Consider the following 42,920-nt stretch of genomic DNA (forward strand, 5'->3'; position numbering starts at 1 on the left):
CCCGGATGCAATGATTTAAATGCGTTTGCCGCTTTTTTATTCTGACTGCTGCTTTGTCCGGCAAAACAGCAGTCTGCAACCTTTACAGAATAATAGTGCGGTTGCCGTAAACAAAGACGCGCTGCGCCAGCACCTGATAAAGAGCGCGGCTCAACACGTTTTTCTCGACGTCGCGGCCCGCGCGCATCATATCCTCCGCCGTATAGTTATGATCCACGTGGATTACGTCCTGCATAATAATCGGGCCTTCGTCCAGATTGTCATTGACGTAATGTGCAGTCGCGCCAATTATTTTCACGCCGCGCTCATAAGCCTGATGGTAAGGGCGCGCGCCGATAAAGGCGGGCAGGAATGAGTGGTGGATATTGATAATCTGATTGGGATAGCGCTGCACAAAAGCCGGCGTCAGCACCCGCATATATTTAGCCAGCACTACGTAATCAGGCTGGAAGCGGTCGATTTCCGCCGCCATATTGTTGTCGTGCTCTTCGCGCGTCAGGCCTTCATGGCTGACCAGCTTAAAGGGAATATCAAAGCGCTCGACCAGCGTTCTCAGCGTTTCGTGGTTGCCGATAACCGCAGCGATCTCAACATCCAGACCACCATAGGCGCTTTTCATCAGCAAATCGCCCAGGCAATGCGCTTCTTTCGTCACCAGAATCACCACGCGGCGGCGTCCGGCGGCGTTAAGTTCGCGAAACGAACCGGTTGGAAGCGCGCTGTCCAAATCGGCCAGCAGCGTGGCATCGTTGAAAATGCCTTCCAGCTCGGTGCGCATAAAAAAGCGGCCGGTACGGTGATCGACGAACTCATTGTTCTGCACAATGTTCAGCTCGTGTTTGTAACAAATGTTGGTAATTTTAGCGATCAGACCTTTAGCGTCCGGGCAGATAGTACGTAAAACTTTTCGTTGTAGTGTTTGCGCTTGCATTGCGATGGTAATCCTGTCGAAGCAATTTTGGGGATGCGGGAGACCGTTACCGGCCACAACATTTTTTAAATTTTTTGCCGGAACCGCACGGGCACCGATCGTTTCGCCCTGTTTCAGGGAAAGTTCCGTCAACATAATACCAGCGTTGCGCCAGTCGAAGAAAGCGCGAGCGTTCATGAATAAAGCTGTCGCGCTGATTTTCAGAGAAACGCGCGAAGAAGGTAACATAGCCTTCTGCATTATCTCCTGGTGCATCTGCCTCAAGTATATGTAAACTAAGCCATCTGGTCGCGGCGAAACTTTGTTCCAGCGAGTCGCGAAAAAGCGCCGCGTTGCAATCAGGGTGCCAGGTCGCGATCAGATAATCGGCATTGCCCATAGCGTACGCGGTGTAGCGCGAACGCATCAAGGCTTGCGGCGTGGCAGGAATACCTTCACCATTGAGCCAGGGCTGGCAACATAAGCTATACTCCAGTCCGCTACAGCAGGGGCAGGATTCAGACACGGTGTCTCCGGAAGAAAATAAGGCAAAATGAGTTCAGGCGTCATGGTAACCGAGCTGCGTTAACGGCGCCATGAGTTCGTTAAGCACAAACCAGAGGTGGAATGAGACAGGTTAAGATTGGGCTGGCACTGGGATCGGGTGCAGCTAAAGGGTGGGCTCATATCGGCGTGATTGAGGCGCTGGAACGAGCCGGCATCAGGATTGATGTGGTGGCAGGTTGCTCCGTGGGAGCGCTTGTCGGCGCCGCTTATGCCAGTCAACGTCTTCCTCTCCTCGCCAATTGGGTACAGGGATTCAGCTACTGGGAAGTGCTGCGGCTAATGGATTTTTCCTGGCGACGCGGGGGACTGCTGCGTGGAGAACGCGTCTTCAATCATGTGCGCCGTTTACTGCCGCACACCCATATTGAGCAATGTGGCCTGCCGTTTGGCGCCGTTGCCACTAACCTCAGCACCGGTCGTGAACTTTGGCTGACGGAAGGCGACCTTCATCAGGCCATTCGCGCCTCGTGTAGCATGCCGGGGCTGCTTTCGCCCGTCGCCTGGCATGGCTATTGGCTGGTAGATGGCGCCGTGGTTAACCCTGTACCTGTCTCTCTGACTCGCGCGCTGGGTGCCGATATCGTTATCGCCGTTGATCTCCAGCACGATGCACATTTAATGCAGCAAAACTTGCTTTCCGTCACGCCGCAATCCGTGAAGCTGCCCGCCGAAGCTGCCGGCTGGCGAGGCAAACTGCGACAAAGGCTGGCCGGAACAGCACAGAAAAAAAACAGGCAGACGCCGGGAGCGATGGAAATTATGACCACCTCAATTCAGGTGTTAGAAAATCGGGTCAAGCGCAACCGGATGGCCGGCGATCCGCCGGATGTACTGATACAACCCTACTGCCCGCAGATCTCTACGCTGGATTTTCATCGGGCGGAAGAGGCTGTTGCGGCGGGCAGGCTGGCCGTTGAAAAAAAGATGGATGAACTGCTTCCGCTGGTCCGTCACTACGCGTTGCCGGAAGAGAAATGAGACGACTTCAGGCAAATCCGAGAGGCGCAATTGTGGTTTTTAGACCACTATTGACTAATCTGGCGCACAAGGGGGGACAATGGAGAAGCCATTAAGCGGAAAACAGATCCTGATAGTTGAAGACGAAGTCGTTTTCCGTACTCTGCTGGATAACTTCCTGAGCGCGCTGGGCGCCACAACTCTGCTGGCAGACGACGGCGTTCAGGCACTGGAAAAAATGCAGCAACAGGAGTGCGATCTCATTATTTGCGATTTGGCGATGCCGCGTATGAACGGCATTAAGCTGGTTGAGCATCTCCGTACCAAAGGTAATACCCTGCCTATTCTGGTTATTTCCGCCACGGAAAATATGTCCGACATTGCACATGTGCTGCGGCTTGGGGTGCAGGACGTGCTGTTAAAACCGCTGAAAGATTTGGAAAGGCTACGCGAAGCGGTTTACGAATGCCTCTATCCTTCAATGTTCACCTCTAAGGTAGAAGAAGACGAACAGCTCTTTCAGGATTGGGATGCGCTGGTACGAGATCCCGCTGCGGCGGCGAAGCTGCTGAAACAGCTCCAGCCGCCGGTGCAGCAGGAGATAGCCAACTGCCGCATCAACTATCGCCAGCTGACCATGGCGGAGCAGCCAGGCCTTGTGCTCGACGTGGCGGCGCTTTCCGATAAAGATCTGGCTTTTTATTGTCTGGACGTCACCCGGGCTGGCGACAATGGCGTACTGGCCGCGCTGCTGCTGAGGGCGCTATTTAACGGATTGCTCCAGGAACAACTTTCTGGTCAGGCGCAACGTTTGCCAGAGCTAAATAGTTTGCTCAAACAGGTAAATTTGCTTTTACGCCAGGCGAACCTGCAGGGGCAATTTCCCTTACTGGTTGGCTATTATCATCAGGGTTTAAAAAACCTCATTTTGGTTTCTGCTGGTTTAAACGCCACTTTAAATATTCATTCACACCAAATACAGTTAAGTAATGGCGTGCCTCTTGGTACTTTGGGCAGTACGCATCTTAATCAAATTAGCCAGCGCTGCGATGCCTGGCAATGCCAGGTATGGGGCGCCGGCGGCAGGCTGCGCCTGATGTTGTCCACGGAATAATCATCCCGCCTTTTTTATTGCTGCGCCCTGACGACAGGGCCAGCAATAAGCTTTACACTTAGGTAATTGTCTTAAATTGCGCGGAAATGATTGAACCAGGATAAATCCATCCGGGTTCAACTGATATACTCACTTCGTTTTTTAACTCGACATATCAAGTAATAACTTGAACGGCCTAAAGAGAGGTACTTAGATGTCTGCCTATAAGTCCAAAGTAAAAAAAGCGGTAATCCCTGTTGCTGGTCTGGGAACCCGTATGTTACCTGCCACCAAAGCTATTCCAAAAGAGATGCTGCCGCTGGTTGATAAGCCGTTAATTCAGTATGTCGTTAACGAGTGTATCGCTGCCGGGATCAACGAGATTGTGCTGGTAACGCACTCATCTAAAAACTCCATTGAAAACCATTTCGACACCAGCTTCGAGCTGGAAGCGATGCTGGAAAAACGCGTTAAGCGTCAGCTGCTGGAAGAAATCCAGTCTATCTGTCCGCCACACGTCACCATTATGCAGGTGCGTCAGGGCCTGGCAAAAGGTCTGGGCCACGCGGTAATGTGTGCTTATCCGGTAGTTGGCGATGAGCCTGTCGCGGTTATCCTGCCGGACGTAATCATCGACGAGTACGAATCTAACCTGGCTAAGGACAACCTGGCCGACATGATGCGTCGCTTCGACGAAACTGGTCACAGCCAGATCATGGTTGAGCCTGTGCAGGACGTTACTGCCTACGGTGTGGTAGATTGCCAGGGCGCAGAGCTGAAAGCGGGCGACAGCGCGCCTATGGTCGGCGTAGTAGAAAAACCGAAAGCGGACAAAGCGCCATCCAACCTGGCGGTTGTAGGTCGTTACGTGCTTTCTGCGGATATCTGGCCTCTGCTGGCGAAAACGCCTCCGGGCGCAGGTGACGAAATCCAGCTTACCGACTCTATCGCTATGCTGATGGATAAAGAGACCGTAGAAGCTTACCACTTGAAAGGTGTTAGCCATGACTGCGGCAACAAACTGGGCTACATGCAGGCATTCGTCGAGTACGGCGTACGTCACAATACGCTGGGTGCAGATTTCAAAGCATGGCTTGAAAGCACCGTTGGCAACGAGAAATAAGATTAATTTTTTAACCGGGACAATTCAATGAAAGTCACCGTATTTGGTATCGGCTATGTTGGTCTGGTTCAGGCTGCGGTTTTGGCCGAAGTCGGACATGACGTTCTTTGTATCGATGTCGACGAAAAGAAAGTCGAGAATCTGAAGAAAGGGATCATTCCAATTTTTGAACCTGGCCTGACGCCACTGGTGATGCAGAACTACGAGGCTGGTCGTCTCAAGTTCTCCACCAACGCGGAAGAGGGTGTAAACCATGGCATCATGCAGTTTATCGCCGTGGGTACGCCGCCGGATGAAGACGGCTCAGCGGATCTGAAATATGTTACCGCGGTAGCGCGAACGATTGCCCAGCACATGAACGATCATAAAGTGGTGATCGACAAGTCAACCGTGCCGGTAGGTACGGCCGACCGCGTGCGCGCCGTAATGGAAGAGACGCTGAAGGCTCGCGGCAAAGAGATCGCTTTCGATGTGGTCTCCAACCCGGAATTCCTGAAGGAAGGCGCGGCGGTCAACGACTGTATGCGTCCTGAGCGTATCGTAGTAGGCACGGACAACGACGAAGTTGTCGAGCTGCTGCGCGAGCTGTACGAGCCGTTTAACCGCAATCACGATCGCATGATCCTGATGGATATCCGCAGCGCCGAGCTGACCAAGTATGCGGCTAACTGCATGCTGGCAACAAAAATCAGCTTTATGAACGAGATCTCTAACCTGGCGGAACGCCTGGGCGCGGACGTCGAGAAAGTTCGTCAGGGTATTGGTTCCGATTCCCGTATCGGCTACTCCTTTATCTATCCTGGCTGCGGCTACGGCGGTTCCTGCTTCCCGAAAGACGTTCAGGCGCTGATCCGTACCGCCGAGCAGATTGGCTACAAGCCGCGTCTGCTGCAGGCTGTGGAAGACGTCAACGACTCGCAGAAGCACAAGCTGCCGGACTTTATCAAGCGTCACTTTGGCGATAACCTTCAGGGCAAAACCTTTGCGCTGTGGGGACTCTCCTTTAAGCCGAACACCGACGACATGCGTGAAGCGTCAAGCCGCGTGCTGATGGAAGCGCTGTGGCAGGCTGGCGCCTCCGTGCAGGCTTTCGATCCGGAAGCGATGGACGAAGCGCAGCGCATCTACGGTCACCGCAGCGATCTTAAGCTGATGGGCACCAAGGAAGCGGCGCTGCAGGGCGCAGATGGCCTGGTTATCTGCACCGAATGGCAGAACTTCCGCGCGCCGGATTTTGACGTTATTAAAAATGCCCTGAAAGAACCCGTGATTTTTGATGGTCGTAACCTGTATGATCCAGAAAGAATCAGCAAACGCGGTTTCGTTTATTATGCAATCGGCCGCGGAGCTTCTCTTCAAATTGCATAATTAACGAGGGCAGTATGAAATATCTGGTTACCGGCGCAGCAGGATTTATTGGTTTTCACGTTGCACAACGCCTGACAGGCGCCGGTCACCAGGTTGTCGGTCTCGACAACCTGAACGACTACTACGACGTCAACCTCAAACTTGCCCGTCTGGATATCCTCAAAGCTTCTTCCGCTTTTACTTTTATCGAACTCGATCTCGCCGACAGAGAAGGGATGGCGAAACTATTCGCCAGGGAGCATTTCGATCGGGTAATTCATCTTGCCGCACAGGCCGGTGTGCGCTACTCGCTGGAAAATCCTTTAGCCTATGCTGACGCTAACCTGATCGGGCATCTTAATATCCTGGAAGGGTGCCGCCATAATAAAGTCGGTCATCTGCTTTATGCTTCATCAAGTTCGGTTTACGGTCTTAACCGCAAAATGCCTTTCTCAACAGACGACTCGGTAGACCATCCGGTTTCACTCTATGCGGCCACGAAAAAGGCCAATGAGCTGATGTCCCACACCTATTCGCATTTGTACGGTATTCCCACTACAGGTCTCCGTTTCTTCACCGTATATGGCCCATGGGGACGCCCGGATATGGCGCTGTTTAAATTTACCCGCGCGATGATTGCAGGTGAGAAAATTGACGTCTATAACAATGGCCAGATGCGCCGCGACTTTACCTATATTGATGATATAGCTGAAGCCATTGTGCGCCTACAGGATGTCATCCCGCAGTCTGATGCTGACTGGACAGTAGAGACAGGCAGTCCGGCAACCAGTTCGGCCCCTTACCGCGTTTATAATATTGGTAACAGTAACCCGGTAACGCTGATGGCTTATATTGAGGCGCTGGAAAAAGCACTGGGGATCGTTGCCGATAAAAATATGCTGCCGATGCAGCCGGGCGATGTGCTGGAAACCAGTGCGGATACGGCCGCGCTGTACCAGGCAATCGGCTTTAAGCCGCAAACCGGCGTGGAAGAGGGCGTAAAACGCTTTGTCAGCTGGTATCGTTCTTTTTACCAGGTATAAAACATAATAAAAAAGGAAGCGTCTGCTTCCTTTTTTATTGGGCTGTACAGCGCGGCTAAACCGGATTTACAGCATAAAATCTTCGAGTGTTTTACCCTGCTCTTCAATTGCTTTTTTAATAACCGCTGGCGTACGGCCCTGGCCGGTCCAGGTTTTGGTTTCGCCATTCTCGTCGACGTACTTATATTTAGCCGGACGTGCCGCGCGCTTGGCTTTACCTGGCGCTTTAGCCACGCTCAGGGTAGAGAGCAGTTCATTAGGATCGATGCCGTCAGCGATCAGCATTTCACGGTATTGCTGCAGTTTGCGAGTGCGCTCTTCAATTTCAGCCTGAGCGTGGCTCTCTTCTTCACGGCGCTCGTGCACAACAACTTCCAGTTTCTCCAGCATCTCTTCCAGCGTTTCCAGCGAGCATTCTCTGGCCTGCGCACGCAGAGTACGGATGTTGTTCAAAATTTTAAGTGCTTCGCTCATTGTTCAGATCTCAAAAATTATAATGGGGGAAATGTTCTGCCTGATAATAATAGAGTGGGTCATAATGAACTGCAATAGCTAATTTTGTAAGAAACGAAAATTCGTTTATCTCTTCCTGCTTGCTGCGGGTTATTAAGAGTGAAGCAGAATAACAACCGGCCTATTAGATGACGTGTTTTACTACAGGTAACGGCTTTAACTTACCTTAATGCCTGGTTTAATAATCCGGGCTTTTTCCTTTTTTTCTGCAGGACAGCCTCTGCTAACTTATAGAAATTACAAAGGATATTAGCAAAAACTAAAAATGGTGTTTAACTGTCAAATGCGGAAATAACCAGAGTGATTACCGTTTTAAAAGCAGCCCAATGCGTCTGACTGTCCATTAGTACAGGTAAGGTGCTTTCTTAAGCAAATGTGGCGATGCAGAGCAGGGCGCGCCTGCGAATCGAATCTAAAAGAGAGGCCATACGACCGCTCACTCTTGTGCTGATGTGATACAATAATCCGAATTCATAAAATTTTAATTTGGGGCAAAAGCGGATGGCTCAGCTATATTTTTATTATTCCGTGATGAACGCAGGCAAATCTACTGCGCTATTACAATCCTCTTATAACTATCAAGAGCGCGGCATGCGTACGCTGGTCTATACAGCGGAGATTGATAACCGTTTTGGTATTGGCAAAGTGAGTTCGCGGATTGGTCTTTCATCTCCAGCAAAATTGTATAATAACGACACGGCACTTTTTACCGAGATAAAAGCGCAACAGCAAATGGAACCGGTTCACTGCGTCCTGATTGATGAGTCGCAATTCCTGACCAGAGACCAGGTTAAGGCGCTTTCGGATGTGGTTGATATTTTGGATATACCGGTTCTTTGCTACGGATTGCGTACTGATTTTCGCGGCGAATTATTTAGCGGTAGTCAGTATCTGCTGGCATGGGCCGATAAGCTGGTGGAATTAAAGACGGTTTGCCACTGCGGAAGAAAAGCGGGCATGGTGCTGCGGGTGGACGAAAACGGCGAACCCTACCAGGAAGGAGAACAGGTGGTGATAGGCGGCAACGAGCGCTATGTGTCAGTGTGCCGCAAGCACTATAAAGCGGCGATTGAACAGCGTTGCCTGAAGGCCGTTTATGGTGAAAAAGGTCGCAGGCCGCAATAAAAGCGGACATTGCGCCAAAGCGACAACGGGCGTAGTGATAAGAGCAAAGATCATTAGCGCTGCTTACAGATAAAAAGAACCCGCCGGATGGCGGGTTGAGGTTGATGACAAACTCTTTGTCGCGTTTAAATCGGTGGCAAAGCAGCAGAGGCAGAGCGGAACATGGACACGCCGTGAAATCGTCCCTGATGGCTCGGTTGGCGCGTCCATGCGCCCACCTGGCCGCTCAGCCTCTGCCGCTATCAAGCTGCCGTGTTGCGGTAAAAAAGGCAAAGTCCAGAAACGTTTTAGGTTTGTCAACAGTTTGAACCCGCCGGATGGCGGGTTCAGGGAAAAATTTATTTCTTCACTTTTTTCCGGGTCTCAACCGGCTGCGCAATCACCGCTTCTGCGACGGAAGCGAAGGGCTCTGCGTAGTCGCGGCCATAGAAGCTGTCCAGCATGATTTGTTTCAGCTCGGCGATCAGCGGATAGCGTGGGTTAGCGCCGGTACACTGGTCGTCGAACGCGTCTTCCGCCAGCTTGTCTACTTTCGCCAGGAAGTCTGCTTCCTGTACGCCAGCCTCGCGGATAGATTTAGGGATCCCCAGCTCGGCTTTCATGCTTTCCAGCCAGGCAAGCAGCTTCTCAATCTTCTGCGCGGTGCGATCGCCAGGCGCGCTAAGGCGCAGATGATCGGCTACTTCTGCATAGCGACGGCGCGCCTGCGGACGGTCGTACTGGCTGAAGGCCGTTTGCTTGGTTGGGTTATCATTGGCGTTATAGCGAATAACGTTGCTGATTAACAGGGCATTGGCTAAACCGTGCGGGATGTGGAACTCCGACCCCAGCTTGTGCGCCATAGAGTGACAGACGCCCAGGAAGGCATTGGCGAAAGCGATACCGGCGATAGTAGCGGCGTTATGCACACGCTCACGCGCTACCGGATTTTTTGCGCCATCGCGATAGCTGGCCGGCAGGTTTTCCTGCAGCAGCTTCAGTGCCTGTAAAGCCTGGCCGTCGGAGTATTCGTTAGCCAGCACGGAAACATAGGCTTCCAGCGCGTGGGTCACGGCATCCAGACCACCGAAGGCGCAGAGCGACTTAGGCATATTCATCACCAGGTTGGCATCCACAATTGCCATATCCGGCGTCAGCGCATAGTCGGCCAGCGGGTATTTCTGACCGGTGGCATCATCGGTGACGACCGCAAACGGCGTTACTTCTGAACCGGTACCGGAAGTGGTGGTGATAGCAATCATCTTCGCCTTCACGCCCATTTTCGGGAATTTATAGATACGTTTACGGATATCCATAAAGCGCAGCGCCAGCTCCTCGAAGTGGGTTTCCGGATGTTCATACATCACCCACATAATTTTTGCCGCATCCATTGGCGAACCGCCGCCCAGCGCGATGATCACGTCTGGTTTAAAAGAGTGCATCTGCTCCGCGCCTTTGCGGACGATGCTCAGCGTCGGATCGGCTTCTACCTCGAAGAAGACTTCGGTTTCCAGACCGTGGGATTTCAATACGGAAACGACCTGATCCGCATAGCCATTGTTGAACAGATAGCGGTCGGTAACGATAAAGGCGCGTTTGGCGCCGTCTGTCGCCACTTCTTCCATAGCAATTGGCAGAGAACCGCGGCGGAAGTAGATAGACTTGGGTAGTTTATGCCACAACATGTTTTCAGCTCGCTTAGCCACGGTTTTCTTGTTGATCAGGTGTTTAGGCCCGACGTTTTCAGAAATGGAGTTACCGCCCCAGGAGCCGCAGCCCAGCGTCAGTGACGGCGCCAGCTTAAAGTTATAGAGATCGCCAATGCCGCCCTGAGACGCTGGTGTATTGATCAGGATACGCGCGGTTTTCATCCGGTCGCCAAAGAAGTTAACGCGTTCGCGCTCGTTATCCTGGTCGGTATAGAGACAGGAGGTATGGCCGATACCGCCCATGGCCACCAGTTTCTCTGCTTTGCTGACCGCCTCTTCGAAATCTTTCGCGCGGTACATGGCAAGGGTAGGGGAAAGTTTTTCGTGGGCGAAAGGCTCTGATTCATCCACCAGCTTCACTTCGCCGATCAGGATCTTGGTGTTTGCCGGCACGCTAAGGCCGGCCATCTCGGCGATTTTTACCGCAGGCTGACCAACAATAGCGGCATTCAGACCGCCGTTTTTCAGGATGATATCCTGCACCGCCTTCAGCTCTTTGCCCTGCAGCAGGTAGCCGCCATGGCTGGCGAAGCGCTCGCGCACGGCCTCGTAAACGGCATCCACCACGATTACGGACTGTTCAGAGGCGCAGATAACGCCGTTGTCGAAAGTTTTTGACATCAAAATCGAAGCGACGGCACGTTTAATATCCGCTGTTTCGTCAATGACCACCGGCGTGTTGCCCGCGCCGACGCCGATAGCGGGTTTACCGGAACTATAGGCCGCTTTTACCATGCCCGGGCCGCCGGTCGCCAGAATCAGGTTGATATCCGGATGGTGCATCAGCTGATTGGAAAGCTCTACGGAAGGCACGTCGATCCAGCCGATGATATCTTTAGGGGCGCCAGCGGCAATAGCGGCCTGGAGTACGATATCTGCTGCTTTATTAGTGGCATCTTTGGCGCGTGGATGCGGCGAGAAAATAATGCCGTTGCGGGTTTTCAGGCTGATCAACGCCTTGAAGATAGCGGTAGAGGTTGGGTTGGTGGTTGGGACAATCCCGCAGATCAGACCGGTTGGTTCAGCGATAGTAATGGTGCCGAAGGTATCGTCGGTATCCAGAATACCGCAGGTCTTTTCATCTTTATAGGCGTTATAAATATATTCGGAAGCGAAATGGTTTTTGATGACTTTATCTTCAACTATGCCCATTCCTGATTCTGCCACGGCCATTTTCGCCAGTGGAATGCGCGCGTCGGCGGCTGCCAGCGCTGCGGCGCGGAAAATTTTGTCGACCTGTTCCTGGGTGAAGTTTGCGTACTCTCGCTGGGCTTTCTTTACACGTTCAACCAGTGCGTTAAGCTCAGCAACGTTAGTAACGGCCATAATGCTCTCCTGATGAAAGTTAAACTCTATTAGTAAACAAGCCAGAACTGACAATTATAGACAAGATCGCTTTAATTTTACTCAAAGGCGCTTGCTTTTTAGCCTTGGCGTTCTACAGGTTTACTAAAAGAGTCTGCGCAATTTGTTCGCTGTCAGCGGCGAAACTGCGATAAAAGGTCCGTTAACTGAGACTAATGGTACGCACTCCGGAGAGTAGGAATTTTGATGTGGATCAAGAATTATTGCTGCTGACACCTTTCAGCCGCGACATAAGCGCGGATTCACCGGATTATCAATAGCCTGCAAAACCAGAACAGCGTATTTTATTAGTGCTATAGTTTGTGAAATAAGGAATTATTAGCCTGATTAACTGCTGTGACTGACGTTTAACAAGGCTTTAAGCAGGCAAAATTATCCTCCTCCCTTCGGAGGCCGCTGCCGGGAGCGACTGCCGGTAAGAGTGATTCAGGAGAAAAGCGTGAACCCGACTATTCTTGACCTGTCAGGCTATATCAAATTTTTTGTCGGGCTATTCGCACTGGTTAATCCGGTCGGTATTATCCCGGTCTTTATCAGCATGACCAGCTATCAGCTGCCTGCCGCCCGCGATAAAACCAACCTGACCGCCAGCCTTTCCGTGGCGATTATCCTCTGGACCTCATTGTTCTTAGGCGACGTCATCCTGCGTCTGTTCGGCATCTCAATCGACTCTTTCCGTATTGCAGGCGGCATTCTGGTTGTCTCAATTGCTATGTCGATGATCAGCGGCAAACTAGGCGAGGATAAACAAAACAAGCAGGAAAAAACGGAAACCGCTAACCGTGAAAGCGTTGGCGTAGTGCCGCTGGCGCTGCCGTTGATGGCCGGACCCGGCGCCATCAGTTCAACCATTGTCTGGAGCACCCGTTATCACAGCTGGCAAAACCTGCTTGGTTTCAGCATCGCCATCGCGCTTTTTTCTCTTTGCTGCTGGCTGCTGTTCCGCGCCGCGCCGCTAATGGTCAGGGCGCTGGGCCAGACGGGCATCAACGTTATTACCCGCATCATGGGGCTGCTGCTGATGGCGCTGGGCATTGAGTTTATCGTGACCGGCATCAGGGCACTTTTCCCCGGGCTGACGGGCTAAATCCCTCACTGGTAAAAGGCACTTAAGACGCATAATCTGCGCTTATTTCAGGAAACGAATCTTGCTATGCGCCAATAAAGTGCAAATCTCGCTGTTATTGCTCTTTATTGGTGCAATTATTATTGCAGCTTAACATAGCTCTGTTCATATTAATGTAATTACTGAAAATCACCGCTTTGTCACAACTTAAGCAGAAAATGTTATTTCTATAACAAACTATAATGATGTTACTCTTGCCTTTTATAAGGTTATTATCTAATTTTAACGCGTGAAGCAGATTATTGTTCTGTTTATCCGGCAATATTCAGGTGGTTTAAATAGATAATTGCCATTTTTACAGGCGCATAGCCGAATCATGCTTATTATTGTATATTTTTCAAAGGGATAAAAGATATTGATTGGTAAATAATAAGCGGCTTTCGGCGGAAGCTGCGAGCAATAAAGAGAATTGGTTAACATTTTTGCTATTTTAGCCTGGAGCGAAAACGTACCATCTGATAGGTTTTGCGGAACGCATTAAACCTGGCATCAGATGTGCAAAGCACTTTAACGCCCAATCTCTACGCCAGCTTTGTACAGAGGTAAAAAATTGTTGAAGAAAAAAGTAGGCAGTTCGCCTCTGAAACTGGCCGTCGCCGTCGGCGCCATTCTGGCTTCTCCCGGCCTTGTTGCCACGCCTGGTGATATTGCGCTGGCCCAACAACAGACAATCGTTATCAATAACGGCGGCGAAGTTTCAACGCTGGATCCGCAAAAGATCGAAGGCGTGCCGGAAAGCAACGTAGTCATAAACCTGCTGGAAGGGCTGGTCGCCACGGATAACAATGGCCGTACCGTGCCGGGCATCGCGGAGAGCTGGCGCAGCGAAGCAGACAAAGTCTGGACTTTTACGTTACGCAAAGCGTTCTGGAGCAACGGCGAGCCGGTTACTGCCGATGACTTCGTCTATAGCTGGCAGCGTCTGGCGGATCCGCAAACCGCTTCGCCCTACGCCAGCTATTTGCAATATGCACATATTGCCAACATCGACGATATTCTGGCGGGGAAAAAGCCGCCCTCAGAGCTGGGTATTCGCGCCCTTGACGAAAGCCATCTGCAAATTACGCTGAGCGAACCGGTGCCTTATTTTATCGCGCTGGCGGTCAACGCGGCATTAAAGCCGGTTAATCGTAAAGCCGTAGAGAAGTGGGGCGACCAATGGACGCAGCCGCAGCACTACGTCAGCAACGGCGCCTATACGCTTAGCGACTGGGTAATCAACGAGAAAATCGTCCTGAAGCGCAATCCGCATTATTGGGATAATGCGCATACCACTATTGAAACCGCTACTTTTCTGCCCATCTCGTCAGAAACCACCGACGTAAACCGCTATCGCAGCGGTGAAATCGATATGACCAACAGCGCGCTGCCGCCAGACCTTTTTCCCACACTGAAAAAAACGTTGGGTTCTCAGGTACACGTCAGTCCGCTGCTCTGCACCTTTTACTATGAGCTTAATAACAGAAAGCCACCTTTTGACGATCCGCGAGTACGCACTGCGGTTAAGCTAACCCTGGATCGCGATATTATTGCTGAAAAAATCATGGGTCAGGGCCAGATCCCGGCAGGGGGTTTTACGCCGCCTTACATCGACGGCGCCAGCCTGCCACCGCCGGATTGGATGAAGCTGACGCAGCAGCAGCGTAACCAGCAGGCAAAAAAACTGCTGAGCGAAGCGGGCTACAGTGCGGAAAAACCACTGCGCTTTAAGCTGCTTTACAACACTTCCGATTTAAACAAAAGGCAGGCTATTGCCGCGGCTTCTATGTGGCAGAAAAATCTGGGCGCGCAGGTCACGCTGGATAACCAGGAGTGGAAAACCATGCTGGATACGCGCCATCAGGGCAATTTCGATGTGGCTCGCGCTACCTGGTGCGCCGACTACAACGAACCTTCCACCTTTCTGAACATCATGCAGACCCGCTCTTCCAGCAATACGGCTTTTTATCACAGCGAAAAATTTGATGCGTTGCTGGCAAAAGCGTTGGCTACATCTGACGCAGCACAGCGCGCAAGGCTTTATCAGCAGGCTGAACAACAGCTGGATCGCGATTCCGCCATCGTGCCGGTCTACTACCGCGTCAGCGCCAGGCTAATCAAGCCCTGGGTAGGCGGTTTTACCGGTAAAGATCCGCAGGACCAGCCGAATATAAAATATTTCCACATCATAAAGCACTGATTTGTATGGAAGGTAGTAATTAAAAGGGTGATAGCAGCCAGGGTAAATAAAAAATGGCCGTAGCGCATTCGTTCCGCGTTACAGGCCCGGGCCCGGCAGACAGGGACAGCAAAAACGTCCCGGTAATAATAAAAACTGGAGTAGTAAAATGAACAACATCACGAAAAGAAGCCTGCTGGCGCTGGGCATTATCGGCGCGTTAAGTAGTATGGCTACGGCAGCAACCGTGCCCGCTGGCGTGCAGCTTGCCGCTAAGCAAGAGTTAACCAAAGGCAACGGTGACGAAGTGCAGTCGCTGGATCCGCATAAAATTGAAGGCGTGCCGGAATCCAACGTCAGCTACGATCTGCTGGAAGGTTTGCTGATTAACGATCCGAACGGCCATTCCATTCCCGGCGTGGCGGAAAGCTGGGAAAACAAAGACGGCAAAGTCTGGACCTTCCATCTGCGCAACACGGCTAAGTGGTCAAACGGCGAGCCGGTAACGGCGCAGGATTTCGTCTATAGCTGGCAGCGTCTGGCCGATCCGAAAACCGCCTCGCCTTACGCCAGCTATCTGCAATATGGTCATCTTGAAAATATCGACGACATTATTAGCGGCAAGAAAAAGCCCGACCAGCTGGGCGTGAAAGCGCTGGATGCACATACGCTGCAGGTGACGCTAAGCGAATCCGTACCTTATTTCTATAAGCTGCTGATCCATCCTTCTATGTCGCCGGTTTACAAACCAGCCGTTGATAAGTTCGGCGAAAAGTGGACGCAGCCTGAGAATTGGGTCGGCAACGGCGCCTTTAAGCTTCAGGAGCATATTATCAACGAGCGTATTGTGGTGGTGCGTAACCCGCAATACTGGGATAACACCCATACCGTGCTGGATAAAGTGACTTTCCTGCCGATCCCGTCTGAAGTAAACGATGTTAACCGCTATTTCAGCAACAACGGCAGCGATATGACCTATACCAATCTGCCGATTGAGCTGTTTAAAAAGCTGCAAAAAGAGAATCCAAAAGAGCTGCGGGTCGATCCTTATCTCTGTACCTACTATTACGAAATCAATAACCAAAAAGCGCCGTTTAACGATGTTCGCGTGCGTACCGCGCTGAAGCTGGGCCTGGACCGCGATATCATGGTCAACAAAGTGCTGGCGCAGGGGCAGCAGCCTGCGTGGAGCTATACGCCGCCAGCGATTGACGGTGCCGACCTGGTGAAACCAGAATGGGTTAACTGGTCGCAGGAAAAGCGTAACGAAGAAGCGAAAAAACTGCTGGCAGAAGCGGGCTACAGCGCCGATAAGCCGCTGACCTTCGAGCTGCTTTACAACACTTCCGATCTGCATAAAAAACTGGCTATCGCCGCGGCTTCCATCTGGAAGAAGAACCTGGGCGTCAATATCAGACTGAATAACCAGGAGTGGAAAACTTTCCTGGATACCCGCCACCAGGGCAATTTTGATATCGCCCGCGCGGCATGGTGCGCGGATTACAACGAACCGACCTCGTTCCTGAACACCATGCTCTCCGACAGCAGCAACAACACTTCCCACTATAAATCGCCAGCTTTCGACAAAATTATCGCCTCGGCGATGGCAGCCAGCGATGAAGCGGCCCGCAGCAAAGCCTATACCCAGGCGGAGCAGCAGCTGGATAAAGATTCGGTTATCGCGCCGGTGTTCTACTACGCCAACACGCGGCTGGTGAAGCCTTACGTCGGCGGCTACACCGGTAAAGATCCGCTGAACAATCTCTACGATAAAAATCTCTATATCATCAAACACTAAAAAATCGGGGGAAGGAAAGCTTCCCCCACGGAACACTTTTGAGCAGTGCTGAAGCACAGGCCAGCAGGTACGGGCAATGTTAAAATTTATCTTTCGTCGTTTTCTGGAAGCGATTCCGACGTTATTAATCCTGATTACTATCTCCTTCTTTATGATGCGCCTCGCGCCGGGCAGCCCTTTTACCGGCGAACGCACGCTGACGCCCGAAGTGATGGCGAACATAGAAGCCAAATACCACCTAAACGATCCGATCTGGAAACAGTATCTCTCCTATCTGAACCAGCTGGCGCACGGGGATTTCGGGCCGTCTTTTAAATATAAAGACTACTCGGTGAACTATCTGGTCGGGCATGCTTTTCCGGTCTCCGCCAAACTTGGCCTGGCGGCTTTTATCCTGGCGATTGTGCTGGGTGTAACGGCGGGGGTCATTGCGGCGCTGAAACAAAACAGCAAATGGGATTTTCTGGTGATGGGCATTGCTATGACTGGCGTGGTAATACCCAGCTTCGTAGTAGCGCCGCTGCTGGTACTGGTATTCGCTATCGTGCTGAAGTGGCTGCCGGGAGGCGGCTGGAACGGCGGGGCGATCCAGTACATGATCCTGCCGATGGTGGCGCTGTCGCTGGCCTATATCGCCAGTATCGCCCGCATTACGCGCGGCTCAATGATTGAAGTGCTGCACGCTAACTTCATCCGCACTGCGCGCGCTAAAGGGCTGCCGATGCGCCGCATTATTTTCCGCCATGCGCTGAAGCCAGCGATGCTGCCGGTGCTTTCCTACCTTGGCCCGGCCTTTGTCGGCATTATTACCGGCTCAATGGTAATAGAAACCATCTATGGCCTGCCGGGTATCGGCCAGCTGTTTGTTAACGGCGCGCTCAACCGCGACTACTCGCTGGTGCTTAGCCTGACCATTCTGGTTGGCGTACTGACCATTCTTTTTAACGCGATCGTTGACGTGCTCTATGCGGTTATCGATCCGAAAATTCGTTATTGATTCCGGAGCTCGCCATGATACTGAGTAAGAAAAACAGCGAAGCTCTCGACGCCTTCAGCGAAAAGCTGGAGGTCGAAGGCCGTAGCCTGTGGCAGGACGCTCGCCGTCGCTTTATTCACAACCGCGCGGCGCTGGCCAGCCTGACAGTGCTGGTACTGATAGCGCTTTTCGTTATTTTCGCGCCCATGCTTTCATCCTTCACCTACGACGACACCGACTGGGGCATGATGTCGAGCGCACCCGATATCGCTTCCAAACACTATTTCGGCACAGATTCATCGGGACGCGATCTGCTGGTGCGCGTGGCAATCGGCGGCCGTATCTCATTAATGGTCGGCATCGCTTCCGCGCTGGTGGCGGTGCTGGTCGGCACGCTTTACGGCTCGCTGGCTGGCTATCTGGGCGGCAAGGTCGATTCAGTGATGATGCGCCTGCTGGAAATCCTTAACTCCTTTCCGTTTATGTTCTTTGTGATCCTGCTGGTGACCTTTTTTGGCCGTAATATCCTGCTGATCTTCGTGGCGATTGGCCTGGTCTCCTGGCTGGATATGGCGCGTATCGTGCGCGGCCAGACGCTGAGCCTCAAGCGCAAAGAGTTTATCGAGGCAGCTCATGTCGGTGGCGTTTCCACCGCCAGCATTGTGCTGCGCCATATAGTGCCTAACGTGCTGGGCGTAGTGGTGGTTTACGCCTCGCTGCTGGTGCCGAGCATGATCCTGTTTGAATCCTTCCTGAGCTTTTTAGGTCTGGGCACCCAGGAGCCGCTAAGCAGCTGGGGCGCGCTGCTTAGCGATGGCGCCAACTCGATGGAAGTCTCGCCGTGGCTGCTGCTGTTCCCGGCCGGTTTTCTGGTGGTAACGCTGTTCTGTTTCAACTTTATCGGCGATGGCCTGCGCGATGCCCTCGACCCGAAAGATCGTTAAGGAGTATGCCGATGAACGTTACACAATTACGGCCAGAAATGGCGAAAAAAGCGGCCGGTGAACTGCTGCTGTCGGTTAAGGATCTGCGGGTCACTTTTACCACGCCAGATGGCGACGTCACCGCCGTGAACGATCTTAATTTCGATCTGCGGGCGGGCGAAACCCTGGGCATCGTGGGGGAATCCGGTTCCGGCAAATCGCAGACAGCCTTCGCGCTGATGGGGCTGCTGGCCAGCAACGGCCGTATCGGTGGCTCGGCGTGCTTTCGCGGCAACGAGATCCTTAACCTGCCGGAAAAGCAGCTTAATCGCCTGCGGGCTGAAGAAATCGCGATGATTTTCCAGGATCCCATGACCTCGCTCAATCCCTATATGCGCGTCGGCGAGCAGCTAATGGAGGTTTTACAGCTGCACAAAGGCATGAGCAGCGCGCAGGCCTTTGAGGAATCGGTACGCATGCTGGATGCAGTGAAAATGCCGGAGGCGCGCAAGCGGATGAAAATGTATCCGCACGAGTTTTCCGGCGGCATGCGGCAGCGCGTGATGATTGCGATGGCGCTGCTGTGCCGTCCCAAACTGCTGATTGCCGATGAGCCGACTACGGCGCTGGACGTTACCGTGCAGGCGCAGATTATGACGCTGCTCAACGATCTGAAAAGAGAGTTCAACACCGCCATTATCATGATTACGCACGATCTGGGCGTAGTGGCCGGTATTTGCGATCGCGTGCTGGTGATGTACGCCGGGCGCACGATGGAATACGGCAAGGCCCGTGACATCTTCTACCAGCCGACCCATCCTTATTCTATTGGCCTGCTAAACGCGGTGCCGCGTCTGGATGCGGAAGGCGAGTCGCTGACCACGATTCCGGGTAATCCGCCTAACCTGCTGCGTTTGCCGAAAGGCTGTCCGTTCCAGCCGCGCTGCCCGCATGCGATGGAAATCTGCGCCACTATGCCGCCATTGACGCCTTTTGGTCAGGAACGACTGCGCGCCTGCTTTAAACCCGCGGAGGAGCTGGTATGAATAAGAACGTGCTGTTGGAAATCGCCGATCTTAAAGTGCACTTCGCGATAAAAGACGGCGGCCAGTGGTTCTGGCAGCCGCCGAAAACGCTGAAGGCGGTAGACGGCGTCAGCCTGCGCCTGTATGAGGGCGAAACGCTGGGTGTGGTAGGCGAATCCGGCTGCGGCAAGTCGACGCTGGCCCGCGCCATTATCGGCCTGGTTAAAGCAACGGAAGGGCGCGTAGCCTGGCTGGGTCGGGATCTTTTAGGACAAAGCGAAGAAGAGTGGCGCAAAGCGCGCAGCGATATTCAGATGATTTTTCAGGATCCGCTGGCATCGCTGAATCCGCGCATGACCATTGGCGATATCATTGCCGAACCCTTGCGCACCTATCATCCCAAAATGGCGCGTCAGGAAGTTAAAGAGCGCGTTAAGACGATGATGATGAAGGTAGGCTTGCTGCCGAATCTGATTAACCGCTACCCGCACGAGTTTTCCGGCGGTCAGTGTCAGCGTATCGGCATTGCGCGCGCGCTGATCCTTGAGCCTAAATTGATTATCTGTGATGAGCCGGTCTCCGCGCTGGATGTCTCCATTCAGGCGCAGGTAGTAAATCTGCTGCAACAGCTACAGCGGGAAATGGGACTCTCGCTGATATTCATCGCCCACGATCTGGCGGTGGTGAAACATATCTCCGATCGCGTACTGGTAATGTACCTGGGGCATGCGGTAGAGCTGGGCACTTACGACGAGGTTTATCACAATCCTCAGCACCCTTATACCCGCGCACTGATGTCGGCGGTGCCAATCCCGGATCCCGATTTGGAAAAAAACAAGGTGATACAGCTGCTGGAAGGGGAGCTGCCTTCGCCAATTAATCCGCCTTCGGGCTGCGTATTCCGCACTCGCTGTCCGATAGCCGGACCGGAATGCGCAAAAACCCGTCCGCTGCTGGAAGGCAGTTTCCGCCATGCGGTATCCTGCCTGAAGGTGGATCCGCTTTAAGAGAAAGCTAAACCGCAGCCTTGCGCTGCGGTTTAACTGTTATTCACGCCACAGAATATGGCAAAGCTTGTGGTCTTTTTCGCGGCACAGCAGCACGCGGGCGAAGATATCGGTAACCGGATCTTCCTCGCTCTCGCCCAGGCCAATTACCACTTCCGCAAAGAAATCCGGATTCAGATCGAAATCCACATGCTCGGCCCAGTCTTCAGCAGGATCGTGCAGTTCTGCGCCGCCGCGCTCTTCAAACTGCAGATTGAAAAGAAGAATATCGGCCGGATCGAGATTGTCGCCCGCCAGCTCCAGAAAAATATCGTAGGCCTGTTCCAGGGTTTCATCTTCGGTAAGGCGGTTGTTTAAATCCATAAAGTTTCCCATAGTGCGCGCATAATCCCGCCCCTTTTACAACAACGGGCTAAAGAAGTAAAACAGTCGTTCCACAATACGCTGCCACCAGGCGCGGCGCGACCACTGTTTAGCGTCCAGCAGCCTTGAGCGGGCGATATAATCATCCTGCACGTGTGCCAGATCGCTGCCGAAGCCATCATCGTCAATCACCAAAGTAATTTCAAAATTCAGCCACAGGCTGCGCATATCCAGATTAACCGTGCCGACCAGGCTAAGCTGCCCGTCCACCAGCACGCTTTTGGTATGCAGCAGACCGGCTTCAAACTGATAAATTTTTACGCCCGCTTCCAGCAGCTCTGCAAAAAAAGCGCGGCTTGCCCAGCCAACCAGCAGCGAATCGTTATGTCTTGGCACGATAATGCTCACCTCTACACCGCGTAGTGCCGCCGTGCAGATAGCATGCAGCAGATCGTCGCTGGGGACGAAATAGGGCGTGGTCATAATCAGCTGCTCACGAGCCGAATAAACGGCGGTCAGCAGCGCCTGGTGAATTAAATCTTCCGGGAAGCCGGGCCCCGAGGCGATCACCTGAATGGTGTGGCCGCTTTCCTGCTCGAACGGCATGATAGTGCCGTCCGGCGGCGGCGGCAGAATGCGCTTGCCGGTTTCTATCTCCCAGTCGCAGGAGTAAATAATGCCCATGGTGGTCGCTACCGGGCCTTCCATACGCGCCATCAAATCAACCCACTGGCCGACGCCTGCATCCTGTTTAAAATAACGTGGATCGACCAGATTCATGCTGCCGGTATAGGCGATGTAATTGTCGATCAGCACCACTTTGCGGTGCTGTCGCAAATCCATACGGCGCAAAAACACGCGCAGCAGGCTTACCTTCAGCGACTCTACAACATCGATCCCGGCGTTACGCATCATGGCGGGCCAGTCGCTGCGGAAAAACTGTACGCTACCGGCTGAATCCAGCATCAGTCGGCAGTGAACGCCACGCCGCGCCGCGGCCATCAATACTTCGGCCACCTCGTCCGCCATGCCGCCAGGCTGCCAGATATAGAAAACCATCTCGATATTATGGCGGGCCAGCTGGATATCGCGGATCAACGCCTGCATGGTCTCGTCCGTCGAGGTCAACAGCTGTAGCCGATTGCCTTTTACTCCGGCGATGCCCTGGCGGTTTTCGCAAAGCTGGAACAGGGAACGCGCCACATCACTGTTATCGTGAGCAAAGATGGTGTGACAGGACTTCAGGTCATTCAGCCATTTGGCGGTAGAAGGCCACATGGTGCGCGCGCGCTCGGCACGCCGCTTACCTAAATGTAGCTCGCCGAAAGAGAGATAGGCGACGATACCCACCAGAGGCAGAATATAAATAATCAGCAGCCAGGCCATGGCGGAAGTCACCGCACGACGCTTCATCAGAATGCGCAGCGTAACCCCGGCAATCAATAGCCAGTAACCAAACAGCAGCAGCCAGCTAATTAAAGTATAAAAAGTCGTCATAAAAGCGGAAGTCCCGTTCACCTCTGATTACAGGAGTTTACGTGCAGATTGGGGCGGACGAAACCTTTTCCTTAACAGATCGGACTTGGCCTGCGGCGAGAAGTCTTTATAATGCGGCGCCAGTTTTGGCAAGCAAAGAGGGTAGTATGAGACGGAGTAGAAATGAAGTCGCACGCTGGCGCATGTCGCGTCAAATTCAGCGCCGCCGGGCGCGCTGGCTGGAAGGCCAGGGCAGACGCTACGGCCGCATGCACGCCATTCGCCACCAGCTAAGCCAGCAGCAGCGTCGTTCTATTCTTTTTATTACCCAGATAGTCTGAGCGCAAAAAATACCCGGCATCGCGCCGGGTCGTGTTTCTCTGCCGCGCTGAGCCTTACTGCCCAGGCATCCAGGCGCCGCTGGCGATAAACCAGACCAGCAATACCGCGCCTGCAATACCCACCGCGGCCGGGAAGAGATAGCCGATTTTCATCAGAATTAAAATACCCGCTTAAAGGGCTTAACCGCTACCTGCTTATATACGCCTGCGGCGAAGTAGGGATCGTCCTGCGCCCAGGATTGCGCCTCTTCCAGCGAAGAAAACTCGGCAATTACCGTCGAGCCGGTAAACCCCGCCACGCCAGGCTCATTGCTGTCCACTGCCGGCATTGGGCCAGCGATAATCAGGCGGCCTTCATCCTGTAAAAGCTGTAAACGTGCCAGATGAGCGGGACGCACCGCCTGACGCTTTTCCAGTGAATCCGCGTTATCTTCTGCATAAATTACGTAGAGCACGTTAACTCCTGTCGATCGCTAATAATTGGCGATCACGTTAAGTCATCGTCCGCTAATTCGCAAATGAAAGATGAATCGGGCGACCGGAAGGAACTTTCTGACAAAAAAACGCCCGAAAAGAGGTGAGTTGTTGAAACTGATTGCTATTTGCATTTAAACTTACGCTTCAACTTTTACCGCAGAAAGATTATGACGACGCTGACAGAACCTTCTTTGCCCCGCCGCATTTCGCTTCCGACGCTGTTTTCCGTAGGCCTGCACGCCGTGGTGATTGGCGGCATACTCTATGCTTCTTTTCATCAGGTTGTGGAAGTGCCGAAAGCGTCGCAGCCCATCAGCGTCTCTCTGGTCGCGCCGGAAGTGCAGCCGGAGCCGCAGCCTGCGCCTCAGCCCGCGCCGGAACCGGTAGCAGAGCCAGAGCCGGAACCTGAGCCCGTGCCGGAACCCGAGCCGCCAAAAGCGGAACCGGTGCCGATCCCTAAACCCGTGCCGAAGCCAAAGCCGAAACCCAAACCGAAAAAGGAAGTGGTAAAGCCGAAGAAAGAGGTCAAGCCGCGTGAAGAGCCACGTCAGGCCGCGCCGCTGAATAATGACCGCACGGCTACGGCGACTAAGCCTTCCACCGCGCCGAAAACTTCAGTCGCGCCTTCTACGGCGGTATCGAGCGGGCCAAAAGCGCTAAGCGTCGGCAAGCCTGCCTATCCTTCACGCGCCTTCGCGCTGCGTCTGGAAGGACATGTACGCGTACAGTTTGATGTGGACAGTTCAGGTCAGGTTGGCAACATCCGTATTTTGGAAGCCGAACCGCGCAATATGTTTGAGCGAGAGGTTAAAACCGCCATGCGCAAATGGCGCTATGAGGCAGGCAAGCCGGGTAAAGATCTTAAAATAAATATCGTCTTTAAAATCAATGGCGGCAGCAGCATTGAGTAAAGATTGAAAAACGGGAGCGATACTGCTCCCGTTTTACTTATCAGCTTACGCTTCGCTAAAGTGACTTTTCTCTGGCGGCAGCGGGCGCGCTTTGCCTTCGCCGTCCACGGCGACATAAATAAATACCGCCTCCGTGGTGCAATAGCGCTGACCAATCGGCTCCGAAGAAACCTTTTTTATCCAGACTTCTACATTAATAGTAATAGAGCTGCTTCCGGTGCGAATACAGCGGGCGTGGCAGCTTACGACATCACCTACCGCTACGGGTTTCAGAAAAGTCATCCCGTCAACGCGCACCGTTACTACGCGGCCGCCAGCAATCTCTTTCGCCAGAATAGCGCCGCCCATATCCATCTGCGACATCAGCCAGCCGCCGAAGATATCGCCGTTGGCATTGGTATCCGCAGGCATAGCCAGCGTGCGCAGCACCATTTCGCCCTGCGGCAGTCGTTGTTCGTCGCTCATTATTTTGCTTCCAGATTGAAAATGACGGCCCGAATCTTGTCGGGCGCTATATTGTTTTATTGTCCGGGCCTGCAGTAAAAGACGGCTCAGATTTTTTTGATTCTATTTAATAACGGGCGGGCTGACAACCAGACATAATTTCAACATCGCGGCTTTTTCTCCTGCTCTTTAATAATGGCAGCCAGCCGGAGAAAGGCGGACTCCAGTTCGCGCTCTTGCATATGGGCAAAGCCCATCAGCAGCCCTCGATCGCTTGCGCTGCCCATAAAATAACGTGAGAGCGGACGAACCAGCAGACCTTGCTGATTAGCCTGCTGTGCCACGGCAGCGTCGTCACAGTTTTCAGGAAGTTGCAGAATTAAATGCAGGCCGGCGTTACTGTTATAGCGGCCCAGATAGTCCTGGCCAAGTAGCCGGGTGATCAGGGCGACCAGCATCTGTCGGCGGCGGCCATAAAGCTGACGCATCTTGCGGATATGTGCCGCATAATAGCCTTCGCCGATAAACTCGGCCAGCGCCGCCTGAACCTGCAAATGGCCGCCGCGATAAAGTTCGCTATGCATTTTTTTCAGCGGCGTGGCGATGGCTTTTGGCAGCACGACATAGCCCAGTCTGAGCGCGGGGTAGAGAGTCTTGCTAAAGGTACCGACATAAATAACCGGGCTGTTTTCCTCCAGCCCCTGCAAAGAAGGAACAGGCTGACCGGAAAAGCGAAATTCGCTGTCATAATCATCTTCCACAATCCAGCTACGGGTTTCTCTTGCCAGCGAAAGTAGCGCCTGTCTGCGGCCCAGGCTCATCACCGAACCCAGGGGGTATTGATGTGACGGTGTCACAAAAAGCAACTTTGGCGCTGGCGCCTGACGGCGCTCGGCAATCAAACCCTGTTCATCAACGGCTATCGGAACAGGCTCGACTGCATTCATTCTCAAAATATTTTTTATGCCCCAGTAGCCGGGTTCTTCCGTCCACGCGATATCGCCCGGATTGCACAAAGAGCGCGTAACCAAATCCAAAGCCTGATGGATGCCTTCAGTAATAAGGATCTGGTCGGGCGAACAACGAACGCCGCGAGCGGTGCGCAGGTAATCCGTTAACGCCAGCTTAAGCGAATCCGCGCCGCCGGTAGAATCGTAGCTAAGATGCTGCGGTAAGGCCTGGCGTGTCTGGCGGTCATAAAATTTTTTCAATACACGATGGGGGAAATTCACTACGTCCGGCACGCCGGGAAGAAAAGCGCCCCATTGCTGCGGGCTTGCGCTGGCATGCTCAAGCAAATCAAGGCAGCGCGCCGATAGCGCCGGAGGATCCTCTGACGCCGTCTCGTCCATACCCGTAATGCTTCTTGCGTCAAGGTTATCAAGAACGCTGTGCGTCACAAAGGTGCCGCTGCCGGTAAGCGAAGAAACATAGCCTTCTGCCTGGAGTTGCTCGTAAACCCGGAGAACCGTATTGCGCGACAGCTCCAGCTCTTCCGCCAGATCGCGCGTTGGTGGCATACGTGCAGATGGCGGCAAATTTCCTGCCAGAATAGCGCTGCTTATCGCTTGATAAAGCCGCTTATGCAGTTTTTGCCCGCTACTCTGGAAAAAAGCCTGCCTGATAACATCTCCGGCCAGTGAACGCATTTGGATCCTAAAAATAAAACAATTTGGCTCTCGATTAAGGTACCAAACGCTGCCAGATTGATTAGCGTAAAGCAACTAAATTGTAGCGGGATGAGGGAATATTATGAGCAACAAGCAACTCCAGCAGCGTCGCCTGAGCGCCACTCCACGTGGCGTAGGCGTAATGTGTGATTTTTACGCCAGCTCGGCCGAGAACAGCACGCTAACGGATATCGAAGGCAACCAGTATATCGATTTTGCGGCGGGCATCGCGGTGCTCAACACCGGACACCGCCATCCTCGTCTACTCAAGGCGATGGAGCAGCAGCTGCAAGCTTTTACCCATACGGCTTATCAAATCGTCCCTTATGAAAGCTATGTCTCGCTGGCCGAAAAAATCAATGCGGCCGCGCCGATAAAAGGGCCGTTGAAAACCGCCTTTTTCTCTACGGGCGCAGAAGCGGTGGAGAACGCCATCAAAATTGCGCGTGCGCATACCGGCCGTCCGGGCGTCATTGCTTTCAGCGGCGGTTTCCACGGCCGTACTTACATGACTATGGCGTTGACCGGCAAAGTAGCGCCTTATAAAAAGGGATTTGGCCCTTTCCCGGGCTCGGTTTACCACGTTCCTTATCCTTCTGACCTGCATAATATTACGACGGCCGATGCCGTAACCGCTATTGAGCGCCTGTTTAAAGCCGATATTGAGGCGAGTCAGGTGGCGGCGATTATCTTCGAACCGGTACAGGGCGAAGGCGGCTTTAACGTAGCGCCACCGGAGCTGGTGGCCGCGGTCCGCCAGATTTGTGATGATAACGGCATCGTCATGATTGCCGATGAGGTGCAAAGCGGCTTTGCCCGTACGGGAAAACTTTTCGCCATGAACCATTATGCGCATCAGCCGGATTTAATGACGATGGCTAAAAGCCTGGCGGGTGGTATGCCGCTGTCCGGCGTTGTGGGCAAAGCGGAAATTATGGATGCACCTGCGCCTGGCGGTTTAGGCGGCACCTATGCCGGTAACCCCATGGCCGTTGCCTCAGCGCATGCGGTACTGGAGATCATCGAAGATGAAAAACTTTGCCAGCGTGCGGACGCATTAGGAGAACGCCTGCGGCTGGCGCTGACGGATTGCCGTGAAATTTGCCCGGAGCTGGTTGAGGTGCGGGGATTAGGTTCAATGATTGCGGCTGAATTTTGCGATACCCAAACGGGTAAGCCTGCCGCTGAAGTCGCACAGCGGATCCAGCAACGCGCGCTTGCGCAGGGGCTGTTGCTGCTGACCTGCGGCCAGTCGGGCAATGTTATCCGGTTCCTTTATCCTCTGACCATTCCGGATGCTCAGTTTGCTGCCGCGCTGAAAATTATTCGCTCGGCAATGGCAGGCTAAATACCTTGATAAGAAACCGGCGGTGAGGCGCAGTGAAAAAACCTCATCCGCCGGAATAATATGATTAAGTCTTACTAAATTAGCTGAAAAATCAAAATTGCAAGTGCAAACCAACTTACTGAAAAGATTTTGTTCCAAAATGGTTAAGGATCTCTACGCTTAATATAATGGCTTCACGGCTGGTTAAGATATAAAGAGCTAAATTTACTTGTCGCTAAAAGGAAACGGAAGTAGGGTTAAAGGTCGCCAGAATAAAAACCCATCTCTACAGGAGATTCTTTATGTTAACTATTTCAGGTAAATCAGCCGATGTTATTAAGAATTTTTCTTCGGAGGCTGTAAAGCAAAAGTTGGAAAAAACATTTTCACCCGCGTTGAAGCAAGTAGCTAATGCCAATGATAAAACGACCCTGAGGCACTCTGCGCCTGCTGTTTTTAGAGTAAAGGCGCAAATAGCACCGCCATCCTTACGGCTTCAGCAATTGATAGACAACCATAATGCAAGGCGGTGTATGAGAACTGCTAACCGCTTATCCCCGGCAGAAAATGCCGGTGTGAGGGAAAAAAACACTATCCCGACCGACGACAGGAAAAGCATAAAAACTGTAGCACTAACGGATAATACTTTGGATGAATCCCGCTCTCGCCTGAAAGATTACCCGAAGCTTGAATCCCCTTCGTTAGTGAAAAATACGCTGGTCGCCAACGGGCGTAAAAACCAATCAGACGACCATAACTCTCAATCCACCACCTGCCGTTTAGAGCAAGAAATCTCTCAGTGCCGCCCGGAATTGAAATCTAAAAACTATGCCGAGGCGAAAAGAAAATATAATGATTTTATAAATGTTGCTACCCGAACTTTGGTGCTGCTGGAAAAAGTTGCTAAAGAAAATGAACTTGAGTTACAGGATGCTGGTAAAGATAACAAAGGTGAAGATTGTATTAATAAGCTCAGGAGTGAAAATAATAAAGAATTATTTATCCTTGCGGACAAGTTGGTGGATAATATGAATAAGTATTCAGAAAATCTTAAAAAAGTTGAGTTTCGTAATGAGTTTTTTCCCGCTCAGGACAAGCCCAAAGTAAAAGCGCTCAGAGATACCACGAAAGTATTCATTAAAAGGATCCTGTCCGGAATAGAAAACCTGCAGCTCAGGCCGCAACATCAACAATCGGCAGGGACAGCCGCATATTGACCTGAATCTGCCCGTATCGCGGTCAGGTCTGATGTAGCGCAGCGGGTCTCAGCCGGTGCGCTACATCATATCTTAACTTTTCTGTCTCACGGATTTACTTCTTTAATGCTGCTCCGGTATCGCGCAATAGCGCACGGCTATTTCTCTTCCTGCGGCATCAGACGCCAGATATAAACGCCGCTGAGCAGCGTAAACAGTAGCGTCAGGATGGTCAGGCCAAAGACTTTGAAATTGACCCAGACCGCCTGCGGCAGCCAGAAAGCGACGTAGATATTCGCCAGACCGCAGGCCAGGAAAAAGATCGCCCAGGCTACGTTGAGCCTGCGCCAGGCGGGCGGCGGCAGCGTCAGTTCTTTACCCAGCATGCTCTGAATCAGCGTTTGCTTCATCCAGAACTGGCTGTAAAGCAGGGCGGCGGCGAACAGCGTATAAATGACCGTGACTTTCCACTTAATAAACTCATCATTATGGAACACCAGCGTCAGCGTGCCGAAAACGGCCACCAGCACAAAGGTGACGATAGTCATTTTTTCCAGTTTGCGGTAGAGCAGCCAGCTGGCTACCAGCGCCAGCGCGGTAGCGACAATCAGCGCGCCCGAAGCGACGAAAATGTCGTAGAGCTTATAAAAGACAAAAAAGACCACGAGAGGAAGAAAATCGAGTAACTGCTTCATAATGACATCCGGTTATCAGATTACAGTATTGGCTGCGCCCGCAGACGCAGCGACTGATTAACGTAACAGCATATAAAGACGGCTGAGATAAATAACCAATACTGCCGACACGATATTGCTAAGCGCGTTCAGCAGCACCGAAGTTACGTTAGCAGGCAGTACGGTCAGCGATGAGGCCATCAGCAATACCGCCAGCTTAGCCAGCAGCCACAGCAGAATAGCCGGCGCTACGACCCTGATATGACGCCAGGCCAGCCGCGAGCTGGCGCGCATTGAGGCGAACAGGCCGATTTTTTCCGAGGTCAGGATCATCGGCGACAGTGCCAGCAGCACCATAAAGATAATGCCCGGCACCATCAGCGCCATAAAGCCCAACTGGACAATGAGCGTCATCAGAAACACCAGCGGCAGCAGGCGCAGCAGCATCGGCGCGGAAACGCCAATAGCACGCAGCGCGCTGACGCGCTCCCCAGCGGATACCATTGGGATCAGGCTAAGCATAGCGCCCAGCAGCAGCGTATTGCCAACCAGCGAAGCGAAAGAGCCTGCTGCGGAAGCGTGCAGCAGCACCTGCTGCTGTTCCGGCGTTAAGGTACGTACCCACTCCAGCAGGCTCCCCGTATTGTTATCCGCTCCTGTAAGCGCGGACATATCCGGCGTCAGGGCGTGGCCGATCAAAACCGTAATAAAAGAGGTCAACAGCGCGATCAGCACGATGGTAATGAGCTGATGGCGAAAGAAATTTCCCGTGTCACGGTATAGAGAAGCCGCCGTGAATGACATGTACACTCCTTGAAAGCCGAATTTAGCGATCCGGCGATTGTACATGGTCTTAAGCCAACCTGGCACCCTGGCTTACATAACTTTCGTTTTGCCTGCCGCCGTGCCGCAGAATTAATAACCAGACGGCGGCAAACCTCTTCTTAACGGCAAAACAGTGACCACTTTTGGTTCAAAATCTGGCCGGATTCTTCCTGACCCTGACAGTAACGGGGAATTTTCCACGGGCGGTAAAAGCAATCTGCCGGGCTGAGTAAATTTTATAAGCAGCGGGACAAATTGATCTGCGTCCGAAATCCTGACTTAATTTTTATTAATGAATAATATTATTATTGATCCAGATCAATGTTTTGTCTTTTAGCGACTTCCTGACAAGATATTTAAGTGAACTTTTTGAAAATAAAGATAAAGTTAGCCCGGAAAAATTGAGGGCTGAGCAGTTGAGCTTAATTTCACCTTGCAAAGGAGTGGTTATGAAAATTTCAGCATTGGCGCTGATCGTGGTGGCGGCGCTGCCGGTAGCGGCATCAGCGCATCAGGCAGGCGATTTCTTTATGCGTGCAGGTTCCGCAACCGTACGCCCGACTGGCGGCTCGGATAATGTGCTGGGGTTAGGAGAGTTCGATATTGATAACAATACCCAGCTGGGCCTGACTTTCACCTACATGGTGACGGATAACTTCGGGGTGGAGCTGCTGGGCGCGACGCCGTTTCGTCATAAAGTCGGTCTGGCTTCGACGGGCACTTTAGCTACGGTGCGCCAGCTGCCGCCAACCTTAATGGCACAGTGGTATTTTATGGGTAACAACAGTAAGCTGCAGCCCTATGCGGGCATCGGCGTTAATTACACCATGTTCTATGATACCGATTTCAATGAAACCGGCCGCACGGCGGGGCTTAGCAACCTGAGCGTGAAAAACAGCTGGGGCATCGCGGGACAGGTGGGTCTGGATTATCAGCTAACGCCGGACTGGATGCTGAACGCCTCGCTGTGGTACATGAATATCGATACCAAAGTGCGCTTTGACGCTGCGGGCGCCGGACGCCAGAGCATCGACACCCATATCAATCCGTTCGTCTTCTTCTTTGGCGCAGGCTACCGTTTCTGATTGCCTGTTGCAGACAGCAAAAAGGCGCATACGCTGCGCCTCAGGCTGCTGACAAAGCTACAAAAGCTCAGGTGAACATCTGTTTTTTACAGCAACTCCGCAGCTTTATGGCGGCAGAGGCTGAGCGGATAAGCGGACCGTTTGGCGCATGGACGCGCCAACCGAGCCTACATGGAAGTATTTACGGCGTGTCCGTGTTCCGATCTGCCTCTGCTGCTCTGTCACTGATTTAAACGCGACCAGGGGTTTGTCATCAACCTCAGGCGCATACGCTGCGCCTTTTGTCGTTAATTCAGAAAACCTACTTAATCTGCATATTATTCACTACCGACTTCACGCCTTTCACGCTGCGGGTGACCTGCACGGCACGGCTGGCCATCTGCGCAGAGCTAACAAAACCGCTTAGCTGCACGCGTCCTTTGAAGGTTTCTACATTGATTTCACGTGATTTCAGCGCTTCATCATTCAGCAGCTGCGTTTTAACCTTAGTGGTGATTACCGTATCGTCAATATAGCCGCCGGTGCCTTCCTGCTTCGCCGTTGGCGCACACGCGCTGACGGAAATAGCCACTACGGCTGCGATAACCACACCCGCTAACATTTTAAAAAGCTTCATGGTAAATCTCCCTTTTATTCCTGAATGGCCTTGGCCGTTATCACAGATTCGCTCTGTAAAAGAAGCGTAGACCGGGAGAAAGGATTTGCCACAAGGTGGCGAAAAAATAGCGGCTTACTTATCTGTCGCATGCTTTTACTCTGACGCCACGTCTTAGCGACAGCCCATAGCCAGGCAGCGCGCAGGCGGCGATTAGCCAGGGGATGAGTTTGACCGCTTCTGACTGATTGCCGCTCAGCGACTGTAAATTATTCACTACCAGGATAATGGTTGCGCCCATGCAAAATATTGAAGCCAGCGGCGCCCAGAACACCAGCAGGCAGCTGCCCGGCCTGCTGCGAAAAAAGACGATCACGGCGGCAGAAACGCCCAGCTGTAAAATCAGAATGCAAAGCGTGGCGACAGCCGAACCTGTAGCGAAAATATGCGTCACGGGATCCAGCCCGGCGCTGCCCAGTCCCGCCAGCAGCAGGAGCAGAATCACGCTGTGAAGATGGCTGGCGTTATGCGGCGTGCCGTTGGTGGGATGTGTTTGACAAAGCTTTTTCCAGATCAGGCCGTCGCGGCTTATGCTGAAAAGATAGCGCGAAATATTATTGTGAAAAGCCAGCGCGGCGGCAAACAGGCTGGTGATCAACAAAATGGTCATGGTTTCTACTGCCCATTGACCTACGTACTGGCGTGTAATAGCAAAAACGAAATTGCCGGGATCCTGACGGGCGATAGCAACAATGCGGTCAAATCCGTACGCCTGTACCAGCGCCCAGCTGGTAAAGCAAAAAAGCCGGTGATCAGCAGCAGCGCGCAAAGAGTGGCGCGCGGCACGGTCTTATGCGGATCGCGGCACTCTTCGGCGTAAATAGCGGTCGATTCGAAACCGATAAAGGCGGCGATGGTAAAAATAAAGGCGATACCGAGATTACCGTGCAGAAACACAGCAGGTTCGAAAGAGTGAAAATTATAGGGCCCGGCCTTTTTAAGCAGCAGCATTACATCCGTCAGCAGGACGATAGCTACTTCCGCCAGCATCAGAACGCCCAGCAGCTTACCGCCTATCTCAACGCGTTTTACACCCAGTATCCAGGCGATTAGCGCAAACACCATACTCAGCGCCCACCAGGGGAGAGTGGCGTGCCAATGCGCCGCCAGAAACTGCTGCATAAAAAAACCGAGCATAGCGATGACCGCAACCTGAATGGCGAAATAGGCTATCAACGCCACTACCGAGGCTGAAGCGCCCCAGTTTTACCCCAGGCCATCAGAAATATAGGTGTAAAAAGCGCCGGAGTTACTGACGTAACAATCTTCGCGTAACCTGGGTTGGATCCGTAAAACCAGCCGTGCAGCGGAAGATATTCCACTGGCGCAGGCAGCGGATCGCCTGTGGGCGGGCATGGCTGCGCGTGTGGGGGATGACGTAGGCTATCGGCAGGCAGGCATCATTTTTATTGCCCGTAACGAAGCGCAGATGGCGCAGCATGAAAGCTGGTTGCGTGGCGCAAAGTATACCGGAGTAGATACGCGCCTGCTTAGCCATGAAGAAATTGCTCGCCAGGTGCCGGGAGGTGCCAGCCCATGGGCTGGCGGTATATATACGCCATCGGATGGCCGCGCCGAGCCAACGCTTGCCGCAAGCGCTATTGCCAAAGCGGCTATAGCTAAAGGGGCGGTTATTATTGAACAGTGCGCGGTGCGGGAGATTGCTACCAGCAACGGCAGAGTGAGCGGCGTGGTGACGGAACGCGGTGAAATCCGCTGCGAACAGGTATTGCTCGCGGCAGGCGTCTGGTCGCGTCGCTTTCTCGGTAATATGAACATCAATCTGCCGACGCTGCCGCTGATCTGCTCGGTATTGCGAACCAAACCGCTGGCCGGGCCGACAGCAGCGGCGGTAGGCGCGCCAGATTTTTCATTCCGCCAGCATCGGGACGGTGGATTTATCGTGACGCAGCGCGGCGCGCTGGATGCGCCGCTGACGCTGGATCATTTGTTAATCGGCACGCGCTATCTGCCGCAGCTTCGCCAGGCGCGCGACAATTTACGAATTTCATTCGGCAACTATTTTATCAAGGACCTGGCGCTGGGCCGACGCTGGCAGGCAACAGCCAAAACGCCTTTTGAACGAGTGCGCACGCTCAATCCCAAAGCCAATCCGAAGTTAAATAAAGAGGCGCTTAACAATCTGCAGGCGGCCTGGCCAGTGTTCCGTAAGGCGCAGATTGCCGAGGCCTGGGCGGGCGTTATCGATGTGACGCCGGATTCAACGCCGGTAATCGGGCCGGTTGCCGCGCTGCCCGGCCTGATGCTGACGACAGGGTTCTCCGGGCATGGCTTTGGGACTTCACCCGCGGCAGGCGAGCTGGCGGCGGATCTGCTTAGCGGCACCACGCCGCTGGTGGATCCGACGCCTTATCGTTTTGCGCGTTTTTAAAATTTGTTAAGGGCGGCGTGGTGTTATACACGGTCAGCTTAGTCACCAAATGCTGTAGTGACGGGCTGGCTTTATATTTGGCCTGCGGCAAAAGCACATAGCGTAGCGTTTTCAACCGTTTGGCTATACGCCAGCGGATCGGAAAAGGAGAGTGCTGGCGTAATAAAAAGAAAAAAGCAGCTATTCGTCAGGAACCAGAATAGTCTTGCCGTCCGGCGTTTCTATGTATTCTTCATCGCCTACATCAATAAAAACTTTATTGGTCAGGTCTCCCGCAATCGAAAACGCGGTCTCTTTTTTTATGCAGGGTTTCTCATCTTTGCGCGCTTCGTCGCAAACATAGTCATCTTCGGCCACGCGAGCGATAAAGTTATCGTGAGGCTGTTTTTCCCAGCCATCGCCGAAATTCATAACAGGAACATTGAAGAAGCCTTTATCGGGAATAAGATGATACTTATTCATCAGGTTCTCTTTATTAGCCCGCCACCACGCAAGCTTGCCTTCTTTACAGCAGGGCGGATTTTTGACAAAAACAAGGCCGCCAAAAACCGCGACGGTTTCACTTTGTTGGGTGCAGGGGTAAAAATGAACGCTCAGCCAGGCAACCAGGATCAGAGCCAGGACGATAAGAGTATATTTCGACTTCAGACGCTTAAGCATTATTGACTCCTGTCACGGTTACACGCGCCTCCATATTTGTAAAAAAAGGCTTGTATGCCAAGAGCTTATAGCGCTGTAGTACAAACCATACTCTGAAAAACAGTAAATATTTAAATCTTGAGTCCTGAATATCTGTTGTGTCCAGGCCAAAATGATCCTGAGCCTGATAATGCAGCACGGCGGTAAATTTATTGCCGGAAAATTTCAAAGACTCCAGCCTGATCCTGGTGCTGTTAATGCCATGAATACTGAGACCTAACCCATTTATGCAATCGACCAACCTGTTGAATCTGGGAAGATGAGCCTTAATGAAGTTACTGCTAAAATTATTTTTACTCAAACCTGAGTCCCAGTTATTAAATCTTTTTAAGATATCAAGAATAAGCATTTTAGCGCTACTTTCGGCGTTATCGCACTCAATCATTCGCTGGTACGCCTGATTTATCAGCGGATCCTGAAAAGCTTCGCCGTCGCCATACTGAAAATGAGTAAGCATACGCTGGATGGTTTGGGCATAAGGGCCTCCTAATGCAAAGCGGCCTGCTTCAAAATGCAGCTGTTCAAACAGGATAGCGGCGGCCTGAGTGCGGTTAAGCGTGGGCATAGCGCTATAAGAAGGAAAGCTGAGTTTTTTAAAGGAATAAGGGTCTACCCTGTTAGATACGGCAATAAGACCATATCTTTGTTTAAGCACCTCTGCCGACATATCACCGCATTGCATATCATCAGCGCTATAGTCATTAAAAGGGTTTCTGCTGCGGAAAATTTCCAGCGGTTGTGCGATCCCACGCATAAGTTCATCCTTGTTAAATTTAACTCCTGAAGTATGAAAACCTAAAATACTCGTAGAATTTATAACCTGTAAAGCTATTTATTTACACAGTATGACGCCGCTAAGCGGTCCAGCGGCAGATTATTCAGCGCGTTTTAATGCCCCATCAGAACAATGAGGCACAGAGGAAATTAACGCGTGGCGGCCTTCAGCTTCGCCACAAATGCTTCCAGCTCTGCCAGCATAACGGCAGGTTCATTATGATGGCGCTCGATGATTTTCACGATCGCAGAGCCGGAGATTGCGCCCGCAGCGCCGGCGGAAAGCGCCTCTTTTACCTGGGAAGGTTCAGAGATGCCGAAGCCCTGCAGCGGCGGTGCGGCGTGATATTCGGTGAGCTTAGTCACCAGATGCTGTAGCGACTGGCTGACGCCACGGCTCTCTGTACCGGTTACGCCCGCGCGGGAAAGCAGATAGGTATAGCCACGACCGTGCGAGGCGATCTCCCGCAGTAAGTCATCGCTGGCGTTAGGCGGACAGATAAAGATTGGCGCAACGTTATGGCGCATTGCAGACTGGCGGAACGGCGCGGACTCTTCTACCGGCACATCTGCTACCAACACGGAATCCACTCCCACTTCCTGGCAGCGCGCATAGAAGCTATCGATACCGTTGGAGAAAACCAGGTTAGCGTACATCAGCAGGCCAATGGGGATCTGCGGATGCTTCTGACGCACCGCGGCCAGCAGCTCAAAGCATTGCGCAGGGGTTACGCCAGCGGCAAAAGCGCGCAGCGTGGCGTTCTGAATGGTCGGGCCATCCGCCAACGGATCGGAAAAGGGGATCCCCAGCTCCAGCGCATCGGCACCGCCTGCGATTAGGGCATCAATAATCTGTAATGAGAGTTCCGGCGTAGGATCGCCCAGCGTGACAAAAGGAACAAAAGCGCCTTCGTTACGCGCTTTCAGGCGCTGAAAAAGCTGGTCGTAGCGTTCCATCATATCTCTCCCTTAGCTGTCAGAATATCGTGAACGGTGAAAATATCTTTATCGCCGCGGCCGGAGAGATTGACCACCAGCAGCTGCTCTTTTTCCGGCGCTTCGCGCATCATTTTCAGCGCATGGGCCAGCGCGTGAGAAGACTCCAGCGCAGGGATAATGCCTTCGCTGCGGCAGAGCGTTTTAAAAGCTTCCAGCGCTTCGTCATCGGTGATAGAAACATAGTCCGCGCGGCCGATGCTGTTAAGATGCGCATGCTGCGGCCCGACGGAAGGAAAATCCAGCCCGGCGGAGATTGAATAAGACTCCTCAATCTGTCCATCTTCCGTCTGCATCATCGGCGCCTTCATGCCGAAATAGATGCCGACGCGGCCATGTTTAAGCGGCGCGCCATGCTCGCCGGTTTCAATACCGTGACCAGCAGGCTCGACCCCGATCAGACCTACGGAAGCCTCATCGATAAAGTCCGCGAACATGCCAATAGCGTTGGATCCGCCGCCCACGCAGGCGATCACCGCATCAGGCAGACGGCCTTCCTGCTGCTGGATCTGCACTTTAGTCTCTTCGCCGATCATGCGCTGGAACTCGCGCACTATGGTCGGGAAAGGATGCGGGCCAGCTGCCGTACCCAGCATATAGTGGGCGTTTTCATAGCTGCCCGACCAGTCGCGCAGCGCCTCGTTACAGGCATCTTTCAGCGTGGCGGAGCCGCTGTGCACCGGAATAACCTCTGCGCCCATCAGCTTCATACGGAAAACGTTCGGCGACTGACGCTCGATATCCTTCGCGCCCATATAGATGCGGCACTTCAGACCCAGCAGGGCGCTGGCGAGCGCCGAAGCGACGCCGTGCTGGCCCGCGCCGGTTTCGGCAATGATTTCGGTCTTGCCCATGCGCTTCGCCAGCAACGCCTGGCCCAGCACCTGATTGGTTTTATGCGCGCCGCCGTGCAAAAGGTCTTCGCGCTTGAGATAGAGTTTGGTTTTGGTGCCTTTAGTCAGGTTTTTGCAGAGCGTAAGTGCGGTAGGACGACCGGCATAGTTTTTCAGCAGGCCGATAAACTCCGCCTGAAACTCAGGGTCGCGCTGGGCGCTGACGAAAGCTTCTTCCAGCTGCTGCAGCGCGGGCATCAGGATCTGCGGCACGTACATGCCGCCGAACTCGCCAAAATAGGGATTTAATAAAGTCATCTCGCTTCTCTTCTTCGCAATCGCGCCGCCGTAGCGACGCCGGACGGTCAGTAGGCTCTCAGGGTACGAAACGCTGAGGCGATTTTATCGGCATCTTTTACGCCGGGCGCGCTTTCCACACCGGAGTTAAAATCCAGGCCAGCGCAGCCGAGCTGGGCGGCGCTGACGCAGTTAGCGGCGCTCAGACCGCCTGCCAGCAGCACGTTATCCAGCTTTTGGTTTTCCAGCAGCGACCAGTCGAATTGCGTGCCGGTGCCGCCAGTGCCATTATCGAACACATAACGATCTACGTGTGGCCAGTCGCGTGCAGGCAGCGCGGTTTTAATGCTGAAAGCTTTCCAGATTTTCACTTCGGCAGGTAGCTGGCGGCGTAACTCCGCTACATACTCTTTGTCTTCATCGCCATGCAGCTGTACAGCAGACAGACCCAGCGTCTGACAAGTTGTGACAACGTCACTAAGTGCGCTATTGCGGAACACGCCGACATATTTCAGCGCGGCACCCGGCATCACGGTCTTAGCCTGCTCAAGGGAAACCTTACGTGGCGAACCTTCGGCAAAAATCAGGCCGCCATAAACGGCACCGGCTTGCAGCGCGCTTTGCGCATCTTCCGCACGGGTCAGGCCGCAGACTTTGTTATCGCCAATCACTACCCGACGAACGGCAGCGGAGAGATCCGCCTCCGACATCAGCGCGGAACCGATCAAAAATCCGTTGGCAAAATGGCTTAACTCACGTACCTGGGCATAGCTATTAATGCCGGATTCACTGATTACCGTTACGCCATGGGCAACTTTCGGCGCGAGGCGGCGAGTACGGTCGAGATCGATAGAAAGATCGCGCAGGTCGCGGTTATTGATACCGATTACTTTCGCGCCTAACGCAGTAGCTCGTTCCAGCTCCTCGTCGCTGATTACCTCGGTCAGCACGCCCATATTCAGGCTGTGCGCCACGGCGGCAAGCTGGCGATACTGCTCGTCGTTCAGCACGGAAAGCATCAGCAGAATGGCGTCCGCCTGAGAGTAGCGCGCCAGGTAAATCTGGTAAGGGTCGATAATAAAATCTTTGCACAGCACCGGCTGGGTGATGGCGGCGCTGACAATCGGCAGAAAATCGAAGCTGCCCTGAAAATATTTCTCGTCGGTCAGCACCGAAACGGCGGAAGCGTGATCTTTATAGATGCCTGCGATGGTCGCCGGATCGAAATCTTCCCGAATTAGCCCTTTTGAGGGAGAAGCCTTTTTGCACTCCAGGATAAATACGGTTCTGGCACCCGCCAGCGCATGATAAAAGCTGCGGCTGGCTGGTTCGATCTTATCCTGAAACGAGGCCAGCGGCTGCTGCTGCTGGCGCTCTGCCAGCCAGACCGCCTTATCCTCAACGATTTTGCTCAGTACGGTTTCCATATTATCCTCTTGCTGCCAGCGCGACCACGCGCTCATAAGCCTGGCCGCTGCGAATAGCTTTTAGCGCCTGTTGCGCGTTTTCCCGTAAATCTTCCTGGCCAAAAATCTTCAGCAGCAGCGCGACGTTAACGGCTACCGCTTCTTCGTGCGCCTGCTCGCCTTTACCCTGGAGTAATCGCGTCAGAATGTCACGGTTTTCTTCCGGTGAGCCGCCCGCCAGCGCCTCCTGCGGATGGAAGCTCAGACCGAAATCTTCCGGTGTTAGCTGATAGCTGGTGATCTCGCCGTCGCGCAGTTCCGCCACGTGCGTCGCGCTGTGCAGCGCCACTTCATCCATGCCGCCGCCGTGTACTACCGCAGCGCGCTGGTAGCCCAGTACTTTCAGCGTTTGGGCGATGGGCAGCACCAGCTCAGGACTGTAGACGCCGATCACCGCCAGCGGCGGCCGCGCCGGATTAATTAACGGGCCAAGCACGTTAAACAGCGTGCGGGTTTTCAACTGCTGGCGCACCGGCATCGCGTGGCGGAAGCCCGTGTGGTACTGCGGCGCAAACAGGAAGCAGACGTTAAGATCGTCCAGCGCCTGGCGAGCCCGTTCAGCGGGCATATCAAGATTAATGCCGAAGGCCGCCAGCAGATCGGAAGAGCCGGATTTGCTGGAGACGCTGCGGTTGCCGTGCTTGGCGACCTTCAGGCCGCAGGCCGCCGCTACAAAAGCGCTGGCGGTAGAAATATTAATGCTGTTGCTGCCGTCGCCGCCCGTGCCTACGATATCGGCAAAAGCGTAATCCGGGCGCGGGAAAGGTTTTGCATCCGCCAGCAGCGCCGTAGCGGCACCGGCGATCTCTTCAGGCTGCTCGCCGCGGATCTTCATCGCGATTAGCGCGCCGGCAAGCTGCGTTGGCTCCAGCTGGCCGGTAATGATAGCGGAGAAAAGCTGACGGCTCTCTTCACGGGTCAGGGTCTGCGCCTGGTAAAGTTTTTCCAGTATAGCGTTCATGATGCTCTCCTTATTTTGCCAGCGCCCAGGCCAAAGTTTGTTCCAGCAGGCGCGCGCCCTGAGTGGTCAGAATCGATTCCGGATGGAACTGGAAGCCGCAAACGCGATCGGCGTCGTGACGCACCGCCATCACCATACCGTTGAAAGTCGCGTTGACCGTCAGCTCGTTTGGCACCTTGCTGCCCACCAGTGAGTGATAGCGCGCTACCGGCAGTGGATTGCTTAGGCCGGCAAACATGCCTGTATCGTCATGGCTGACAGCGGAGGCTTTACCATGCAGGATTTCGCCAGCCTGGCCGACGTGGCCGCCGTAGGCTTCCACGATCGCCTGATGGCCCAGACAGATACCGATAATCGGCAGGCGTCCGCGCAGACGCAGCAGCAATTCCGGCATACAGCCTGCATCTTTAGGCGCGCCCGGGCCGGGCGACAGCAGCAGCACGGGATTTTCCATCTCCTGCAGCCGGGCGATCAGCGTATCGGCAGGTACATTGTTGCGATAGATAACTACGTTGTGGCCGAAAGCGCGTAGCTGGTCGACGAGGTTGTAAGTAAAAGAGTCGATATTATCGAGCAGCAGAATATCAGCCATCAGAAAATCTCCTTGCAGTGATGGGCAGTGGCGATAGCGCGCAGCACCGCGCGGGCTTTGTTACGGCTTTCATCGGCTTCTGCCTGCGGGTTGGAATCCAGCACCACGCCCGCGCCAGCCTGAACCGTAGCAACGCCGTCCTCAACATAAGCCGAACGAATCACGATACAGGTATCCAGATCGCCGCTGGCGGTGAAGTAGCCTACCGCGCCGCCATAGCTACCACGACGAGTACCTTCCGCTTCGGCAATCAGCCGCATGGCGCGAACTTTGGGCGCGCCGCTCAGCGTGCCCATATTCATACAGGCACGATAGGCGTGCAGCACATCCAGATCTTCGCGCAATTTTCCTACCACGCGGGAAACCAGGTGCATAACAAATGAATAGCGATCTACCTTGGTCAAATCGGCAACGTAGCGGCTGCCGGGTTCGCAGATGCGCGCCAGATCGTTACGCGCCAGATCTACCAGCATCAGATGCTCAGCCAGCTCTTTATGGTCGGTGCGCATCTCCAGCTCAATGCGGCTGTCGAGATCGCGATCCAGCGAGCCATCCGCGTGGCGGCCGCGCGGACGGGTTCCGGCAATTGGATAAATTTCGATTTGGCGGCTGACGGCGGAATATTTCAGCGAGCTCTCCGGCGAGGCGCCGAACAGGCTGAAATCCTGATCCTGCATAAAGAACATATAGGGGCTCGGGTTGCTGTTCTTCAGCGTATCGTAGGCGGCCAGCGGCGACGGGCAGGGCAGCGTAAAGCGGCGCGACGGCACAACCTGGAAAATCTCGCCGCTGCGAATAGCTTCCTGCATATTGCGCACTACCGAGCAGTACTCTTCATCGCTCTGGCTGACGCTCAGCGACATGCCGTCCAGCTGCTGGACCGGAATAGCGGGTGCGGGTTGCAGCATCTGGCTGTGCAGCTGCTCAATCCGGCGCTGCAGGCGTAAAAATTCGCCTGGAGCCTGGGTAAACAGGCTGGCCTGTAAACGCGCGCTCTGGCTCTGATGATCGATAACCAGCAAAGTTTCGGCCAGATAAAAACAGTAATCAGGGCAACGCTGGTCGTTAGCCAGCTCGGGCAGCTCTTCAAAACCAGCTACCAAATCGTAGGCGAACAGGCCGCCAAGTAGCATCGCTTCGCGCTCGTCGACCGGGCTTTTCAGCAGATGGGGGATCAGGCGCAGCGCGTCGAATACCGACAGCGTCTTCAGGCGGCTATCTTCATCCTGAACGGCGTTCTCCTGCGGAAAGCGTAATTCACGGCCATCGGGACGAACGGTATTGCTGACAGCATCGGGTAGCGCGGCATCCAGCACAGGCAGCAGCGCACGGCCATTTTCCGACAGCGCCTGAATGGTTACGGTATCGCCCAGCGCTTTAATGCGCAGTGCGCTGTCGATAATCAGCAGGCTCTTCAGGTTACGTTTGCTATCGATATCCGCGGATTCCAGCAGCAGCGTAGCGGGACGCGCACCGCAAAGCTGGTGAAAAAGCGCTGCCGGATCCTCGCGGTAGGGCGCATCGCCGGTAATTAACTTCACTGTCGATAAATTTTGCATAAGGTCAGTTCTCAAATATCAGCTAAAAAAAAAGCCCGCTTGCGGCGGGCCTGGGTAGCGTTACAGCGACTGCTGCGTGCACGACTCCTTCGCCCGATCAGGGAGAAGTGCGCCACCAGCCGTTCAGTGTGATTTTGATTGTCATTTTCCGCTACCTCAGTGT

37 protein-coding genes, 3 pseudogenes and 1 other annotated feature are annotated in these 42,920 nt (G+C 53.4%); of the genes and pseudogenes, 19 read left to right on the forward strand and 21 right to left on the reverse strand.

Translation table 11 applies throughout. The features are described 5' to 3' along the window. Positions 1–82: 82 nt before the first annotated feature. Together purU and ACETPC_RS01415 are read right to left on the reverse strand one after the other, a co-directional pair. Entirely contained in the window at positions 83–931 is an 849-nt protein-coding gene (gene purU, locus ACETPC_RS01410) for a formyltetrahydrofolate deformylase (RefSeq protein WP_380177917.1), read from the reverse strand. 46 nt (positions 932–977) lie between these two features. Continuing rightward, a complete protein-coding gene (locus ACETPC_RS01415; RefSeq protein WP_380177919.1) occupies positions 978–1,436 on the reverse strand; it encodes a YchJ family protein in 459 nt (152 codons plus the stop codon). A gap of 101 nt (positions 1,437–1,537) precedes the next feature. Here ACETPC_RS01415 and rssA point away from each other — a divergent pair, with 101 nt between their 5' ends. The 5 genes from rssA (at position 1,538) to ACETPC_RS01440 (ending at position 7,040) form a co-directional block, all read left to right on the forward strand. Continuing rightward, the gene (gene rssA / locus ACETPC_RS01420; RefSeq protein WP_380177921.1) at positions 1,538–2,455 is read left to right on the forward strand and encodes a patatin-like phospholipase RssA; all 918 of its coding nucleotides are present in this window, start codon (positions 1,538–1,540) and stop codon (positions 2,453–2,455) included. Positions 2,456–2,534: 79 nt separating this feature from the next. Further along, positions 2,535–3,548, forward strand: a complete 1,014-nt coding sequence (rssB, locus tag ACETPC_RS01425; RefSeq protein ID WP_380177923.1) for a two-component system response regulator RssB — start codon at positions 2,535–2,537, stop codon at positions 3,546–3,548. Positions 3,549–3,741: 193 nt separating this feature from the next. Beyond that, positions 3,742–4,650, forward strand: coding sequence for a UTP--glucose-1-phosphate uridylyltransferase GalU (gene galU, locus ACETPC_RS01430; protein ID WP_380177925.1), 909 nt, complete (start codon positions 3,742–3,744; stop codon positions 4,648–4,650). Between the two features lie 27 nt (positions 4,651–4,677). Further along, positions 4,678–6,018 (forward strand): UDP-glucose dehydrogenase family protein, encoded by a 1,341-nt coding sequence (locus ACETPC_RS01435; RefSeq protein ID WP_380177927.1) that lies wholly within the window; start codon positions 4,678–4,680, stop codon positions 6,016–6,018. A gap of 14 nt (positions 6,019–6,032) precedes the next feature. Beyond that, positions 6,033–7,040, forward strand: coding sequence for an NAD-dependent epimerase (locus tag ACETPC_RS01440; RefSeq protein WP_380177929.1), 1,008 nt, complete (start codon positions 6,033–6,035; stop codon positions 7,038–7,040). Positions 7,041–7,106: 66 nt separating this feature from the next. Here ACETPC_RS01440 and hns read toward each other — a convergent pair whose 3' ends face one another. Continuing rightward, complete coding sequence (hns, locus tag ACETPC_RS01445; RefSeq protein WP_380177931.1) at positions 7,107–7,514, reverse strand: histone-like nucleoid-structuring protein H-NS; 408 nt, start codon at positions 7,512–7,514, stop codon at positions 7,107–7,109. A 540-nt stretch (positions 7,515–8,054) separates the two neighbouring features. Between hns and tdk the strand changes: the two genes are divergently transcribed. Then, a complete protein-coding gene (gene tdk, locus ACETPC_RS01450; RefSeq protein ID WP_380178828.1) occupies positions 8,055–8,678 on the forward strand; it encodes a thymidine kinase in 624 nt (207 codons plus the stop codon). 338 nt (positions 8,679–9,016) lie between these two features. On the opposite strand, the gene adhE is transcribed toward tdk, so the two are convergent. Beyond that, positions 9,017–11,692 (reverse strand): bifunctional acetaldehyde-CoA/alcohol dehydrogenase, encoded by a 2,676-nt coding sequence (adhE, locus tag ACETPC_RS01455; protein WP_380177933.1) that lies wholly within the window; start codon positions 11,690–11,692, stop codon positions 9,017–9,019. A gap of 478 nt (positions 11,693–12,170) precedes the next feature. On the opposite strand from adhE, the gene ACETPC_RS01460 reads away from it, so the two are divergent. The 7 genes from ACETPC_RS01460 (at position 12,171) to oppF (ending at position 20,744) form a co-directional block, all read left to right on the forward strand. Continuing rightward, on the forward strand, positions 12,171–12,818 hold the full coding sequence (locus ACETPC_RS01460) for a YchE family NAAT transporter (protein ID WP_380177935.1): 648 nt from the start codon (positions 12,171–12,173) through the stop codon (positions 12,816–12,818). A gap of 646 nt (positions 12,819–13,464) precedes the next feature. Further along, positions 13,465–15,036: an ABC transporter substrate-binding protein gene (locus tag ACETPC_RS01465; RefSeq protein ID WP_380178830.1), complete on the forward strand. Its 1,572-nt coding sequence runs from the start codon at positions 13,465–13,467 to the stop codon at positions 15,034–15,036. A gap of 148 nt (positions 15,037–15,184) precedes the next feature. Continuing rightward, a complete protein-coding gene (oppA, locus tag ACETPC_RS01470) occupies positions 15,185–16,813 on the forward strand; it encodes an oligopeptide ABC transporter substrate-binding protein OppA (protein ID WP_380177937.1) in 1,629 nt (542 codons plus the stop codon). Positions 16,814–16,889: 76 nt separating this feature from the next. Continuing rightward, a complete protein-coding gene (gene oppB / locus ACETPC_RS01475) occupies positions 16,890–17,810 on the forward strand; it encodes an oligopeptide ABC transporter permease OppB (protein ID WP_380177939.1) in 921 nt (306 codons plus the stop codon). A gap of 14 nt (positions 17,811–17,824) precedes the next feature. Next, entirely contained in the window at positions 17,825–18,733 is a 909-nt protein-coding gene (oppC, locus tag ACETPC_RS01480; protein ID WP_380177941.1) for an oligopeptide ABC transporter permease OppC, read from the forward strand. Between the two features lie 11 nt (positions 18,734–18,744). Then, entirely contained in the window at positions 18,745–19,758 is a 1,014-nt protein-coding gene (locus ACETPC_RS01485; RefSeq protein WP_380177943.1) for an ABC transporter ATP-binding protein, read from the forward strand. Beyond that, complete coding sequence (gene oppF / locus ACETPC_RS01490) at positions 19,755–20,744, forward strand: murein tripeptide/oligopeptide ABC transporter ATP binding protein OppF (RefSeq protein ID WP_380177945.1); 990 nt, start codon at positions 19,755–19,757, stop codon at positions 20,742–20,744. The genes ACETPC_RS01485 and oppF overlap by 4 nt, the downstream gene beginning before the upstream one ends. 39 nt (positions 20,745–20,783) lie before the next feature. Here the strand turns inward: oppF and ACETPC_RS01495 are convergent, their stop codons facing one another. After that, positions 20,784–21,107 carry an HI1450 family dsDNA-mimic protein gene (locus ACETPC_RS01495; protein WP_336140229.1) on the reverse strand — a complete coding sequence of 108 codons (324 nt, stop codon included), beginning with the start codon at positions 21,105–21,107 and terminating at the stop codon, positions 20,784–20,786. Positions 21,108–21,143: 36 nt separating this feature from the next. Next, the gene (gene cls, locus ACETPC_RS01500; RefSeq protein WP_380177948.1) at positions 21,144–22,604 is read right to left on the reverse strand and encodes a cardiolipin synthase; all 1,461 of its coding nucleotides are present in this window, start codon (positions 22,602–22,604) and stop codon (positions 21,144–21,146) included. 146 nt (positions 22,605–22,750) lie between these two features. On the opposite strand from cls, the gene ACETPC_RS01505 reads away from it, so the two are divergent. Beyond that, entirely contained in the window at positions 22,751–22,924 is a 174-nt protein-coding gene (locus tag ACETPC_RS01505; protein WP_380177950.1) for a YciY family protein, read from the forward strand. Positions 22,925–22,978: 54 nt separating this feature from the next. Here ACETPC_RS01505 and ACETPC_RS01510 read toward each other — a convergent pair whose 3' ends face one another. After that, the gene (locus ACETPC_RS01510; protein WP_380177952.1) at positions 22,979–23,077 is read right to left on the reverse strand and encodes a YoaK family small membrane protein; all 99 of its coding nucleotides are present in this window, start codon (positions 23,075–23,077) and stop codon (positions 22,979–22,981) included. A gap of 5 nt (positions 23,078–23,082) precedes the next feature. Beyond that, a complete protein-coding gene (locus ACETPC_RS01515; RefSeq protein WP_380177954.1) occupies positions 23,083–23,379 on the reverse strand; it encodes a YciI family protein in 297 nt (98 codons plus the stop codon). A gap of 189 nt (positions 23,380–23,568) precedes the next feature. Between ACETPC_RS01515 and tonB the strand changes: the two genes are divergently transcribed. Continuing rightward, positions 23,569–24,312 (forward strand): TonB system transport protein TonB, encoded by a 744-nt coding sequence (tonB, locus tag ACETPC_RS01520; protein WP_380177956.1) that lies wholly within the window; start codon positions 23,569–23,571, stop codon positions 24,310–24,312. Between the two features lie 45 nt (positions 24,313–24,357). On the opposite strand, the gene yciA is transcribed toward tonB, so the two are convergent. After that, entirely contained in the window at positions 24,358–24,777 is a 420-nt protein-coding gene (gene yciA, locus ACETPC_RS01525; protein WP_380177958.1) for an acyl-CoA thioester hydrolase YciA, read from the reverse strand. 140 nt (positions 24,778–24,917) lie between these two features. After that, the gene (locus ACETPC_RS01530) at positions 24,918–26,405 is read right to left on the reverse strand and encodes a PLP-dependent aminotransferase family protein (RefSeq protein WP_380177960.1); all 1,488 of its coding nucleotides are present in this window, start codon (positions 26,403–26,405) and stop codon (positions 24,918–24,920) included. A 103-nt stretch (positions 26,406–26,508) separates the two neighbouring features. On the opposite strand from ACETPC_RS01530, the gene puuE reads away from it, so the two are divergent. Together puuE and ACETPC_RS01540 are read left to right on the forward strand one after the other, a co-directional pair. Further along, complete coding sequence (puuE, locus tag ACETPC_RS01535) at positions 26,509–27,774, forward strand: 4-aminobutyrate transaminase (RefSeq protein ID WP_380177962.1); 1,266 nt, start codon at positions 26,509–26,511, stop codon at positions 27,772–27,774. 281 nt (positions 27,775–28,055) lie between these two features. Beyond that, positions 28,056–28,970, forward strand: coding sequence for a hypothetical protein (locus ACETPC_RS01540; RefSeq protein WP_380177964.1), 915 nt, complete (start codon positions 28,056–28,058; stop codon positions 28,968–28,970). 137 nt (positions 28,971–29,107) lie between these two features. Here ACETPC_RS01540 and ACETPC_RS01545 read toward each other — a convergent pair whose 3' ends face one another. Beyond that, positions 29,108–29,644 (reverse strand): septation protein A, encoded by a 537-nt coding sequence (locus ACETPC_RS01545; RefSeq protein WP_380177966.1) that lies wholly within the window; start codon positions 29,642–29,644, stop codon positions 29,108–29,110. A 57-nt stretch (positions 29,645–29,701) separates the two neighbouring features. Then, positions 29,702–30,427: a YciC family protein gene (locus ACETPC_RS01550; protein ID WP_380177968.1), complete on the reverse strand. Its 726-nt coding sequence runs from the start codon at positions 30,425–30,427 to the stop codon at positions 29,702–29,704. A gap of 470 nt (positions 30,428–30,897) precedes the next feature. Here ACETPC_RS01550 and ompW point away from each other — a divergent pair, with 470 nt between their 5' ends. Beyond that, complete coding sequence (ompW, locus tag ACETPC_RS01555) at positions 30,898–31,533, forward strand: outer membrane protein OmpW (RefSeq protein WP_380177970.1); 636 nt, start codon at positions 30,898–30,900, stop codon at positions 31,531–31,533. Positions 31,534–31,834: 301 nt separating this feature from the next. On the opposite strand, the gene ACETPC_RS01560 is transcribed toward ompW, so the two are convergent. Both ACETPC_RS01560 and ACETPC_RS01565 read right to left on the reverse strand, forming a co-directional pair. Continuing rightward, positions 31,835–32,149, reverse strand: coding sequence for a BON domain-containing protein (locus tag ACETPC_RS01560; protein ID WP_380177972.1), 315 nt, complete (start codon positions 32,147–32,149; stop codon positions 31,835–31,837). A 118-nt stretch (positions 32,150–32,267) separates the two neighbouring features. Then, positions 32,268–33,487: pseudogene (locus ACETPC_RS01565) on the reverse strand (APC family permease). Here ACETPC_RS01565 and ACETPC_RS01570 point away from each other — a divergent pair. Next, positions 33,450–34,580 (forward strand): annotated as a pseudogene (locus ACETPC_RS01570) (NAD(P)/FAD-dependent oxidoreductase); the annotation flags it as partial. The pseudogenes ACETPC_RS01565 and ACETPC_RS01570 overlap by 38 nt on opposite strands. A gap of 180 nt (positions 34,581–34,760) precedes the next feature. Here the strand turns inward: ACETPC_RS01570 and ACETPC_RS01575 are convergent. From ACETPC_RS01575 to ACETPC_RS01605, 7 genes and pseudogenes are all read right to left on the reverse strand, one after another. Then, positions 34,761–35,240: a DUF943 family protein gene (locus tag ACETPC_RS01575; RefSeq protein WP_380177974.1), complete on the reverse strand. Its 480-nt coding sequence runs from the start codon at positions 35,238–35,240 to the stop codon at positions 34,761–34,763. Further along, complete coding sequence (locus tag ACETPC_RS01580; RefSeq protein WP_380177976.1) at positions 35,233–36,033, reverse strand: DUF3289 family protein; 801 nt, start codon at positions 36,031–36,033, stop codon at positions 35,233–35,235. Before ACETPC_RS01580 ends, ACETPC_RS01575 begins: the two co-directional genes overlap by 8 nt. A 170-nt stretch (positions 36,034–36,203) precedes the next feature. After that, positions 36,204–37,010, reverse strand: a complete 807-nt coding sequence (gene trpA, locus ACETPC_RS01585) for a tryptophan synthase subunit alpha (protein ID WP_380178832.1) — start codon at positions 37,008–37,010, stop codon at positions 36,204–36,206. Beyond that, the gene (gene trpB / locus ACETPC_RS01590) at positions 37,010–38,200 is read right to left on the reverse strand and encodes a tryptophan synthase subunit beta (protein WP_380177978.1); all 1,191 of its coding nucleotides are present in this window, start codon (positions 38,198–38,200) and stop codon (positions 37,010–37,012) included. The genes trpA and trpB overlap by 1 nt, the downstream gene beginning before the upstream one ends. A gap of 47 nt (positions 38,201–38,247) precedes the next feature. Then, on the reverse strand, positions 38,248–39,606 hold the full coding sequence (gene trpCF, locus ACETPC_RS01595; protein WP_380177980.1) for a bifunctional indole-3-glycerol-phosphate synthase TrpC/phosphoribosylanthranilate isomerase TrpF: 1,359 nt from the start codon (positions 39,604–39,606) through the stop codon (positions 38,248–38,250). A 1-nt stretch (position 39,607) separates the two neighbouring features. After that, positions 39,608–41,198, reverse strand: a pseudogene (gene trpD, locus ACETPC_RS01600) (bifunctional anthranilate synthase glutamate amidotransferase component TrpG/anthranilate phosphoribosyltransferase TrpD). Next, on the reverse strand, positions 41,198–42,757 hold the full coding sequence (locus tag ACETPC_RS01605) for an anthranilate synthase component 1 (RefSeq protein WP_380177982.1): 1,560 nt from the start codon (positions 42,755–42,757) through the stop codon (positions 41,198–41,200). The pseudogene trpD and the gene ACETPC_RS01605 overlap by 1 nt, the downstream one beginning before the upstream one ends. A gap of 25 nt (positions 42,758–42,782) precedes the next feature. Next, positions 42,783–42,881 (reverse strand) — a sequence feature (Trp leader region). Between the last annotated feature and the right edge of the window lie 39 nt (positions 42,882–42,920).

The sequence above is a fragment of the Pantoea sp. sgz302252 genome, assembly GCF_042610525.1.
Taxonomy (GTDB): Bacteria; Pseudomonadota; Gammaproteobacteria; order Enterobacterales; family Enterobacteriaceae; genus Erwinia.

Bases quoted from the DNA above. Each gene is read 5' to 3' on its own strand.
- purU (WP_380177917.1), bottom strand. From the start codon at position 931: ATGCAAGCGCAAACACTACAACGAAAAGTTTTACGTACTATCTGCCCG.
- rssA (WP_380177921.1), top strand. From the start codon at position 1,538: ATGAGACAGGTTAAGATTGGGCTGGCACTGGGATCGGGTGCAGCTAAA.
- rssB (WP_380177923.1), top strand. From the start codon at position 2,535: ATGGAGAAGCCATTAAGCGGAAAACAGATCCTGATAGTTGAAGACGAA.
- galU (WP_380177925.1), top strand. From the start codon at position 3,742: ATGTCTGCCTATAAGTCCAAAGTAAAAAAAGCGGTAATCCCTGTTGCT.
- ACETPC_RS01435 (WP_380177927.1), top strand. From the start codon at position 4,678: ATGAAAGTCACCGTATTTGGTATCGGCTATGTTGGTCTGGTTCAGGCT.
- ACETPC_RS01440 (WP_380177929.1), top strand. From the start codon at position 6,033: ATGAAATATCTGGTTACCGGCGCAGCAGGATTTATTGGTTTTCACGTT.
- hns (WP_380177931.1), bottom strand. From the start codon at position 7,514: ATGAGCGAAGCACTTAAAATTTTGAACAACATCCGTACTCTGCGTGCG.
- tdk (WP_380178828.1), top strand. From the start codon at position 8,055: ATGGCTCAGCTATATTTTTATTATTCCGTGATGAACGCAGGCAAATCT.
- adhE (WP_380177933.1), bottom strand. From the start codon at position 11,692: ATGGCCGTTACTAACGTTGCTGAGCTTAACGCACTGGTTGAACGTGTA.
- oppA (WP_380177937.1), top strand. From the start codon at position 15,185: ATGAACAACATCACGAAAAGAAGCCTGCTGGCGCTGGGCATTATCGGC.
- oppB (WP_380177939.1), top strand. From the start codon at position 16,890: ATGTTAAAATTTATCTTTCGTCGTTTTCTGGAAGCGATTCCGACGTTA.
- oppC (WP_380177941.1), top strand. From the start codon at position 17,825: ATGATACTGAGTAAGAAAAACAGCGAAGCTCTCGACGCCTTCAGCGAA.
- ACETPC_RS01485 (WP_380177943.1), top strand. From the start codon at position 18,745: ATGAACGTTACACAATTACGGCCAGAAATGGCGAAAAAAGCGGCCGGT.
- oppF (WP_380177945.1), top strand. From the start codon at position 19,755: ATGAATAAGAACGTGCTGTTGGAAATCGCCGATCTTAAAGTGCACTTC.
- ACETPC_RS01495 (WP_336140229.1), bottom strand. From the start codon at position 21,107: ATGGATTTAAACAACCGCCTTACCGAAGATGAAACCCTGGAACAGGCC.
- cls (WP_380177948.1), bottom strand. From the start codon at position 22,604: ATGACGACTTTTTATACTTTAATTAGCTGGCTGCTGCTGTTTGGTTAC.
- ACETPC_RS01505 (WP_380177950.1), top strand. From the start codon at position 22,751: ATGAGACGGAGTAGAAATGAAGTCGCACGCTGGCGCATGTCGCGTCAA.
- ACETPC_RS01510 (WP_380177952.1), bottom strand. From the start codon at position 23,077: ATGAAAATCGGCTATCTCTTCCCGGCCGCGGTGGGTATTGCAGGCGCG.
- tonB (WP_380177956.1), top strand. From the start codon at position 23,569: ATGACGACGCTGACAGAACCTTCTTTGCCCCGCCGCATTTCGCTTCCG.
- yciA (WP_380177958.1), bottom strand. From the start codon at position 24,777: ATGAGCGACGAACAACGACTGCCGCAGGGCGAAATGGTGCTGCGCACG.
- ACETPC_RS01530 (WP_380177960.1), bottom strand. From the start codon at position 26,405: ATGCGTTCACTGGCCGGAGATGTTATCAGGCAGGCTTTTTTCCAGAGT.
- puuE (WP_380177962.1), top strand. From the start codon at position 26,509: ATGAGCAACAAGCAACTCCAGCAGCGTCGCCTGAGCGCCACTCCACGT.
- ACETPC_RS01540 (WP_380177964.1), top strand. From the start codon at position 28,056: ATGTTAACTATTTCAGGTAAATCAGCCGATGTTATTAAGAATTTTTCT.
- ACETPC_RS01545 (WP_380177966.1), bottom strand. From the start codon at position 29,644: ATGAAGCAGTTACTCGATTTTCTTCCTCTCGTGGTCTTTTTTGTCTTT.
- ACETPC_RS01550 (WP_380177968.1), bottom strand. From the start codon at position 30,427: ATGTCATTCACGGCGGCTTCTCTATACCGTGACACGGGAAATTTCTTT.
- ompW (WP_380177970.1), top strand. From the start codon at position 30,898: ATGAAAATTTCAGCATTGGCGCTGATCGTGGTGGCGGCGCTGCCGGTA.
- ACETPC_RS01560 (WP_380177972.1), bottom strand. From the start codon at position 32,149: ATGAAGCTTTTTAAAATGTTAGCGGGTGTGGTTATCGCAGCCGTAGTG.
- ACETPC_RS01575 (WP_380177974.1), bottom strand. From the start codon at position 35,240: ATGCTTAAGCGTCTGAAGTCGAAATATACTCTTATCGTCCTGGCTCTG.
- ACETPC_RS01580 (WP_380177976.1), bottom strand. From the start codon at position 36,033: ATGCGTGGGATCGCACAACCGCTGGAAATTTTCCGCAGCAGAAACCCT.
- trpA (WP_380178832.1), bottom strand. From the start codon at position 37,010: ATGGAACGCTACGACCAGCTTTTTCAGCGCCTGAAAGCGCGTAACGAA.
- trpB (WP_380177978.1), bottom strand. From the start codon at position 38,200: ATGACTTTATTAAATCCCTATTTTGGCGAGTTCGGCGGCATGTACGTG.
- trpCF (WP_380177980.1), bottom strand. From the start codon at position 39,606: ATGGAAACCGTACTGAGCAAAATCGTTGAGGATAAGGCGGTCTGGCTG.
- ACETPC_RS01605 (WP_380177982.1), bottom strand. From the start codon at position 42,757: ATGCAAAATTTATCGACAGTGAAGTTAATTACCGGCGATGCGCCCTAC.